This window comes from Nocardia blacklockiae (assembly GCF_015477355.1).
GTDB classification, from domain to species: domain Bacteria; phylum Actinomycetota; class Actinomycetes; order Mycobacteriales; family Mycobacteriaceae; genus Nocardia; species Nocardia blacklockiae.
The window spans coordinates 282352-339271 of sequence record NZ_JADLRJ010000007.1; the positions used below are offsets into that span (position 1 = coordinate 282352).

General features: G+C 69.2%; 53 protein-coding genes (2 of these 53 running past the window's edge). 33 read left to right on the plus strand and 20 right to left on the minus strand.

Features of this window, described 5'->3' with window-relative positions:
- A protein-coding gene (locus tag IU476_RS22785) for a four-helix bundle copper-binding protein (protein ID WP_195103211.1) crosses the window boundary here: on the minus strand, positions 1-142 show its 5' end (the start). The gene continues 191 nt to the left of window position 1, outside the view; only the first 142 of its 333 coding nucleotides appear in the window; its start codon is at positions 140-142; its stop codon lies off the left edge, out of view.
- 550 nt (positions 143-692) lie between these two features.
- Here IU476_RS22785 and IU476_RS22790 point away from each other — a divergent pair.
- The gene (locus tag IU476_RS22790) at positions 693-1127 is read left to right on the plus strand and encodes a 2-isopropylmalate synthase (protein ID WP_195103213.1); all 435 of its coding nucleotides are present in this window, start codon (positions 693-695) and stop codon (positions 1125-1127) included.
- Positions 1128-1202: 75 nt separating this feature from the next.
- On the opposite strand, the gene trxA is transcribed toward IU476_RS22790, so the two are convergent.
- Complete coding sequence (gene trxA, locus IU476_RS22795) at positions 1203-1580, minus strand: thioredoxin (protein WP_195103214.1); 378 nt, start codon at positions 1578-1580, stop codon at positions 1203-1205.
- Between the two features lie 299 nt (positions 1581-1879).
- Between trxA and IU476_RS22800 the strand changes: the two genes are divergently transcribed.
- The 5 genes from IU476_RS22800 (at position 1880) to IU476_RS22820 (ending at position 6426) form a co-directional block, all read left to right on the plus strand.
- Entirely contained in the window at positions 1880-2968 is a 1089-nt protein-coding gene (locus IU476_RS22800) for an isocitrate/isopropylmalate dehydrogenase family protein (protein ID WP_324194201.1), read from the plus strand.
- 113 nt (positions 2969-3081) lie between these two features.
- On the plus strand, positions 3082-4023 hold the full coding sequence (locus IU476_RS22805; RefSeq protein WP_195103215.1) for an ABC transporter substrate-binding protein: 942 nt from the start codon (positions 3082-3084) through the stop codon (positions 4021-4023).
- A 48-nt stretch (positions 4024-4071) separates the two neighbouring features.
- The gene (locus tag IU476_RS22810; RefSeq protein ID WP_195103216.1) at positions 4072-5028 is read left to right on the plus strand and encodes an amino acid ABC transporter permease; all 957 of its coding nucleotides are present in this window, start codon (positions 4072-4074) and stop codon (positions 5026-5028) included.
- A 32-nt stretch (positions 5029-5060) separates the two neighbouring features.
- Positions 5061-5813, plus strand: a complete 753-nt coding sequence (locus tag IU476_RS22815; protein WP_195103387.1) for an amino acid ABC transporter ATP-binding protein — start codon at positions 5061-5063, stop codon at positions 5811-5813.
- A 145-nt stretch (positions 5814-5958) separates the two neighbouring features.
- Complete coding sequence (locus tag IU476_RS22820; RefSeq protein WP_324194204.1) at positions 5959-6426, plus strand: DUF4383 domain-containing protein; 468 nt, start codon at positions 5959-5961, stop codon at positions 6424-6426.
- Between the two features lie 14 nt (positions 6427-6440).
- Here IU476_RS22820 and IU476_RS22825 read toward each other — a convergent pair whose 3' ends face one another.
- Positions 6441-7355 (minus strand): LysR family transcriptional regulator, encoded by a 915-nt coding sequence (locus IU476_RS22825; RefSeq protein WP_195103217.1) that lies wholly within the window; start codon positions 7353-7355, stop codon positions 6441-6443.
- A 71-nt stretch (positions 7356-7426) separates the two neighbouring features.
- Here IU476_RS22825 and IU476_RS22830 point away from each other — a divergent pair, with 71 nt between their 5' ends.
- The 4 genes from IU476_RS22830 (at position 7427) to IU476_RS22845 (ending at position 11709) form a co-directional block, all read left to right on the plus strand.
- Complete coding sequence (locus IU476_RS22830) at positions 7427-8788, plus strand: FAD-binding oxidoreductase (RefSeq protein WP_195103218.1); 1362 nt, start codon at positions 7427-7429, stop codon at positions 8786-8788.
- Between the two features lie 78 nt (positions 8789-8866).
- Positions 8867-9751, plus strand: a complete 885-nt coding sequence (locus IU476_RS22835) for an SPFH domain-containing protein (RefSeq protein ID WP_195103219.1) — start codon at positions 8867-8869, stop codon at positions 9749-9751.
- Positions 9751-9918 (plus strand): type II toxin-antitoxin system antitoxin, encoded by a 168-nt coding sequence (locus tag IU476_RS22840; RefSeq protein WP_195103220.1) that lies wholly within the window; start codon positions 9751-9753, stop codon positions 9916-9918. Before IU476_RS22835 ends, IU476_RS22840 begins: the two co-directional genes overlap by 1 nt.
- 108 nt (positions 9919-10026) lie before the next feature.
- Positions 10027-11709, plus strand: coding sequence for a hypothetical protein (locus IU476_RS22845; RefSeq protein ID WP_195103222.1), 1683 nt, complete (start codon positions 10027-10029; stop codon positions 11707-11709).
- 11 nt (positions 11710-11720) lie between these two features.
- On the opposite strand, the gene IU476_RS22850 is transcribed toward IU476_RS22845, so the two are convergent.
- Positions 11721-12599 (minus strand): class I SAM-dependent methyltransferase, encoded by an 879-nt coding sequence (locus IU476_RS22850; RefSeq protein ID WP_195103391.1) that lies wholly within the window; start codon positions 12597-12599, stop codon positions 11721-11723.
- A 306-nt stretch (positions 12600-12905) separates the two neighbouring features.
- Here IU476_RS22850 and rpsA point away from each other — a divergent pair, with 306 nt between their 5' ends.
- Together rpsA and IU476_RS22860 are read left to right on the plus strand one after the other, a co-directional pair.
- The gene (gene rpsA, locus IU476_RS22855; protein WP_195103223.1) at positions 12906-14378 is read left to right on the plus strand and encodes a 30S ribosomal protein S1; all 1473 of its coding nucleotides are present in this window, start codon (positions 12906-12908) and stop codon (positions 14376-14378) included.
- Between the two features lie 197 nt (positions 14379-14575).
- On the plus strand, positions 14576-16105 hold the full coding sequence (locus IU476_RS22860) for a phospholipase C (RefSeq protein ID WP_195103224.1): 1530 nt from the start codon (positions 14576-14578) through the stop codon (positions 16103-16105).
- 155 nt (positions 16106-16260) lie between these two features.
- On the opposite strand, the gene IU476_RS22865 is transcribed toward IU476_RS22860, so the two are convergent.
- The gene (locus tag IU476_RS22865) at positions 16261-16419 is read right to left on the minus strand and encodes a hypothetical protein (protein ID WP_195103225.1); all 159 of its coding nucleotides are present in this window, start codon (positions 16417-16419) and stop codon (positions 16261-16263) included.
- 371 nt (positions 16420-16790) lie between these two features.
- Between IU476_RS22865 and coaE the strand changes: the two genes are divergently transcribed.
- Positions 16791-17966, plus strand: a complete 1176-nt coding sequence (gene coaE, locus IU476_RS22870) for a dephospho-CoA kinase (protein WP_195103226.1) — start codon at positions 16791-16793, stop codon at positions 17964-17966.
- 3 nt (positions 17967-17969) lie between these two features.
- Here the strand turns inward: coaE and IU476_RS22875 are convergent, their stop codons facing one another.
- Together IU476_RS22875 and IU476_RS22880 are read right to left on the minus strand one after the other, a co-directional pair.
- Positions 17970-18494, minus strand: coding sequence for a ribonuclease FAU-1 family protein (locus IU476_RS22875; protein WP_195103227.1), 525 nt, complete (start codon positions 18492-18494; stop codon positions 17970-17972).
- A 114-nt stretch (positions 18495-18608) separates the two neighbouring features.
- Entirely contained in the window at positions 18609-19178 is a 570-nt protein-coding gene (locus IU476_RS22880; protein ID WP_228824107.1) for a DUF402 domain-containing protein, read from the minus strand.
- Between the two features lie 868 nt (positions 19179-20046).
- Between IU476_RS22880 and uvrB the strand changes: the two genes are divergently transcribed.
- The gene (uvrB, locus tag IU476_RS22885; protein WP_195103228.1) at positions 20047-22218 is read left to right on the plus strand and encodes an excinuclease ABC subunit UvrB; all 2172 of its coding nucleotides are present in this window, start codon (positions 20047-20049) and stop codon (positions 22216-22218) included.
- 2 nt (positions 22219-22220) lie between these two features.
- Here the strand turns inward: uvrB and IU476_RS22890 are convergent, their stop codons facing one another.
- Positions 22221-22691: a VOC family protein gene (locus IU476_RS22890; protein WP_195103229.1), complete on the minus strand. Its 471-nt coding sequence runs from the start codon at positions 22689-22691 to the stop codon at positions 22221-22223.
- Between the two features lie 65 nt (positions 22692-22756).
- Between IU476_RS22890 and IU476_RS22895 the strand changes: the two genes are divergently transcribed.
- The 3 genes from IU476_RS22895 to IU476_RS22905 all read left to right on the plus strand — a co-directional run bounded on the left by IU476_RS22895 (position 22757) and on the right by IU476_RS22905 (position 25078).
- A complete protein-coding gene (locus IU476_RS22895) occupies positions 22757-23665 on the plus strand; it encodes a helix-turn-helix transcriptional regulator (RefSeq protein WP_195103230.1) in 909 nt (302 codons plus the stop codon).
- Between the two features lie 117 nt (positions 23666-23782).
- Positions 23783-24199, plus strand: a complete 417-nt coding sequence (locus tag IU476_RS22900) for a DoxX family membrane protein (RefSeq protein ID WP_195103231.1) — start codon at positions 23783-23785, stop codon at positions 24197-24199.
- A 426-nt stretch (positions 24200-24625) separates the two neighbouring features.
- The gene (locus IU476_RS22905; RefSeq protein WP_195103232.1) at positions 24626-25078 is read left to right on the plus strand and encodes a universal stress protein; all 453 of its coding nucleotides are present in this window, start codon (positions 24626-24628) and stop codon (positions 25076-25078) included.
- A gap of 134 nt (positions 25079-25212) precedes the next feature.
- Here IU476_RS22905 and IU476_RS22910 read toward each other — a convergent pair whose 3' ends face one another.
- Positions 25213-27525: a HelD family protein gene (locus tag IU476_RS22910; protein ID WP_195103233.1), complete on the minus strand. Its 2313-nt coding sequence runs from the start codon at positions 27523-27525 to the stop codon at positions 25213-25215.
- A 156-nt stretch (positions 27526-27681) separates the two neighbouring features.
- A complete protein-coding gene (locus tag IU476_RS22915) occupies positions 27682-29061 on the minus strand; it encodes a diguanylate cyclase domain-containing protein (RefSeq protein ID WP_324194205.1) in 1380 nt (459 codons plus the stop codon).
- A 220-nt stretch (positions 29062-29281) separates the two neighbouring features.
- On the opposite strand from IU476_RS22915, the gene IU476_RS22920 reads away from it, so the two are divergent.
- From IU476_RS22920 to IU476_RS22940, 5 genes are all read left to right on the plus strand, one after another.
- Positions 29282-30424 (plus strand): beta-ketoacyl synthase N-terminal-like domain-containing protein, encoded by a 1143-nt coding sequence (locus IU476_RS22920; RefSeq protein ID WP_195103234.1) that lies wholly within the window; start codon positions 29282-29284, stop codon positions 30422-30424.
- Between the two features lie 94 nt (positions 30425-30518).
- Complete coding sequence (locus tag IU476_RS22925) at positions 30519-31346, plus strand: hypothetical protein (protein ID WP_195103235.1); 828 nt, start codon at positions 30519-30521, stop codon at positions 31344-31346.
- 247 nt (positions 31347-31593) lie between these two features.
- The gene (uvrA, locus tag IU476_RS22930; RefSeq protein WP_195103237.1) at positions 31594-34572 is read left to right on the plus strand and encodes an excinuclease ABC subunit UvrA; all 2979 of its coding nucleotides are present in this window, start codon (positions 31594-31596) and stop codon (positions 34570-34572) included.
- Positions 34573-34668: 96 nt separating this feature from the next.
- Positions 34669-35856, plus strand: coding sequence for an NAD(P)/FAD-dependent oxidoreductase (locus tag IU476_RS22935; RefSeq protein WP_195103239.1), 1188 nt, complete (start codon positions 34669-34671; stop codon positions 35854-35856).
- A 10-nt stretch (positions 35857-35866) separates the two neighbouring features.
- The gene (locus IU476_RS22940; RefSeq protein ID WP_195103241.1) at positions 35867-36808 is read left to right on the plus strand and encodes a sigma-70 family RNA polymerase sigma factor; all 942 of its coding nucleotides are present in this window, start codon (positions 35867-35869) and stop codon (positions 36806-36808) included.
- Between the two features lie 94 nt (positions 36809-36902).
- Here IU476_RS22940 and IU476_RS22945 read toward each other — a convergent pair whose 3' ends face one another.
- The 4 genes from IU476_RS22945 to IU476_RS22960 all read right to left on the minus strand — a co-directional run bounded on the left by IU476_RS22945 (position 36903) and on the right by IU476_RS22960 (position 39668).
- Positions 36903-38216, minus strand: a complete 1314-nt coding sequence (locus IU476_RS22945; protein WP_195103243.1) for a hypothetical protein — start codon at positions 38214-38216, stop codon at positions 36903-36905.
- On the minus strand, positions 38213-38437 hold the full coding sequence (locus IU476_RS22950) for a hypothetical protein (protein WP_195103245.1): 225 nt from the start codon (positions 38435-38437) through the stop codon (positions 38213-38215). Before IU476_RS22950 ends, IU476_RS22945 begins: the two co-directional genes overlap by 4 nt.
- Positions 38438-38495: 58 nt before the next feature.
- The gene (locus tag IU476_RS22955) at positions 38496-39203 is read right to left on the minus strand and encodes an alpha/beta fold hydrolase (RefSeq protein ID WP_195103248.1); all 708 of its coding nucleotides are present in this window, start codon (positions 39201-39203) and stop codon (positions 38496-38498) included.
- A 96-nt stretch (positions 39204-39299) separates the two neighbouring features.
- Positions 39300-39668, minus strand: a complete 369-nt coding sequence (locus IU476_RS22960) for a DUF1844 domain-containing protein (protein WP_195103249.1) — start codon at positions 39666-39668, stop codon at positions 39300-39302.
- A gap of 354 nt (positions 39669-40022) precedes the next feature.
- Between IU476_RS22960 and infC the strand changes: the two genes are divergently transcribed.
- The 6 genes from infC to IU476_RS22990 all read left to right on the plus strand — a co-directional run bounded on the left by infC (position 40023) and on the right by IU476_RS22990 (position 43232).
- Positions 40023-40736, plus strand: coding sequence for a translation initiation factor IF-3 (gene infC, locus IU476_RS22965; protein ID WP_324194219.1), 714 nt, complete (start codon positions 40023-40025; stop codon positions 40734-40736).
- 67 nt (positions 40737-40803) lie between these two features.
- On the plus strand, positions 40804-40998 hold the full coding sequence (gene rpmI / locus IU476_RS22970; protein ID WP_187683877.1) for a 50S ribosomal protein L35: 195 nt from the start codon (positions 40804-40806) through the stop codon (positions 40996-40998).
- A gap of 66 nt (positions 40999-41064) precedes the next feature.
- On the plus strand, positions 41065-41445 hold the full coding sequence (rplT, locus tag IU476_RS22975; protein ID WP_187683876.1) for a 50S ribosomal protein L20: 381 nt from the start codon (positions 41065-41067) through the stop codon (positions 41443-41445).
- Positions 41446-41451: 6 nt separating this feature from the next.
- Positions 41452-42366 (plus strand): TrmH family RNA methyltransferase, encoded by a 915-nt coding sequence (locus IU476_RS22980; RefSeq protein WP_195103250.1) that lies wholly within the window; start codon positions 41452-41454, stop codon positions 42364-42366.
- Between the two features lie 144 nt (positions 42367-42510).
- Positions 42511-42894 carry a type II toxin-antitoxin system RelE/ParE family toxin gene (locus IU476_RS22985; RefSeq protein ID WP_195103251.1) on the plus strand — a complete coding sequence of 128 codons (384 nt, stop codon included), beginning with the start codon at positions 42511-42513 and terminating at the stop codon, positions 42892-42894.
- Positions 42891-43232 (plus strand): helix-turn-helix domain-containing protein, encoded by a 342-nt coding sequence (locus IU476_RS22990; RefSeq protein ID WP_195103252.1) that lies wholly within the window; start codon positions 42891-42893, stop codon positions 43230-43232. Before IU476_RS22985 ends, IU476_RS22990 begins: the two co-directional genes overlap by 4 nt.
- Before the next feature lie 111 nt (positions 43233-43343).
- Here the strand turns inward: IU476_RS22990 and IU476_RS22995 are convergent, their stop codons facing one another.
- A complete protein-coding gene (locus IU476_RS22995) occupies positions 43344-43982 on the minus strand; it encodes a DUF1345 domain-containing protein (RefSeq protein ID WP_195103253.1) in 639 nt (212 codons plus the stop codon).
- Positions 43983-44198: 216 nt separating this feature from the next.
- On the opposite strand from IU476_RS22995, the gene IU476_RS23000 reads away from it, so the two are divergent.
- Complete coding sequence (locus IU476_RS23000) at positions 44199-45029, plus strand: alpha/beta hydrolase (RefSeq protein WP_195103254.1); 831 nt, start codon at positions 44199-44201, stop codon at positions 45027-45029.
- On the opposite strand, the gene IU476_RS23005 is transcribed toward IU476_RS23000, so the two are convergent.
- From IU476_RS23005 to IU476_RS23015, 3 genes are all read right to left on the minus strand, one after another.
- On the minus strand, positions 45018-46454 hold the full coding sequence (locus tag IU476_RS23005) for an NsdA family TPR-like regulatory protein (protein WP_228824109.1): 1437 nt from the start codon (positions 46452-46454) through the stop codon (positions 45018-45020). The two genes, IU476_RS23000 and IU476_RS23005, sit on opposite strands and share 12 nt — an antisense overlap.
- 688 nt (positions 46455-47142) lie before the next feature.
- A complete protein-coding gene (locus IU476_RS23010; protein WP_195103255.1) occupies positions 47143-48033 on the minus strand; it encodes a CE1 family esterase in 891 nt (296 codons plus the stop codon).
- 136 nt (positions 48034-48169) lie between these two features.
- Positions 48170-48988 carry an MBL fold metallo-hydrolase gene (locus IU476_RS23015; protein ID WP_195103257.1) on the minus strand — a complete coding sequence of 273 codons (819 nt, stop codon included), beginning with the start codon at positions 48986-48988 and terminating at the stop codon, positions 48170-48172.
- A gap of 106 nt (positions 48989-49094) precedes the next feature.
- On the opposite strand from IU476_RS23015, the gene IU476_RS23020 reads away from it, so the two are divergent.
- Positions 49095-49703, plus strand: a complete 609-nt coding sequence (locus tag IU476_RS23020) for a helix-turn-helix domain-containing protein (RefSeq protein WP_195103259.1) — start codon at positions 49095-49097, stop codon at positions 49701-49703.
- Positions 49704-49803: 100 nt separating this feature from the next.
- Here IU476_RS23020 and IU476_RS23025 read toward each other — a convergent pair whose 3' ends face one another.
- Positions 49804-52188 (minus strand): MFS transporter, encoded by a 2385-nt coding sequence (locus tag IU476_RS23025; protein WP_195103261.1) that lies wholly within the window; start codon positions 52186-52188, stop codon positions 49804-49806.
- Positions 52189-52371: 183 nt separating this feature from the next.
- A complete protein-coding gene (locus IU476_RS23030; protein ID WP_324194206.1) occupies positions 52372-52941 on the minus strand; it encodes a TetR/AcrR family transcriptional regulator in 570 nt (189 codons plus the stop codon).
- A gap of 121 nt (positions 52942-53062) precedes the next feature.
- Between IU476_RS23030 and IU476_RS23035 the strand changes: the two genes are divergently transcribed.
- The 3 genes from IU476_RS23035 to pheT all read left to right on the plus strand — a co-directional run.
- Complete coding sequence (locus IU476_RS23035) at positions 53063-54484, plus strand: MFS transporter (RefSeq protein WP_195103265.1); 1422 nt, start codon at positions 53063-53065, stop codon at positions 54482-54484.
- 301 nt (positions 54485-54785) lie between these two features.
- A complete protein-coding gene (gene pheS, locus IU476_RS23040) occupies positions 54786-55847 on the plus strand; it encodes a phenylalanine--tRNA ligase subunit alpha (protein WP_195103267.1) in 1062 nt (353 codons plus the stop codon).
- Positions 55848-55914: 67 nt separating this feature from the next.
- On the plus strand, positions 55915-56920 hold the 5' portion of the coding sequence (pheT, locus tag IU476_RS23045; protein WP_195103269.1) for a phenylalanine--tRNA ligase subunit beta. The gene runs 1496 nt beyond the window's last position; only the first 1006 of its 2502 coding nucleotides appear in the window; the start codon lies at positions 55915-55917; its stop codon lies beyond the right edge, outside the window.

The window sequence follows — 56920 nt, forward strand, 5'->3', positions numbered from 1 at the left end:
CCGAGCAGTCGCGCAGCGTCTGGATGTGGTGGGCGGTGGCGTGCTCGCCGCCGCGGTTCAGCGACTCGGGGATCTGGTGTTCGCAGCGGCGGTGGCAGCCGAGCAGGTGATTGATCGTGCTCTGCACCATCGGATCGGTCATCGGTGCCTCCTGGTGCCCGTCGGCGGCGAGTCGCCGGTGGATCGCGGTTCCGGACCGTGTCCGGACGCGTCGCTCGGAACAGGTCGAGCCTGGCACAACGACGGGCCTGCCGGGTGAGGTTTTCCCGAAGTTTGCCGAGTTGAGACGTGCTCGCTTCGAACAGGTCGGGAGAGGGTTGCGGAGAGTTGCCGACAGGAGCGTCGGCCGTTGGTTCCGCGTTCACGAACCATTGTGACGAAGTTACCCATCGGTTCCCGGCCCGGGTGGTTGCGCACGCGGGGATTAGTCCATATTCTCGGTGCCGTGCCGAATCCCGCCGCCAGCCACAGCGCCGCGCTGAACGTCGCCGACCGCGACCGCGCCGCGCACCTTCCGCTAACCGCGATGGTGGCTGCTGCGCGACTTCTCGTAGTAACCCGCCGTAGCGGGGTCTGATTCGGACCGGCCTCCTCGCTGCGGCCGTACATCTCTTTTCTTGCGCTGGTCCCCTCTGTCATTTCAGACACGACTGTCACTCGGACACGACGAGACTTCGGGAAGACCTAGTTCAATGACGACTGCCATCGACACACACGACATCCTCACCGCTGCGCCCAAGAGCCTGCGGTCCGAATGCGCGGGGCTGTCCCCCGCCGAATTCCTCGACCGGTACTGCGAGCGTTCCGGTCCGGTGAAACTCAGCGACTGGAGCCGCGCCGGGCATCGGCACGGGGCGGAATACACCGCCACGCTGGAATTCGCCGACCACCTGCGCACCGTGGTGTCGGCCGGCAGCCCGGTCGCGGCGCTGACCTCGGCGCTCTACGACGAGGGCTACCCGGTCGAGATCCTGGCGTTCCACCAGCGCCGCACCGAGTTCGGCACGGCCACGTTCGTGCAGTGCGAGTTCAACGGCCGGCGCGGCTGGGGCGCGGCGATGGCGCACGACGGGGCGGAATCCGCCGCGCGCGCCATGATCGCGGGTATCAACTCGCTCGGCGACTGAACCGGCCGCCGACCCCGAAAAACGCTGCGCCGCACCGCTTCCCGGCGACGGGAGCGATGCGGCGGGCGGTGCGGGTCAGGCCTGTTCCTGCTCGGCCTGCTGCTCGGCGATCTGCTTGCGGACCTCTTCCATGTCGAGGGCCTTCACCTGGGTGACCAGGTCCTCGAGGGCGTCCGGAGGCAGCGCGCCCGGCTGCGCGAACACCAGCACGCCCTCCCGGAAGGCCATGATGGTCGGGATGGAGCGGATGTTGGCGGCCGCGGCGAGGCTCTGCTCGGACTCGGTGTCCACCTTGCCGTGGACGACGTCGGGGTACTTGTCCGACGACGCTTCGAAGGTCGGCGCGAACTGCTTGCACGGGCCGCACCAGTCGGCCCAGAAGTCGACGAGTACCACGTCGTTTCCGGTGACTACCTCATCGAAGTTCTGCGCGGTCAGGGTCTGGGTGGCCATGGGATCCTCTCGTCTCGTGGTTGCCCCGATACAACGCCGGGCAACTCGGTTATCTTCCGCTTCCGCGTGCGACCGGCCAGTCACGACGCTGATCGCCGTCCCACCGACGGATACCCACCACCGTAGTGGCGAAATCGCGATCCGCCGCCACCGCCTGCACGGCCGCGCCGATCTGCTGGGGTTTCAGGTGGCGGGCGAGGGTTCCGGAGAAGATACGCCTCCGCGGCCGGATGCTCCCGGCGTCCGGCGGGGCGGTACCCGGTGATTCTCCGGCGGGTCCGAGGATCGAGGATGGTGGCGTGAGTGGAGCGAACGAGGGTACGCCGCTGCGCCTGGGGCTGATCGAGGGTGACGGGATCGGTCCGGAAGTGGTGCGGGCGGCGCGGGCGGTGGTCGACGAGGCGCTGGCCGTGGTCGGGGCGTCGCCGGTGGAGTGGGTGCCGCTGCCGATGGGGCACACGGCCATCGCGGAATGCGGCGACCCGCTGCCGGAGTCGACGGTGCGGGCGCTGGCCGAACTCGACGCCTGGATCCTCGGCCCGCACGACAACGCGTCGTACGCGCCGGAGCACCGCGTCGGCGCGCCGCCGGGAGGCGCCATCCGCAAACGGTTCGGCCTCTACGCCAATATCCGTCCGGCCCGGACGTTTTCGGGGGTGCGGTCGGCGGCGGAGCTGGACCTGGTGATCGTGCGGGAGAACAGCGAGGGCTTCTACGCCGACCGCAACATGGCCGCCGGAGCCGGCGAGTTCGCGCCCACCGCGGACATCGCGCTGTCGGTCGGGGTGGTGACCCGCGCGGCCACCGAACGCATCGCGCACGAGGCGTGCCGGTTGGCCGTCGCGCGCCGCCGGAAGCTGACCATCGTGCACAAGGCGAACGTGCTGCCGATGACGATGGGCCTGTTCCGCGACGTCTGCCACGCGGCGGCGCGCGAGTACCCCGGGCTCCACGTCGACGACGAGCACGTCGACGCGGCCGCCGCCCATCTGGTGCGCGCGCCCGGCGACTACGACGTGCTGGTGACCGAGAACCTGTTCGGCGACATCCTCTCCGACCTGGCGGGCGAACTGAGCGGCTCGCTCGGTCTCGCCGCGTCGCTGAACTGCTCGGCGACCCAGGCGATGGCACAGGCGGTGCACGGCGCGGCGCCCGCGCTGGCCGGGCACAACCGCGCCAACCCGGCGGCGTTGCAACTGTCCTCGGCGATGCTGCTGCGGTGGCTGGCCGCCCGGCGCGGCGACACCGCCCTGACCCGCGCGGCCGACCGCCTCGAACACGCCGTGGCCGCCACCTTCGCCGCCGGCATCGCGACCGCGGATCTCGGCGGCCTCGCCTCGACCAGCGAATTCACCGAACAGGTCCGGGCCCGCCTGCATCGCCGGTGAGCCGCGGCCGGATCCGGCGTGTGCGGCCGCCCGCCGGAGCGGGCGCGCATTAACCTTCGGTAACCGACCGACACAGTCGGTCCGAATCGCCTAGATTTCGAACGGCGGGCGACATGTCGGTGTCGCCCACCCGAACATGGAGGGCTGCTGTGTCTGTTCGAAACGGTGCTCGCGGGTATGCCCGGCGGGCCGCGTGTCTGGTGGCCGGCGCGGCGCTCGCGCTGGCGGGCTGCACCACCAATACCGAGGACAACGCGCCGACGGTGGAGAAGGTCCAGGTCGCCAAGGTCGACGCGATCGCCGCGAAGTTGCCCGACAAGCTGAAACAGTCCGGCAAGCTCGTGGTCGGGGTGAACGTTCCCTATCAGCCCAACGAGTACAAGGACGGCTCGGGCAAGATCGTCGGCTACGACGTCGACCTGATGGACGCCGTGGCCGCGGTGCTCGGTCTGCGCGCGGACTACCAGGAATCGGACTTCGAGAAGATCATTCCCGCCATCGAGGCCGGCACCTACGACGTGGGCATGTCGTCGATGACCGACACCAAGGCCCGGGAACAGACGGTCGATTTCGTCGACTACTTCAGCGCCGGCATCCAGTGGGCCCAGCAGAAGGGCAAGCCGGTCGACCCGAACAACGCCTGCGGCAAGCGGGTGGCGGTGCAGCGCACCACCATCGAGGAGACCGACGACGTGCCGAACAAGAGCAAGGCGTGCGAGGCGGCGGGCAAGCCGAAGATCGAGATGGTGTCCTTCGACGAGCAGAGCGCCGCGGCCACCGCGCTGGTGCTCGGCCAGGTCGACGCGATGTCGGCGGACTCCCCGGTGACGGCGTACGCGATCAAGCAGAACCAGGACAAGATCGAGGCGGCGGGCCCGCTGTTCGAATCGCAGCCCTACGGCTGGCCGGTGCCCAAGGGCGCGCCGCTGGGCCCGGTGCTGCAGGAGGCCGTGCAGCACCTGATCGACTCGGGCGACTACCGCAAGATCGCCGAGAACTGGGGCGTGCAGGACGGCGCGATCACCAAGTCCACGATCAACGGCGCGGTCGGCTGATGAGCGGAGACCGACACGCGTGCCGCCCGGCGTCGGCGAGGTGAGGGCGTGAGCGAGCGCGACGCCGCGGCGCCCGGCCCGAACGACCCTGTCGCCGAGGCGGATTCGGGCACCGAGCCCGAGCCGATCAAGGCGGTGCCGCTGCGGCATCCGGGCCGGTGGTTCGCCGCGGCGATCATCCTGGCGCTGCTGGCGCTATTCGTCTACGGGGCCGCCACCAACGACGCCTACCGGTGGGACACCTACGGCAAGTACCTGTTCGACAGCCGGATCGAGTCCGGCGTCCTGGTCACCCTGGAACTGACCGTGCTGGCCATGGCCATCGGCGTGGTGCTGGGCGTGGTGCTGGCGGTCATGCGCCTGTCGCCGAATCCGGTGCTGCGCTCGGTGGCGTGGGTGTACCTGTGGGTCTTCCGCGGCACACCCATCTACGTGCAACTGGTGTTCTGGGGCCTGTTCCCGTCGCTGTACAAGACCATCGACCTGGGCGTGCCGTTCGGGCCGCAGCTGCTGCACATGAACATCCAGGACTGGCGTACGCCGTTCCTGTTCGCGATGATCGGCCTGGGCCTCAACGAGGCCGGCTACATGGCCGAAATCGTCCGCGCCGGAATCAATTCCGTCGGCGAGGGGCAGCGGGAAGCGTCGCTGGCGCTCGGCATGTCGTGGGGGCAGACGATGCGCCGCACGGTGCTGCCGCAGGCGATGCGGGTGATCATCCCGCCCACCGGCAACGAGCTGATCAGCATGCTCAAGACCAGCTCGCTGGTGGCGGCGATCCCGCTGACGACCGACGTGTACGGCCGGGCCCGCGACATCTATGCCGTGAACCTGCAACCCATTCCGTTGTTGCTGGTCGCGGCGACCTGGTACCTGGTGATCACCAGCATCCTGATGGTCGGGCAGCACTATCTGGAGCGGTACTACTCGCGCGGCGTCAGCCGCCAGCTGACGGCCAAACAATTGCGAGCGCTGGCCGACGCCCAGCTGGAGGTGGGCAAATGAGCACGGCCGCAAGCGTTTCCGGCGTCGCGCCGATGATCCGCGCCGAGCGGGTGTGCAAGAGCTTCGGCGCGCTGCAGGTGCTCAAGGGCATTTCGCTGGAGGTGGCGCGCGGGGAGGTGATGTGCTTGGTCGGGCCGTCGGGCTCGGGCAAGTCGACGTTCCTGCGCTGCATCAACCACCTGGAGCAGGTCAATGCCGGGCGGCTCTACGTCGACGGCGACCTGGTCGGCTACCGCGAGAAGGGCGGGCGGCTCTACGAGCTGAACCCGCGCGAGGCGGCCCGGCAGCGGCGCGACATCGGCATGGTGTTCCAGCACTTCAACCTGTTCCCGCACCGCACCGTGCTGGAGAACGTCATCGAGGCGCCGACGCAGGTGAAGAAGTTGCGCAAGGCCGCGGCCGTCACCCGGGCCACGGAACTGCTCGACCGGGTCGGCCTGGCGGAGAAGGCCGAGGCCTATCCGGCGCAGCTGTCGGGCGGCCAGCAGCAGCGCGTCGCCATCGCCCGCGCGCTCGCCATGGAACCCAAGCTGATGCTGTTCGACGAGCCGACCTCGGCGCTGGACCCCGAACTGGTCGGCGAGGTGCTCGGCGTCATGCGCGAACTCGCCGCCTCCGGCATGACCATGGTGGTGGTGACTCACGAGATGGGTTTCGCGCGCGAGGTCGCCGACCAGCTGGTGTTCATGGACGGCGGGGTGGTGGTGGAGTCGGGACCGCCGCGCGAGGTGCTGGCGAACCCGCGGCACGAGCGCACCCAGGCGTTCCTGTCGCGCATCCTGTGAACCGGGACGGCGGCTGCGCGGGTTATCGCCACCGCCGTGCCGGTCATCGGATTGCCGAGGGCCTTCCACCGTCCGGGACTTTCAACTACGCTGTGTAGTAGAAGCTGCTGCGCAATAGCAGGTCCCGGGCGAATGGGAGGACGCCGTGCACGCACAATCCGTGGCGGAGGGCCGAATCGCGGTGGCGCGGTGGAGTTTTCTGCAATGGGCCGTTTTCGTGGTCGGGATCGCGCATGTCGCGTGGGCCGTCGCGGGCTGGATCGCCGAACCTAGCTTCGCCGTGGGTGAGCACGCGCCCGCGACGCCCGTGCTCGGCATGGACTACAACGGCTGGCACGCCGTCGCGGGACTGCTGCTGTTCACCCCGGCCCTGGCGGCGGCGCTGCGCAAGACCTGGGCGGCGTGGTACTGCGTGATCGCCGCGCTGGGTGGGGGTTTCGCGGTCGGCCTGTGGGCGCTGTTCTCCGACCACGTGCTGATGTTCAGCTTCCCGCACCACCACATGGACGCGATCGAGCACCTCGTGACCGGGGTGGTGCTGCTTGGGCTGGTGGGAGTGCAGGCGGTGCGGGACGGCGGTGTGCGTCCGGTCCTCGGGTTGCCGCCTCGCTGAGCAAAGCGCTGGCGTCAGCCCACGCTCGCATGTTCGCGATGCTCGGTCAGAGCCAGACGTAGTTGTCCCAGTAGCACTTTCGCGGCGGGCGTGGTGAGTCGGTCGGTGCGCCAGGCGAGCGCGAGTTGGCCGCGCAACTCCGGCTCGACGATCGGGATGGCGCGCACGCCGAACGCGGCGGCCTCCTCGGAGGTGAGCGCGGGAACGACGGCGGTGCCCAGACCGCGGGCGGCGAGCTTCAGCAGCAGCGGGGGAGCGGCGGCCTCGAACGCCACGTTGGGCTCGAAACCGGCCGCCGCGCAGGCGCGTTCGAGCACACCGCGAATGCCCGTGCCGGGCACCAGGCAGATGAGCGGCCGATCGCGCAGGTCGCCGATCCGGAACGTCGGCGGCGCCGCCTCGTGTGCGGCGACCGCCGCGACCACCGCGGTATCGAGCACGATGTCGACCCCGACGCGCGGATCGAGATCCGCCCCGGTGAGGCCCACCAGGGCGATATCCAGTGTGCCCCTGTCGAGTTCGTCGAGCATCAGGTCGGAATTCGTCTCGGTGAGGGTGATGTCGACCTGCGGGTGGTCGTCGTGGAAGTCGGCCAGCACCGCGGCGATGTCGAATTCCGTTGTGGCAGCGCCGGACACGGTGCCGAGGCGGATGTGCCCGCGCAGCAGACCGGTGAATTCGTCGGCGGTGTGGCGGATCCGGTCGGTGGCGGCGAGGGCCGCGCGGGCGTGCGGCAGTACCGCCGCGCCGGCGGCCGTCGGCGTCACGGTCCGCCCGGACCGGTCGAGCAGCTGCTGGCCGAGCTCGCGTTCGAGCTGCCGGATCTGCGACGACAGCCCTGGCTGAGCCAGGTGCAGCCGGGCCGCAGCCCGGGTGAAGTTGGCCTCCTCGACCACGGTGACGAAGTAGCGCAACTGGCGAAGCTCCATAACTGTCGATTCTAGCTACTAGAAAATCTATCTGTTTCACTTCTCGGTCGAGGTGCGGAATCGTCGAAGACATGACGAACACGAACTCCGATCTCCCCGCTTTCTCCGGTCCCGTCTTCCGACCCGGCGAGGACGGCTACGACGCCGAGGTCGCCGGCTTCCAGACCGCCTACACCCACCGCCCCGATCTGGTCGTGGGCGCCGCGCACGCCGAGGACGTCCGCGCGGCGGTGGAATACGCGGCGCGCCACCGTCTTCCGATCGCGGTGCAGGCGACCGGCCACGGCCTGTCGGTGGCCGCGGACGGCGGCGTCCTGATCAGCACCCGCCGGATGACCGACCTCACCGTCGACCCCGCGGCCCGCACGGCCCGCGTGGCGGCCGGTGTGCAGGCCGGGGCACTCATCGACGCGGCGGTCGCGCACGGGCTGGCCCCGCTGAACGGCTCCTCGCTGTCGGTCGGCGTGATCGGCTACCACCTGGGCGGCGGCCTGGGCATCCTGGGCCGGACCTTCGGCTACGCCGCCGACCACGTCCGCGCGATCGAGATGGTCACCGCCAACGGGCGATTGCGTCGCTTGGTTCCCGGCGACGCGCTGTTCGGCGCGGTGCTCGGCGGCCTCGGCAACTTCGGCGTCGTCACGGCACTGGAGATCGAGCTGGTCCCGGTCACCACCGTCTACGGCGGCCAGCTGGTCTTCGACACCCCGCTCGTGGAACCCGCCCTGGAGGGCTGGCGGCTGTGGACCGACGGCCTGCCGGAGGAGATGACCTCGGCCATCACCTTCATGACGATGCCCGACATTCCCGTGATCCCCGAACCGGTGCGCGGGCGGTACCTCGCCACGATCAACATCGCCTACACCGGCGCGGCGGCCGACGGCGAACGCCTGGTCGCGCCGCTGCGGGCGATCGGGCCGCGGCTGACCGACGACCTGCGCTCCATGCCGTACGCGGAAAGCCATGGCATCTACCGCGATCCGGACTTCCCGCACGCCTACACCGCCACCAACGCGCTGCTGACGGACCTGCCCGCGGACGCGGCCGCGGCCGTGCTGGACGCGACCGGGCCGGAGTCGCCGGTCTCGGTGGTCGCCGGCTTCCGCCACCTCGGCGGCGCGCTGCGGCGGCCCGGCCCGGCCGGTGTCGCGGTGGACCATCGCGAGGCGGAGTACATCGCCCGGTTCATCACCGCGCCCGAGGACGGCGGCACGGCCGTGCGCGACCGGCACGACCTGATCGCAAAGGCGTTGTCGCCGTGGACGATCGGACACAGCCTGAACTTCCTCTACGGGGCGCAGGACTGGGCCGGACCGGACCAGACCAGGGCCGGCTACCGGCCCGAGACCTACGACCGCCTGGCCGCGCTGAAGGCGGAACACGATCCCGCCAACCTCTTCCGCCTCAACCGCAACATCGTTCCGGCGGCCTAGGCGCGCACCGGCTTTCGCGGACCGCCGCCGCGGCTTCATGCTATTGTTGTGATATCACTTCGATATTGGGAGGATGTCATGGAGCTTCGTCCGGCGTTCCGGGTGAACGGGTTCCTCGTGCTGATCGTGCTGGTCGTCCTCGGCGGCGGCGCCCTGATCGGCGGTATCGCCGCGGCGGGCGTCGCGTCCGAGGACAGCGGCGCCGGGGCCGCGGCGGGGGCGGTGGCCGGGTTCGTGGTGGCGGGCCTCGCGCTGGTGCTGCTCAGCGGGCTGACCACGGTGGGCCCCAACGAGGCCAAGGTGCTGCAGTTCTTCGGCCGCTACATCGGCTCGGTGAGCGAGGCGGGGTTCTTCTGGGTGGTGCCGCTGACCGCCCGGCGGCGAATCTCCTTGCGGGTGCGCAACTTCGAGACCCAGACGCTGAAGGTCAACGACTCCGACGGCAACCCGGTCCAGATCGCCGCGGTCGTCGTCTACCGGGTGGTGGACAGCTTCAAGTCCGCCTTCGCCGTCGACGACTACGAGGAGTACGTGCAGACCCAGTCCGAGGCCGCCGTGCGGCACCTGGCCACCGTGCACCCCTACGATTCCGACGATCCGGCGCGCACCAGCCTGCGCAACGGCGCGGAGGTCGCCGAGGAGCTGACCACCGAACTGCGCGAGCGCACCGCGCTGGCCGGCATCGACGTGCTCGAGGCCCGCATCACCCACCTGGCGTACGCGCCGGAGATCGCCCAGGCCATGCTGGTCCGCCAGCAGGCCGCGCAGGTGGTGGCGGCACGCAGTCGCATCGTCGAGGGGGCGGTCGGTATGGTCGGGATGGCGCTGGAGCGGCTGACCGCCGAGGGCATGGTCGATCTCGACGAGGAGCGCCGGGCGACGATGGTGTCGAATCTGCTGGTGGTGCTGTGTGGGGACCGTTCCGCGCAGCCCGTGGTCAACACCGGATCGCTGTATTCGTAATGGCCAAGCGCGAGCCGAAGAAGGTGCTGCTGCGGCTCGATCCGGCCGTCCACGAGGCCGTGGCCAAGTGGGCGGCCGACGACCTGCGCAGCGTGAACGCACAGATCGAGTACGCGCTGCGGCTGGCGCTCGAACAAGCTGGTCGCTCGCCCAGGAATCGGGATTGAAACAGACCGGTTGCCCGTTTAGTCCAGTATAGATCACCAACAAGTCACGTATTGGGCACAGAATGCATAAGGACGTGCGATTATGCGTCCAATCGGTAACGTGTTGGCGTGCCTATCGCGTTCGAAACCGGCGGACTGCAGCAACTCGATCCGTGCACATGGGGCAATCCGGCCACTGGTGATCTTGTCACGCTCGTGTACATCGACGCCGTGCCCGATCTTCCGGCCGCGCTGGAGGACATCGATACGCTGCGTTACCGGCTCACCGAACAGCAGGCCGAGTTCGGCTGCCTCATCGAGGCGTACACCATCGCCGTCGCCGGACAGCCCGCGTTGCTGCGGCTGGAGAAGTTCCCGCTCGCGGACGGGGGCGGGCTGGGCTTCACCGCCGGGATCGTGGTGCCCAAGGCGACGTGCAGCGCGATTCTGAAGATCATGTGCCGCGAGACCGGGCGCTCGGGCACGCGCGAGGCCGCGATCGTGCCGAAGGTCGGCTTCCAGAACATGTTCCGGCCGCATCCCTACGCCCCGGACGTGCGGGGCAAACTGCCCTACAACGTGGCCGACGACGCGCAGTGGGACTCCCAGTTCCCCGATCACCCGCTGAGCCGGGCCCGCCGGTGGATCTCGCTGGCCAGCCGGACCGCCCGCATCGACCCGCGCTTCGCGGCCCTGCCGCCGTTCACCGGGCCGGTCGCGGCCGGTGCGACGGAGACCGCCGCCGAGCCCCCGGCGCCCGCGCCGAGCGAGCCGGTGCCGCCCACGGCCGGGTCCGCCGAGACCGCCCCGATCCCCAGCGCCTCCGCGTTCGGCACCGTCGCGCGCAAACCCGCCGCGCCCACCCCGGCAACCCCGACACCGGGCAGCATGCCGCGGCTGCCCGCGAGCGCCGCCGCCTACGCGGGCAGCACCGCCGCGGCATGGACCAGCCCCCCGAGCGATCCGAACGCCGTGGACTTCTCGCAGCCGCCGGGGACTCGCAGGCCCGGTGCGGCCGACCACGCGGACACGGACCTACCGCCGTCCGGCGGTCCCGCCGACGCACCGTCGCCCGATCACCGATCCGACCCCGTGGAGTCCGCCGCCACGACGATGATGCCGTCCGGGCACCGAGCCGACACCGCGGACGGGCACCGCGCCGACGCCGCCGAGACCACCATGCTGCCGTCCGGCCACCAGCCGGACGCCGCCCCGGACAGCGCCGACACGACGGCCATGCCCTCGGGCATCCCGCTCGCCGACCTGCGGCTGTCCGCCGAGACCACGATGCTGGCCACCAACGGGCACGCGGCGAGCGGCAGCGACGCCTCGTCCGCGCGGGAGAAGCTCCCGGCCGACGAGACCACCGCGATCCCCGCTCGGCCCGACGCCGGTCGCCGGTTCACTGGATCGGGGGAGTCCGGCCCCGATTCCGAGCGGCGGTTCACCGGATCAGGGGAGTCCGGCTCCGATTCGGAGCGCCGGTTCACCGGGTCCGGGGAGTCCGGCTCCGATTCGGAGCGGCGATTTACCGGGTCCGGGGAGTCCGGCTCCGATTCGGAGCGGCGGTTCACCGAACCCGGCGACTCCGGCATGGACAGTGGCCCAAGGTTCGGCGGGGCCGGGAATTCCGGTGCGGACCGGGAGGCACGGCTCACCGGGGCCGACTCGCGGCCGGAGGGCGATCAGCGGTTCACCGCCGACTCGGCCGAGACGACGGCGCTGCCGTCGGGGCGGGGGCACGGCGCGTCGGTGCCGGAGGACGCCGCGGTCGGCGCGGGTGCGGAGACCCGGCCGATCCCCAAGAGCTGACGCGCCGGACCCTAGTTGCCGGTCGGTTTCTCGGTCACGAAAATGGCTGTGCCCGGGAAGATTCGACCACGCAGCGGGCTCCACTGGCCCCACTCGCGCTCCAGCCACTCCGGCCAGCCCGGCTCGACGAGATCGACCAGCGTCAGTCCGGCGGCGACGATCTCGCGGACCCGGTCGCCGACGGTGCGGTGGTGCTCGACGTAGGTGGGCTCGCCGTCGCCGTCCACCTCCACGTACGGCGACCGGTCGAAATAGGACAGCGACGCGACCAGACCCTTCGGTCCCGGATCGTCGGGGAAGATCCAGCGCATCGGGTGGTTCACCGCGAAGACCCAGCGCCCGCCCGGCCGCAGCACCCGGGCCACCTCGCGCATCACCCGCGCGGAATCGGCCACGAACGGTACCGCCCCGAACGCCGAGCACGCCAGGTCGAAGGAGGCGTCCGCGAACGGCAGTGCCTCCGCGCCGGCCTGCACCAGCGGCACCCGCGGCCCACCCCGTGCCATAGCGGCCTGCCCGCGCCGCAACATTTCCGCCGAAAGGTCCAGGCCGACCGGTTGCGCGCCGTTCGCCGCGAGCCAGCGGGCGCACGGCGCCGAGCCGCAGCCGATTTCCAGCACGCGCTTACCGGCGATATCGCCGAGGAAATGCCAGTCGGCCTCGTGCAGGCCTTCCGGGCACCAGATGAATTCGCCGTTCGGGGAATCCACGCCGAGGAACTCGGCATGGGTTTCGTGGTATTGCTCGGCGTCGGCGTCCCACCACCGGCGGCTGGCGCGCTGACTGGCCGCGGCGTCGATCGAGGTCCGGGCCACCCCGGCCGTGCCGAGCAGGGCGTTCGCCTGCGCATGACGTTCCGCGCCGGCCGGATCGGGCGATGTCGCGAGCATTTCTTCCCGTTCGCCGTGCACACCGGGATGATCTTCGGGCATCATGTCAGAGTAGCCACGCGGGCAGGGGGACCCTTGTTTGCTTGCCACATCTCACGTCGCGTACGCTGATTCCCGCGAGTGCCCGCCGTACTTGCGTACCGGGGCGCACGCGTGCTGTGAGTTTATGCAATGAGTACAGCGTTGTGCTGTGTCGCAGCGATGTGCTGTGCACGCCGACGCTAGTTCCATCGCTGTGAGTTCACAGCAAAACCGAAAGCCCACATGTCCACTACCGACCACAATCCGTCCGGAGCAACCCAACACATGCCCACCACTGTCACCTCGCCGCAGGTAGCCGTCAACGACATCGGCTCCGCCGAGGACTTCCTCGCCGCCATCGACAAGACGATCAAGTACTTCAACGACGGGGACATCGTCGAAGGCACGATCGTCAAGGTCGATCGCGACGAGGTCCTGCTCGACATCGGTTACAAGACCGAAGGCGTCATTCCTTCCCGCGAACTGTCCATCAAGCACGATGTCGACCCGGCCGAGGTCGTTTCCGTGGGCGATGAGGTCGAGGCTCTTGTTCTCACCAAGGAGGACAAGGAAGGCCGGCTGATCCTGTCGAAGAAGCGGGCTCAGTACGAGCGGGCATGGGGCACCATCGAGGAGCTCAAGGAGAAGGACGAGGCCGTCAAGGGCACCGTCATCGAGGTCGTGAAGGGCGGTCTGATCCTCGATATCGGCCTGCGCGGCTTCCTCCCCGCCTCGCTGGTCGAGATGCGTCGCGTCCGCGATCTGCAGCCGTACGTCGGCAAGGAGATCGAGGCCAAGATCATCGAGCTGGACAAGAACCGCAACAACGTGGTCCTGTCCCGCCGCGCCTGGCTCGAGCAGACCCAGTCCGAGGTCCGCTCCGAGTTCCTGCACCAGCTGCAGAAGGGCCAGGTCCGCAAGGGTGTGGTCAGCAGCATCGTCAACTTCGGCGCGTTCGTCGATCTCGGCGGTGTCGACGGCCTGGTGCACGTCTCCGAGCTGTCCTGGAAGCACATCGACCACCCGTCCGAGGTCGTCGAGGTCGGCATGGAGGTCACCGTCGAGGTGCTCGACGTGGACCTGGACCGCGAGCGGGTCTCGCTGTCGCTCAAGGCGACTCAGGAAGACCCGTGGCGGCAGTTCGCCCGCACCCACGCCATCGGCCAGATCGTGCCCGGCAAGGTCACCAAGCTGGTGCCGTTCGGTGCGTTCGTGCGTGTCGAGGAGGGCATCGAGGGCCTGGTGCACATCTCCGAGCTGGCCGAGCGCCACGTCGAGGTGCCGGATCAGGTCGTCTCCGTCGGCGACGACGCGATGGTCAAGGTCATCGACATCGACCTGGAGCGTCGCCGGATCTCGCTGTCGCTGAAGCAGGCCAACGAGGACTACCACGCCGAGTTCGACCCGTCGAAGTACGGCATGGCCGACAGCTACGACGAGCAGGGCAACTACATCTTCCCCGAGGGCTTCGACCCCGACACCAACGAGTGGCTCGAGGGCTTCGACAAGCAGCGCGAAGAGTGGGAAGGCCGCTACGCCGAGGCGGAGCGTCGCCACAAGATGCACACCGCGCAGATGGAGAAGATGGCCGCCGACGCCGCCGCGGAGGCCGCGAACGGTGGCGGATCGTCCAACTACTCCTCCGAGAGTGGTGAGCGGTCGTCGTCGTCGTCCTCGCAGTCCGAGTCGGCCGGTGGCTCGCTGGCCAGCGACGCGCAGCTCGCCGCGCTGCGTGAGAAGCTGTCCGGCAACGCGTAATTCGCTCAGCTGACGCAGGCCCCCGGTGATATTCACCGGGGGCCTGCGTTTTTCGTCGTTCCGGTCGGACTCGCGGTGCGAGTGCCGCACGGTCGGTTCATTCGCGCGCTACCGTTGCGTCACCCGAGATCCGTTGTCCTCGGCGAGAATCGGTGAAACTGTCCTATTTCAAATCGGCGAAAGGTCGAGTCGGCGGCATGGGTCTGTTCGAAGGCGTCAATCGGCGAGAGTTCCTGGCGAAGGCCTTGGCCGCCGGCGGTGTGGGCGCGCTGGCCGGTTGGGCGAATCCCATCATCGAGCGGGCCTACGCCGCGGACCCCGCGGGGATGGGCGGGCTCGGCGACATCGAGCACTTCGTGCTGCTCATGCAGGAGAACCGGTCCTTCGACCACTACTTCGGCACGCTGTCGGGGGTGCGCGGCTTCGACGATCCCTCGCCCGCCTGGCAGCAGTACGGGTACGCGCCGGGCGTCGGGCCGACCGCCGACGGCTACCTGGTGCCGTTCCGCCTCGACACGACGCGCGGCGCGAGTCTCGACGGCGAATGCGTCAACGATCCCGACCACAGCTGGGCGGGCATGCACGAGGCGTGGAACGGCGGGGCGAACGACCGCTGGATGCCGATGTCGATCGCCAGCGTGGGCGCTGGAAACGGCCCGGCCGCAATGGGTTACCACACCCGCGCCGACATCCCGGTGCACCACGAACTGGCCGACGCGTTCACACTGTGCGACCACTACCACTGCTCGGTGCTGGGCCCGACCGACCCGAACCGGCTGTACTGGATCTCGGCCACCCTCGATCCGGACGGCCGCGCGGGCGGACCGCTGGTGGAGACGCCGCCGATCATCCCGCAGAACGCCTACAGCTGGCGCACCTACCCGGAGAACCTGTCCGAGGCCGGGGTGAGCTGGAAGATCTACAACAACCGCGACGTCGGCCCCATCTCCTCGGTGATCCTGGACGGCATGATGGGCTGCTTCACCCAGGCCGCCGACCCGAATTCCGAACTGGCGCAACGGGGTAAGGCCCCGGTCTACCCGCAGGACTTCGCCGCCGACGTGGCCGCGAACCGGCTGCCGTCGGTGTCGTGGGTGATTCCGCCGCTGTTCAACTGCGAGCATCCGGCGCTGCCGCCGGCGTTGGGCGCGGTCGGGATCATGCAGGTGCTCGACATCCTGACCTCGAATCCGGCGGTGTGGGAGAAGACGGCGCTGATCGTCATGTACGACGAGAACGGCGGCTTCTTCGACCACGTCACCCCGCCGACGCCGCCACCGAGCACGCCGGGGGAGTTCCTCACCGTCGATCTCGCCCGGGTGCCGGCCGCCAAGGGTGTCGCCGGACCGATCGGCCTGGGTTACCGGGTGCCGTGCTGGGTCGTCTCCCCGTATTCGCGCGGCGGGCTGGTGTGTTCGGAGACGTTCGATCACACCTCGCAATTGCGTTTGCTGGAGCGCCGTTTCGGTGTGGAGGTGCCGAATCTGACGGCCTGGCGCCGCGGCGTCACCGGCGATATGACAACGGCATTCGATTTCGCCGCCGCACCCGACGCGGCGCCTCCGCGCATCACCGATCCGAATTCCCGCACCGAAGCCGCACTCGCACAATGCGGGCCGAATATCGCGCTCGGCACCGCGGGATCGGGAACGCCGTATCCGGTGCCGCCCAACAACATGCCGACGCAGGAACCCGGTACCCGTCGCCGCCCCAGCGGACTCGTCTAGGCCCGGCGGTCACCCTTTCTCGTCATCCCGGCAGCCATTCCCCTTCTCGTCATCCCGGCGTGCTTGTGGCCGGGATGACGGAGGTGAGCGAGTGAGCCGCAGGACGAGAACCGGCGAAACTTCTACGCGCGGCGGAAGAAAGCCTGCGCAGCAGGTCAGCTGGCGGTGGCCGGAACCCAGTGGGCCGCGGCGTCGGCCGTCCGCTTGCGGATGGCGGCCAGACTGTGGCGGGCCGGACTGATGAGCGCGGTGAGCCACGGGCGCCGGAACTCGGCCAGCGCGGTCGCGACCTCCGGGATGTCGATGCAGTGCATCGTGCCTCGCCTACCCAGCCGGTGGCGACCCGTCTGGATGTTTCTGGTGCGCAATGGTGTTCCTTTGCTTGCTTTGGTACGGCCTGGATCGCCTGCCGCGAAACAGTAGCGGAACTAAAGTGTGTGGCCGCGTATTTTGCGCGACTTTCGTCCCGGCGTGTCGGAAAGTTGCCGACCGCAGGTCCGGATCCGATGGAAAAAGTTGCGAATTGATATCGCCGCCATCACGGATTGAGAAATTTGCCGGTGCCGAGGTGAGAGATTTCGGCGCGCTGGGTAATAAGCCGGACCGAACGCGGTTTCCCGCTTCGGGAAGTCGCGCCGGCGGACCACCGGATGCCCGGTCGGCGGCCGGATGCGAGACTGAGCGAATGTTGCGTATCGGTCTCACCGGAGGCATGGGAGCGGGTAAGTCGACGGCGGCGCGGCGGCTGGTCGAGCTGGGCGCCGTCCTGATCGACAGCGACGCGATCGCCCGCGAGGTGGTCGCTCCGGGGACCGAGGGGCTCACGGCGCTGGTGGCGGCGTTCGGCCCGGACATTCTGGCAGCCGACGGCAGTCTGGATCGTCCCGCGCTGGCCGCGAAGGCGTTCGCCGACGACGAGTCCCGGCAGACCTTGAACGGCATCACGCATCCGCTCGTGGGCCGGCGCACCGCCGAGTTGATCGCCGCCGCGCCCGCGGACGCGATCGTGGTCCAGGACGTGCCGCTGCTGGTCGAGAACGGGCTCGGCGCGGTGATGAACCTGGTCGTGGTGGTGCTGGCCGACGTGGAGACCCGGGTGCACCGGCTCGAGCAGTTCCGGGGCATCTCGCGCGACGACGCGCTGGCCCGGATCAAGACCCAGGCCACCGACGAACAGCGCCGCGCCGCCGCGGATGTGCTGCTGGACAACAACTCCGGGGCCGCGGAACTCGAGCGGCAGGTGGACGCGCTGTGGGAACACCGGCTGGTGCCGTTCGAGCGGAACCTGCGCGCCCGGACGTGGTCGCCGCGGGGCGAGGTGCGGCTGGTCGGGCCGGATCCGACGTGGGCGGCGCAGGCGCAGCGGCTGATCGCGCGCCTCGCAGTGGCCTGCGGCGCGGCCGCCCGGCGCATAGACCACATCGGCTCGACCGCGGTGCCGGACCTGCCCGCCAAGGACGTGCTCGACATTCAGGTGACCGTCGCCGATCTCGATGCCGCCGACGGCCTGCGCGAGGCGCTGGAGTCCGCGGGCTTCCCGCGCACCGAGTACACCGCCGACGATCCCAAGCCGGGCACCGATTTGGCGGTGTGGGGCAAGCGGGTTCACGTCAACGCCGATCCGGGCCGTCCGGCGAATGTGCACCTGCGTGTCGACGGGTGGCCGAATCAGCGCTGGGCGCTGGCCTTCCGCGATTGGCTGCGGGCCGACGCGGCGGCGCGGGAGGAGTATCTGGCGGTGAAGCAGAAGGCGGCGGCCGCCGCGGCCGGGCTCACGGGCGAGCCGGCCGTGCAGGCCTATCTCGACGTGAAGACGCCTTGGTTCGACGAGGTGTATCCGCGGGTGCTCGCGGCGGAGTGAGCGCTACCGCCAGCTGAGGCGGATGTCCAGCGAGCGCAGCCAGCGCTCGAAATCGTAACCGTGGCTCGCGATCCCGTCGATCGCGGCGAGGGCGGTCTCGACGGCGCGCTGCGCGGCGGGCAGGTCCAGATAGCCCGCCGCGTGCGCGGCCAGGAGTTCGTCGATGTCGAGCAGTTCGGCGTCGCGGCCGGTGCGCACCACGATGTCGAGGTAGTGGTCGACCGATTTCCAGGTGCCCGCGTCGACCGGGCCGAATTCGCCGATGTCGAGGTAGTAGTCCTGGTCGCGCTCGTGGTCCGGGTGGTAGTGGAAGACCGTGGCGCGCAACGACACTCGCGGCAGCAGCCACGACTCCAGGTAGTGGAACTGCGGATGGTCGGCGGTGCGGGCCATGTACAGCCCCCACGGCTCCTCGTGGTACCGCTCGACCGGCCGCACGAAACCCTTCGGATCGGTGTTGGTCAGCGCGGCGAGGTCGAAGTACTCGACCTTGGGCCGGTGCAGATCCACGACTGGGGCCTCGGACACGGTTCGAATTTACCGCCCGATCGCTCGGGCCGCGCGGTGACGCCCGATCCGGCGCGGAGCGAGCGCCGCCGGGACTCCGCGGCGGGCCCGGCCGGAGCCGGGTCCGCCGACGGCTCACAGCCAGGTCAGCGTGATGCCGCGGGAGGCCAGCCAGTGCCCGAAGTTGTGGTCGTGCGAGGCGATTCCGTCGACCACCGCGGTGGCGTGCTCGAAGGCGTGCTGGGCGGTAGCGGCATCGACGAACCCGGCGGCGTGCGCGGCGAACAGGTCCTCGACGCCGCGCAGCTCGCAGGTGCGGCCGTTGCGGGACTCGATGTCGAGATAGTGGTAGACCGCCCGCCACCGCTTCGGCTCGATGCGCGCGAACTCGCCGATGTGGATGTGGTAGAGCGGGTTGCGGTCGTGCGCGGCGTTGACGTGGTTCATGCTCACCCGCAGCGAGAGCTGCGGCAGCAGCCACGTCTCGGTGTAGCGGTCCGGCGGGGCGTCGGCGGCGCGCACCAGGTAGAGGCCCCACGGTTCGGCGTGGTAGTGCTCGACCGAATGGACGAAGCCGCGGGCATCGGTTTTGGTGAGGTCGGCCAGGTCGAAATACTCGGTGTGCGGCCGATGCGGCGGTCTCGAAGGGGCAGGGGACGGGTCGGAGTTGTTTCCGGGGGTGCTGCTGCGGTGTCTGAACTGCATGGGTGCAACTCCGTTGAGCGCGGTGGAGCGCCGGTCCCGGACATGGTCCGCGACGGCGTTGCTCGCGGGCATTGCGACGCGTGAGGGAAGGAAACCGGCCATGACACTGCCCTTCTCGACTGTCGGACCGGATCAGATTACACCCGGGCAACCTCGCGTGGCGGGTCGTGAACAGACCGGAATTCTCCTGTCACGCTATCGCCATCATCGTTGAGCTCCCTTGCGGCACCGGACATTTCGGACATACCTCTGTTGTGAAGCGGCGGTGCGTGGATGTTGCCCGGCCGGTGCCGCGGAGTCGCAGCAAACCCGCTGGGGCGCGGGGTGGGAGAGGGGTGGTGGGATGGCCGGAAGTGGTAGGCGCGGGGCATGTTATCGCTCAGCGTGTCGGGAAAGTATTGCCCGGCAACAACTTTGCGGTGCCGCAGCGGTTCGCATCATTTAGTCGCCGGTGTGCGGCACGCTTGCGGGTGCTCGATGAAGTTGGTCTTGAAGGCTCGGAAACCACTGTGAGACAGCAGGTTCGGATCATGGGGACGTGGACTTCGGGAAGTCTGTGCCGTCGACTCGACGGCGTCGCGGCGGGGCGACCGTGGCGCGGCCCGGCCTGCGGTCGGCTTCCCGGCGGGCTCCGGCGGTGCGGGTGTGTTGCGGGACGGTTGCGGTGCTGCCGTCCGGGCCGCCGCCGGGGCGTGCGACCGGCCGCGAATACTCCCGGTCCCAGGCCGTGGACGAGAGGGATTCGTCACGGCCGATCCACGCCTGAGGCCAGCGTGTCGGCGGGATGAGAGCGGGACCGGGGGTGCGCGGCCCGTGGCGTGCGTCGCAGCGGTGTTTGTTGTCGGTGCCTCGTCCTAGTCTGGTAACCATGGCTTTCGCAACCGAGGTCCCCGCCGAGGGCAACACACCGCTGGCGCATTCGGAGTTCCGGCCCATCGGTGAGATCGAGCGTGCCGACGGCCGGTTCCAGGTGGTCAGCGACTATCGGCCGGCGGGCGACCAGCCGGCCGCCATCGACGAGCTGGAACGCCGGCTGAACGCGGGGGAGCGGGACGTGGTGCTGCTGGGCGCCACCGGCACCGGCAAGTCCGCCACCGCGGCCTGGCTCATCGAGCGGGCGCAGCGCCCCACGCTGCTGATGGCGCCCAACAAGACGCTGGCCGCGCAGCTGGCCAACGAGCTGCGCGAGATGCTGCCGAACAACGCCGTCGAGTACTTCGTCTCGTACTACGACTACTACCAGCCCGAGGCGTACATCGCGCAGACCGATACCTACATCGAGAAGGACAGCTCGATCAACGACGACGTCGAGCGCCTGCGCCATTCGGCCACCCAGAACCTGCTGTCCCGGCGCGACGTGGTGGTCGTGGCGTCGGTGTCGTGCATCTACGGCCTGGGCACGCCGCAGTCCTACCTCGATCGCTCCGTCCAGCTCGAGGTCGGCGGCGAGGTCGACCGGGACCGGCTGCTGCGCCTGCTGGTCGATGTCCAATACACCCGCAACGACCTGGCCTTCACCCGCGGCACCTTCCGCGTGCGCGGCGACACGGTCGAGATCATCCCGTCCTACGAGGAGCTCGCGGTCCGCATCGAGTTCTTCGGCGACGAGATCGAGGCGCTGTACTACCTGCACCCGCTGACCGGAGACGTGGTCCGCCGCGTAGACAAGTTGCGCATCTTCCCCGCCACGCACTACGTCGCAGGCCCGGAGCGGATGGAGCGCGCGGTCCGCGACATCGAGACCGAACTCGAGGAGCGCCTGGCCGACCTGGAACGCCAGGGCAAACTGCTCGAGGCGCAGCGCCTGCGCATGCGCACCCAGTACGACCTGGAGATGATCCGCCAGGTCGGGTTCTGCTCCGGCATCGAGAACTACTCGCGCCACATCGACGGCCGCCCGGCGGGTTCGGCCCCGGCCACCCTGCTCGACTACTTCCCCGACGATTTCCTGCTGATCATCGACGAGTCGCACGTGACGGTGCCGCAGATCGGCGGCATGTACGAGGGCGACATGTCGCGCAAGCGCAACCTCGTCGAATACGGCTTCCGGCTGCCCTCGGCCGTCGACAACCGGCCGCTGACGTGGGAGGAATTCGCCGACCGCATCGGCCAGACCATCTACATGTCCGCCACCCCGGGCCCGTACGAGCTCGGCCAGACCGGCGGCGAGTTCGTCGAGCAGGTCATCCGCCCGACCGGCCTGGTGGACCCGCAGGTCGTGGTCAAGCCCACCAAGGGCCAGATCGACGACCTGGTCGGCGAGATCCGCCAGCGCACCGAGAAGGACGAGCGCGTCCTGGTCACCACGCTGACCAAGAAGATGGCCGAGGACCTCACCGACTATCTGCTCGGCATGGGCGTGCGGGTGCGGTACCTGCATTCGGAGATCGACACGCTGCGCCGCGTGGAACTGCTGCGGCAGCTGCGCCTGGGCGAGTACGACGTGCTGGTCGGCATCAACCTGCTGCGCGAGGGCCTGGACCTGCCCGAGGTGTCGCTGGTGGCGATTCTCGACGCCGACAAGGAAGGCTTCCTGCGCAGCTCCACCAGCCTCATCCAGACCATCGGCCGCGCGGCGCGCAACGTCTCCGGCGAGGTCCACATGTACGCCGACAAGATCACCGACTCGATGCGCCAGGCCATCGACGAGACCGAACGCCGCCGCGCCAAGCAGATCGCCTACAACGAGGCCAACGGCATCGAGCCGACGGCGCTGCGCAAGAAGATCGCCGACATCCTCGACCAGGTCTACCGGGAGGCCGACGAGACCGAGGTCGAGGTCGGCGGCTCCGGCCGCAACGCCAGCCGCGGCCGGCGCGCCCAGGGCGAACCCGGCCGCGCCGTCAGCGCCGGCGTCTACGAGGGCCGCGACATCAAGAGCATGCCGCGCGCCGAACTCGCCGACCTGGTCAAGGAGATGACCGACCAGATGATGAACGCGGCCCGCGAGCTGCAGTTCGAGCTGGCCGGCCGGCTCCGCGACGAGATCGCCGACCTGAAGAAGGAACTGCGCGGCATGGACGCGGCCGGGCTGAAATGAGTTCAGGCCTGGCTCGCCATCCATTCGTTCACGCGGCGCTCGGCCTCCTCGCGCGGGACGTCCTCGACGCGGGTCATGCACACCCAGCGGTGCCCGAACGGATCGATGACCGCGCCGTAGCGGTCGCCGGTCACGAAGGTCTGCGGGTCGTCGACGCTGTGGGCGCCGTGCTCGCGGGCGCGCGCGGCCACCAGATCCACGTCGTCGCAGTAGTGCACGATGCTGGTGTGCACCCACTCGCCGTTCGGCGCGCGCACGCCGTGCTCCGGGACGGGCAGGCCGACCTGGACGGTGGAGTCGCCGATCTTCAACTCGGCGTGCGCGGGCTGCCCGTCGGGCAGATCGTTGCGGCTGATCACCTCGGCGCCGAAGACGGCGCAGTAGAACTCGATGGCCTTGTTGCCGTCCGGGACGGCCAGGAAGCAGGTGATGGAGTGGTAGCCCTCGGGAATCGGTTGCACTGTGTTCGTCATGACCCCCACTCTCGTCGCCCGTCCGGCGCGGATCTTGTAAGAACGCGACAGCCCGGGGCACGCGCATGACCGAACCGCCCGTCCGCGCCGAAAGCCCTGTGCCGGAACGTATTCGGGTCCCGCCGCCGGAGGTCACCAAGGGCATCCTGCATCCGCGCGAACAGGAGCGGCACCGCACGCTGGTGCGGATGCCGACCGGGCCGCGCACGTCCACCTTCGCCGAGTGGTACTGGTCGGTGCGGTGGGATCTGCGCGGCCGTCCGGCGTACGTGGCCGAGGTGCTGCCGTTCCCGTGCGTCAACGTCACCTTCGAGCGCAGCCACACCCGGTCCGGCGGCTGGGTCAACGGCGTGTGCACCACCAAGTACACCCGCGAACTCGCCGGCGTGGGGGAGACATTCGCGCTGAAGTTCCGGGTCGGCGGGTTCGGCGCGTTCACCGGGCTCGAGGTCGGCGCGCTGCGCGACCGCGCGGTGGAGCTCACCGAGGTCCTGCCCGAGGCCGCCGGGCTGACCGAGCGGGTCCTGTCCGAGCCCGCCGACGAGCGGCGCCGCGATCTGGTCGAGGACTTCTTCGCCGGGGTCGCCCGGCACGGCCCCGCCGACGAGTCCTACCGCGCGGTGCTGCGCATCGTCGCGGAGATGGAGGCCGACCGCGGACTGACCAGGGTCGAGCAGGTGACCGAGCGCTTCGGCGTGCCGACCCGCACCCTGCAGCGGTTGTTCCGCCGGTACGTGGGCGCGGGCCCGAAGTGGGTGCTGCGCCGGTTCCGCCTGCAGGACGGCGCGCAGCTGCTCGCCGACGGCCGCGTCGACGACCTGGCCGCGCTCGCACTCAAGCTGGGCTACTTCGACCAGCCGCATTTCTGCCGCGAGTTCACCCGGGAGGTCGGAATGGCGCCGCTGGAATACGCGCGTACCTCATTACTCTCACACCAGCAGACCGGATCGGGTCAGCCGGCCACTATCGGGTAGTCGGCACGGGTGGCCGGGAATACCCGGTCGGGCAAGTAGTTGAATGCTGTATTACCAGCTCGGCAGGCGACCTGCCGTTCGGCCTCGCCGCCCTGCCGACAACCAGAGGAGTTGGCAATGAGCGTTCTGGTGTTGATCGGACGGATTCTCTTCGTCGTGTTGTTCCTGATGTCCGCGGTCGGACATCTCACCCAGGCCGACGGGATGGCCGGGTACGCCCAGAGCAAGGGCGTGCCGGCGGCCAAGCTGGCGGTGCAGGCCTCGGGTGTGCTGCAACTGCTCGGCGGGCTGAGCATCCTGCTCGGAATCTGGGCGGATCTCGGCGCGCTGCTGTTGCTCATCTTCCTCGTGCCGACCGCCGTGCTGATGCATCCGTTCTGGAAGGAAACCGACGCGCAGGCCAAGCAGACCGAGATGATCCAATTCAACAAGGATCTGGCACTCGCCGGCGCGGCACTGATGTTGTTCGCCTTCTTCGCGCACGTATCCGATCTCGGATTGACGATCACCGGACCGCTTTTCCGGCTCGGCTGATCGGCCGGCGGTGCTATTCGTGGCAATAGTCGGGATTTCCCGGCGAACTACCAGCGGCGGCCGCGACAGCGCAATTGTGAATCGTCACCAACCGGCCCCGACCTGCGCCGGGGCCGGGTGTGGTGGCCCGGCCGCGCCGCCGAATTTCGGCGCTGTGACGAAAATCCCAGGGGCACAAGACCGTTCGGTCCGTGTCGAGGATCATGCCGGGCCGCGCAATACCGGAATCGCCGCTGGTGGTGTGGGTCCTTTCCGGCATCCGGCAGGCGAATGTGTGCCGCGCGTTACTCGGCACGCGAGTGTGATGTGTTGCGATTTCGGATATTTCCGGCCTGGCACCGGTTATCGTCTAGCGCAGTTGCCGCGCGGCGCCCGCACTCCCGGGCGAAACGCGCCGCATCCGACCCGTTGCAGTTTGGAGGAGAGATGACCGCCTACCGGTCCATTGTCGTCGGTACCGATGGCTCGGACTCGTCGTACGTCGCCGTCGAGAAGGCCGCCGCACTGGCCGGCGACGCGGGCGCCACGCTGTACGTCGCCTGCGCGTACTACCCGACCGACGACCGCGACGTCGCCGCCGCGGCCGACGTGCTCAAGGACGAGGCCTACCAGGTGCGCGGCTCCGCGCCCACCAACGAGATCCTGCGGGTGGCACGGGACAAGGCCGCCGCGGCCGGCGCCACCAACATCGTCGAGAAGGCCATCGTCGGCGAGCCCGTCGAGGGCCTGCTGTCGCTGGCGAAGGAGGTGGAGGCCGACCTGCTGGTTGTCGGCAACCGCGGCCTCAACACCCTGACCGGCCGCCTGCTCGGCTCGGTGCCCTCCGACGTCGCCCGCAAATCCCGCACCGACGTGCTGATCGTGCACACGGTGCGCTGAGCGCAACAGCCCTCGTCCGTGCCGTCCCGCCTGCCAGGGTGGGGCGGCACGGTCGTTTCCGGGAATGCCCGCACGCCCCACACCATGTCGCCTCGGTGGGTGGGTGGGTGGGTGCCGGGATGCCGAAAGGCTGCTCAGCCAGCGTCTTTCAAGCGGCTCAGGACGTCCGGCAGGTCGGTGGTGTGGACGACCGAGAGGCGCTGGGTGGCGCGGGTGAGGGCGACGTAGAGGTCGTTGTGGCCGCGGGGGGACTCGTCGAGCACCGCCTGGGGCTCGACCAGGATGACCGCGTCGAACTCCAGGCCCTTGGCCTCGGTCACGGTGAGCACGCGCACGGAATCGCCCGCCAGGGCGGCGTAGTCGTCGACCCGGTCGTGCGGTGTCAGCACGGCGGTGAGGCCGGGGCGCGCGGCCTCCTCGGCGACCAGCCGGGTCACCGTGTCCACCGCCTCGTCCGCGCTCACCCGGAAAGCCTGTGGCGGGCAGCCGGATTCGCGCACCGAGCGGGGCGCCGCCGTGCCGGGGTCGATGGCCGCGAGCACGTCGGCGGCCACCGCCATGATCTCCGCGGGGGTGCGGTAGTTGACGGTCAGCTCGGTCAGCTTCCACCGCTTGGCCACGTACGGCTCCAGCATGCGCTGCCACGACGACGCCCCGGCCGGATCGCCGGTCTGCGCGACGTCGCCGACCACCGTGACCCAGCGGTTCGGGATGCGGCGCATGACCATTCGCCACGCCATCTCCGACAGTTCCTGGGCCTCGTCGACGATCACGTGCCCGTAGGTCCAGGTGCGGTCGCCCGCGGCGCGTTCGGCGGTGGTCTGGCGGGTGCCGACGTTCTGGCGCTCGGCCAGCTGGCTCGCGTCGATCAGGTCGTAGGCCATCAGGATCTCGGGGTCCAGCTCGTCCTCCAGATCCTGTGGCGCCGAACCGGTCAGGATGTCGAGGGCGTCCTGGGCCTCGGCGAGCTGAGCCCGCCAGCGACGGCGCGACCGCTCGCGCTCCTCGGCGTCGTCGACGCCCAGCAGTTCGGCGAGTTCGTCGAGCAGCGGGGCGTCGGCGGCGCTGAAGCGGCCGTCGTCGGGCCGGTACAGCTCCTTGCGGTCCTCGGGGGAGAGGTCGCCGGCGGCCCGGGCCAGCCGGTCGGGGTCGGCCCACAGGCCGGCCAGCACCTCCTGCGGCGACAGCACCGGCCACAGCGCGGCGATCTCGCGCTGGATGTCGGCGTCGGCGCGCATCTCGTCGCGGATTTCGGTGAGATCGGCCTGGCTCAACAAATTCCGGCCGCCGGTCAGGTCGCGGCCCAGCACCTGCGCCAGCTGATCGGTGAGCGCGTCGACCACCGACGCCGCGAAGATCGGCCTGGCCAGGTTGTGCGGGCGGCGCGAGGAGCGGGCGCGGCCGCGGGCCTTGGTGACGATCTTGCGGTCCAGGGTCAGGTCGTAGCCGTCGAAGCTCAGCCGGATCGGCTCCCGCGGGACCTGCTGCCGGTCCCGCACGCCCTTCTTCAAAATCTCGAGCATGTCCAGCGAGCCCTTCAGCTCACCCGCCCGCAGCGAATCGTGCAGTGCCGCTTTCACTCCCGGGTACAGGTCGCCGATCGTGGACAGCAGCACCCCGGTCTCGCCCAGCGACGGCAGCACCTGGCCGATGTAGTCGAGGAAGGTGGTGTTCGGGCCGATGATCAGCACGCCGGCCTTGTCCAGCTGCTGGCGGTAGGTGTACAGCAGGTAGGCCGCGCGGTGCAGCGCCACCGCCGTCTTGCCGGTGCCCGGCCCGCCCTGCACCACCAGCACGCTCTTGTGCTCGGAGCGGATGATGGCGTCCTGCTCGCTCTGGATGGTCTCGACGATGTCGCTCATGTGCCCGGTGCGGGCGGCGTTGAGCGCGGCGAGCAGCGCGCTCTCGCTGCCGACCCCGGTCTCGTCGGAGTCGATCGCGCCGGCCTGCCGCGCGGTCTCCAGATCGAGGTACTCGTCGGTGACGGCGGTGACCTGCCGGTTGCGCGAGCGGATGTGCCGCCGCCGCGTCACGCCGTCCGGTTGCGCGGTGGTCGCCAGATAGAACGGGCGGGCCAGCGGCGCGCGCCAGTCCAGCAGCAGGGTGGCGTAGTCGTCGTCCTCGTCCAGGATGCCGAGGCGGCCGATGTAGCGGTGCTCGCCGGCCTCGCTCTCGGTGTCGGACAGGTCGATCCGGCCGAAGCACAGGCCGTGCTCGGCGGCGTCGTACTTGGCCAGGTCCTCGGTGTAGAGCTGGGTGAAGGACTCGCGCTCGCTGCGTGCCTGCGGCGTGCCGCCGGACTCCAGCAGCACCGTCTTGAGGCGGCGCTGGGCGTAGTCGCGCATCGCGTCCAGCCGCTGGTACAGCAGCGTCAGGTGGTCCTGTTCGCGGGCGAGTTCGGCTGCGCGGTCGGTTGCCGGGCGATCCTCGGTGAGGCGATCGGGCAAGACGTCAACTCCTTGTCACCACGGGCCGGCCGACAGCGGCCGCGCAAAGGAAAACCAGAGTTGTCGAGTCTAGTGGTGGTTCGGCGAGCGCGCCGTAAGCGCAGGTGAGGCATTCCGCACGGGGCGCGGGCGCGACGGGTGTGGTAGCGGCGGCGCTCAGGAGGCGTGCGTGTTGTTCGGCCGCCGCCCCAGCGTGTTGCCCTCGCGGCCGGTGGCCGGCTTGGCGCGGTACATCGCCAGGTCGGCGTCGTGCAGCACGGCTTCCGGGGTGCGCGTGTCGCCCGGGTGCAGCGGCGCGACGCCGATGGAGGCGTCGACGTGGATGCGGTGCCCGCGCGCGATGATCGGCTCGGACATGCTCTGCCGCAGCCGCTTCACCAGCACGTCCAGGTCCTCGGGCTGGGTGTGGCCGGACAGCAGCACCAGAAATTCGTCACCGCCCAGGCGGCCCACCACGTCGTCGTGGCGCAGGCTGCGCTGCAGGCGCTGGGCCACGATCTGTAGCACGGTGTCGCCGATGGCGTGGCCGAGCGTGTCGTTGATGTTCTTGAAGCCGTCCAGATCGATGAACAGCACGGTCGCCACCGGCAGGTCCTCGCTGGTGCCCAGCGCCGCCGCCAGCCGCGACAGCACCAGCGACCGGTTGGCCAGCCCGGTGAGCGGGTCGTGGGTGGCCTGGTACTCCAATTGCCTTCGGCTGGCCCGGAATTCGGTGACATCGTTGAACGACGACACCGCGGGCGAGTCGGGGTCGCCGGGGTTGAGCAGCCGGCTCGAGCCCGACAGCCAGCGGCGCTGCCCGTCGGGGCGGTCCACGCCGAACACGTAGCGGGTGATGGTCTCGCCGGTGGCCAGCGTGCGCGCGATCGGGTGCCGCAGCGGGGGCAACGGCTGGGCGTTGGCGTCGAGCATCGACAGGGGTAAGGCGTCGATGCGCATGCCGACCAGGTCGTCGTTCTCGTGGCCGAAGATGCGCTTGGCGGCGGGATTGACCGATTCGATGCGCCCGTCGCGATCGATCACCACCACGCCCTCCTCCAGCTGCGAGACGACGGTGGTGAAGTGCTGTTCCGCGCGCCGCTGGGCCGCCTCGGCGCGCCGCTGGGCCGTCAGGTCGTGTATCACCACCTGGTAGGCGACGTGGTCCTGCCAGGCGGTGAGTACGGAGACGGTCTCCACGTCGACCTTGCGGCCGTCGCAGCGCATGAGGGTCATCTCCGCGGGATCGGAGGCGTCGCCCGTGGACTCGAGCCGGCCGATTCTTTCCAGCATCGCGGGTATCGACCGAGGGTCGACGAAACGCGTGACCGGCTGTCCGACAAGCTGATCGGTATCCTCGGCAGCAAGTAGCCGCACTATTGCTGGATTGGCAAACACGATGATGCCGCGCTCATGGACCACCACCCCGTCCGGGCTGTGCTCGACGAGGGTCCGATACCGCTGGGCAAGCTGTTCGGCATCCACCGGGTCACCCCGGTCGCCACCCACCTCCACCACACGTACCCCCTGATCATCGAAGACTTGCGTCAATGGCACACGGGATCATTCTGTTGTCCGGCACGTATCAGATCACAGCGCCGACGGTATTGGATCTGTCACAGTTCGGGCACTTCGTCGGGCGCTGATTGGCGATCATTACAGCTACCGGTTTGCTCAGCGATGGCGAATTACTCGCTATCGGGTCCGGGACCGGTGAAGGAGCGATGCGATGCCGAGCACCACCACTCCGCAGCCCGCGGAACAATATCAAGATCATATGACGATTGCCGGGATCGGTGTCGTCAGTGGTTACGGCTGGGGACGGGAAAACCTCTGGCAGGGCCTGTTGAGCGGCAAGCCCGCGGCCCGGCTGTATCCAGGGTACGGCCCCGGCCGCGACGAGCGTGCCTGGGTGGCCCGACTACCCGAGGGCGGCGATCCGGCGGTGAGTCCCAGTCTCTACGCGCGGGCGATGCACGAGGCGGCCCGCGAGGCGATCGCCGACGCCACCGAGCGCGGCTGGCAGCGCGGGCGCACCGTGGGCCTGCTGCACGCGATCGTGCTCGGCGACGTCTACGACTGGCACGACTTCTACACCGTGGACCACGGCCATCGCCGCTCCCGCGACTATCTCCGATTATTACCCTCGACTCCGATCTCGGTGTTGATGCAGGAGTACGGCTTTCACGGTCCGTCGATGAACGTGTCGGCGGCGTGCAGTTCGGCCAACGTCGCGCTGATCACCGCGAAACTGTGGCTGGACCAGGGTTTCGCGGACGACGTGATCTGCGTGACCACCGACCTGTCGGGCAGTCCCGACATGGTCGAGCATTTCGTGCGGATGGGCGCGGCGGTCGCCGACACCGCGCCGCTCGAGGCGTGCCGCCCCTTCCAGGAGGGCAGCCGCGGCTTCAGCTTCGGCGAGGCCTCGGTGGCGTTCGTGGCGACCCGCTCGGCGCGGCGGCCCTACGCCAGTGTGCTCGGCGGGGCCATGAGCAACGACGCCTACCACGTCGTCTCGGTGGAGCCGAGCCTGACGCAGATCTTCGAATGTACCCGGCGCGCACTGGAATTCGCGGGCGTGCGGCCGTCGGACATCGGCTACTACAACGCGCACGGGCCCGGCACCCGCCAATGCGACGTCGCCGAGACCACGCTGGTGCGCGAGCTGTTCGACGACGGCCCGCTGATCTATTCGATCAAGCCGCTGACCGGGCACTGCATGGGCGCGTCGGCCGGGGTGGAGCTGGCCGCGGCGGCGCTGGGCTACGAACGCGGCGTCGTGCCCGCGCCGCCGATCGTCGCCGCCCCGCATCCCAGGCTGATCGACGGCCCGACACCGTTCGAGGGCGGCCTCACCGTGAAGACGGCACTCGGTATGGGCGGGCACAATTCGGTGCTCGTGCTCGGTCCCGCCTGATCGATGCCGGACGGTCGGCCGGGACTTTCGGCTCTGTCGCCGGCCCGCCCGCGGTGGTCTGATGGCGGCGGTGCGCAGGAAAGCGGGAGTCGACGTGGACTCGTTCGAAGCACGGTCCGCCGGAACCGGTCCGGAACCCGTGGTGACCGTGCGCGGGCCGGTGCCCGCGGGCGAGGTGGTCCGCGCGGTGCGCGGCATCGCCCGGGTCCTGCGGGCGCACGCGATCGACTGCGCGCCGCGCGTGCGGCTCACCTGGCCGCGCGAGCCGGGCGCGTTCTCGGTGGTGCAGGCGAATCTGCCGCTGCCCGGCGCGCCCGGGCGGGTACAGGCCTGCGGCCCAGCCGGTTTCGCGGTGACCTTCGCGCTGGAGCGGCTGGACCGCCAGCTGCTCCGGTGGCGGCACGCGCGGCCGCAGTCGTGGCCGGAACCGGTGCGGTCGCCGCTGGCGGGAATCACCGGACCGCGTCCGATCGTGCGCCGCAAGCAGGTGCCGCTGTTCGCGGGCACCTCGCTCGAGGCGGTCCGCTTGCTCGGCGCGATGGACTACGACTGCTGTCTGTTCGCCGACACCGAAACCGGAGTGGACGCGCTGGTGCACCGCGACGGGCCGGCCGGTCTGCGGCTGACCCGGCAGGACGGCGGGGTCGTCGCCGGGCACGGTCCGCGGGGGCTCGCGGTCGACGGCGGGCCGGCGCCGCGCCTGACCGAGGCGCAGGCCGCGGCGCGGTTGTGCCGCGCCGGGTTGCCGTTCCTGTTCTGCACCGATCCCGCGACCCGGCGCGGAATGCTGCTGTATCGGCGCTACGACGGCGACCTCGCGGTGCTCGTGCCGGTGCCGCCGGAACCCGCGGCGCGCGGGCGGGTCCGGCGGCTCGGCAATGTCCGGCACCTCACACCGGCCGCGACCGCCGGCGGCACGTAGTCTGGACGGGTGCGGCCGGTGGTCTGCGGCCGAGCGCTGCGACTCGCCGGTCCGAGACGACCTCCGGCGGGGTGCGCGAGCCGACAGACGCTGTCGCCGCGGCCCGGCCCGCGTCCGGCGGCGACCGCCGAAAATCCCCGGTCACCACGGTGCCCTCCGCTCGGCGAGCAAACTTGTCGGTGGGTGTGCCTAGCATGGCGGCGGGGGCAGTTCTGGATGCCGAAACACGATGGAGAAGGGACGACCTGTGGCGGATCGCCTGACGGTGCGCGGAGCGCGGGAGCACAACCTCAAGGGAGTCGATCTCGACCTCCCCCGCGACAGTCTCATCGTGTTCACGGGCCTGTCCGGGTCCGGCAAGTCGAGCCTGGCCTTCGACACCATCTTCGCCGAGGGCCAGCGCCGCTACGTGGAGTCGCTGTCGGCCTACGCGCGGCAGTTCCTCGGCCAGATGGACAAGCCGGACGTGGATTTCATCGAGGGCCTGTCGCCCGCGGTGTCGATCGACCAGAAGTCCACCAACCGCAACCCGCGCTCCACGGTGGGCACCATCACCGAGGTCTACGACTATCTGCGCCTGCTCTACGCGCGGGCCGGCACCCCGCACTGCCCGGTCTGCGGCGAGCTGATCGCCAAGCAGACCCCGCAGCAGATCGTCGACCAGGTGCTGGAGATGCCCGAGGGCACCCGGTTCCAGGTGCTCGCGCCGGTGGTCCGCACCCGCAAGGGCGAATTCGTCGACCTGTTCGACCAATTGAAGACCCAGGGCTACTCGCGCGTGCGGGTGGACGGCGTGGTGCACCCGCTGACCGAGCCGCCGAAGCTGAAGAAACAGGAGAAGCACGACATCGAGGTGGTGATCGACCGCCTCACCGTCAAGCCGAGTTCCAAACAGCGGCTGACCGATTCGATCGAGACCGCGCTGCGCCTGGCCGACGGCATCGTGGTGCTCGACTTCGTCGACCGCGACGAGCACGCGCACGACCGGGAGCGCCGCTTCTCCGAGAAGCTGGCCTGCCCCAACGGCCACCCGCTGGACATCGAGGACCTCGAGCCCCGCTCCTTCTCGTTCAACTCGCCCTACGGCGCCTGCCCCGACTGCACCGGCCTCGGCATCCGCAAGGAGGTCGACCCCGACCTGGTGGTGCCGGACCCGGAGCTGAGCCTGGCCGGCGGTGCGATCGCGCCGTGGTCGCGCGGCCAGACCGCCGAGTACTTCACCCGGCTGCTGTCCGGCCTGGCCGAATCCATCGGCTTCTCGATGGACACGCCGTGGAATCGCCTGCCCGCCAAGGCCCGCAAGGCCGTGCTGGAGGGCAGCACCGACCAGGTGCACGTCTCCTACACCAACCGCTACGGCCGCAAGCGTTCCTACTACGCCGATTTCGAGGGCGTGATGCCGTTCCTGCAGCGGCGCATGGACAACACCGAGTCCGAGCAGATGAAGGAGCACTACGAGGGCTACATGCGGGACATCCCGTGCCCCGTCTGCCGCGGTGCGCGGCTGCGGCCGGAGATCCTCGCGGTCACACTGAACGCCGAGGGCGGCCGCCGGTCCATCGCCGAGGTGTGCGATTTCTCGATTCGCGACTGTTCGAAGTTCCTGAACTCGCTGGAGCTGGGGGAGCGGGAGGCGGCGATCGCCGGGCAGGTCCTCAAGGAGATCCAGGCGCGCCTGGGCTTCCTGCTGGACGTGGGCCTGGAGTATCTGACGCTGTCGCGCGCGGCGGCCACGCTGTCCGGTGGTGAGGCGCAGCGCATCCGGCTGGCCACACAGATCGGCTCGGGCCTGGTCGGCGTGCTGTACGTGCTGGACGAGCCGTCGATCGGCCTGCACCAGCGCGACAACCGGCGGCTCATCGAAACCCTCTCGCGGCTGCGGGATCTGGGCAACACGCTGATCGTCGTCGAGCACGACGAGGACACCATCCACGCCTCGGACTGGGTGGTCGACATCGGCCCGATGGCCGGCGAGCACGGTGGTCAGGTGGTGTACAGCGGTCCCTACAAGGGTCTGCTCGCCGACCGCAATTCGCTCACCGGCGCCTACCTCGCGGGGCGCGAGCGCATCGAGGTGCCGCTGGTGCGGCGGCCGGTGAACAAGAAGAAGCAGCTCACCGTGGTCGGCGCCAACGAGCACAACCTGCGCGGCATCGATGTGGAGTTCCCGCTCGGCGTGCTGACCGCGGTCACCGGGGTCTCGGGCTCCGGCAAATCGACGCTGGTGAACGACATCCTGGCCACGGTGCTGGCGAACAAGCTCAACGGCGCCCGGCAGGTCCCCGGCCGGCACACCCGGATCAACGGCCTGGACCATCTGGACAAGCTGGTGCAGGTGGACCAGTCGCCGATCGGCCGCACGCCGCGCTCCAACCCGGCCACCTACACCGGCGTGTTCGACAAGATCCGCACCCTGTTCGCGGCGACCACCGAGGCCAAGGTGCGCGGCTACCAGCCGGGCCGGTTCTCGTTCAACGTCAAGGGCGGCCGCTGCGAGGCGTGCTCGGGCGACGGCACGCTGAAGATCGAGATGAACTTCCTGCCCGACGTCTACGTCCCGTGCGAGGTGTGCCACGGCGCCCGGTACAACCGGGAGACCTTGGAGGTCCACTACAAGGGCAAGACCATCGCCGAGGTGCTCGACATGCCCATCGAGGAGGCGGCCGAGTTCTTCGAGCCGGTCACCTCGATCCACCGGTACCTGAAGACCTTGGTCGACGTGGGTCTCGGCTACGTGCGGCTGGGCCAGAGCGCGCCGACGCTGTCGGGCGGCGAGGCGCAGCGCGTGAAGCTGTCCGCCGAGTTGCAGAAGCGTTCCACCGGCCGCACCGTCTACATCCTCGACGAGCCGACCACCGGCCTGCACTTCGAGGACATCCGCAAACTGCTCGGCGTGATCAACGGCCTGGTCGACAAGGGCAACACGGTCATCGTCATCGAGCACAACCTCGATGTCATCAAGACCTCCGACTGGGTGATCGACATGGGCCCCGAGGGCGGTTCCGGCGGCGGCACCGTCATCGCCCAGGGCACCCCGGAAGACGTTGCGGCCGTGCCGGAAAGCTACACCGGCCAGTTCCTCCGCGACGTGCTCTCCGCCACCCCGGAACCTGCCCCGGCGAAGACCACGAAGAAGGCTCCCGCGAAGAAGGCGGCACGCAAGCCCGCCGAGGCCGACCCCAAACGCGCGGCCGCCGCCCGCCGCAAGGCGGCCGCGCTGCGCTGAGCCACTGCCATGGGTGACCCACGTCACTGACCGGACCTGTCAGGGATCGGTGCGCTGTCTCGTTCAAGGTGCACGCGAACCAGACAGGAGCGAACCATGCACCGCATCGTCGTCCTCGGGGCCGGATACGCCGGAGCCTTCTCCGCCGGATACTTGGCCCGCCAACTGCACCGCGACGACTTCGAGATCACCGTCGTCAACGCCGAACCCGATTTCGTGGAGCGGCTGCGCCTGCACCAGCTGGCCGCCGGGCAGCGGCTCCGCCACCTGCCGCTGGCGGAGATGTTCGCGGGCACCGGGATTCGGCTGCGCGTGGCGCGGGTGCTCGCGGTCGACGCCGAGCACCGCACCGTCACGGTGGCCGACGACGCCGGCACCGACCGGATCGGCTACGACAGCCTGGTCTACGCGCTTGGCAGCACCGCCGCCGACCACGGCGTCGCGGGCGTGGCCGAGCACGCCTTCCATGTCGCCGCCCGGCCGTCCGCGCTGCGCCTGCGCGCCCGCCTGGACGAACTGGGCGAGGCCGGAAGAGTTCTCGTGGTCGGCGGCAACCTGACCGCGATCGAGGCCGCCACCGAAATCGCCGAATCCCGTCCGGGCCTTCGGGTCTCGCTCGCGACCAGCGGCGAGCTGGGCGGCTGGCTGGGCACGACGGCCCGCCGCCACCTACTGGCCGCCTTCGACCGGTTCGGCATCGACATCCACGAGCACACCACGATCGAGGGTGTCGAAGAAGCCGCGGCGATCGCGGCCGACGGCACCGCGTACGCCACCGACGCGACCGTCTGGGCCGCGGGCTTCGCCGCCCACCCGATCGCGGCCGCCGCCGGTCTCGAGGTGGTGCCCGACGGCCGGATCCGTGTCGACCGGCAGATGCGGTCGGTGTCGCACCCGGACGTCTATGTCGTCGGCGACAGCGCCTTCGTCCTCCGCGAGAACGGCCGACCGCTGCCGATGTCCTGCGCCTCCGCGGGCGTCACCGGCACGCAGGCGACCGCGGCGCTCATCGGCGACCGCACCGGCCGCAAAATCGCGCCGACCGCGCTGACCTACGTCGGCAACCACATCAGCCTCGGCCGCCGGGACGGGATATTCCAGATGGTCGACGGCGACGTGCGAGCGAAGTCGTGGGCGCTGCGCGGCAGGCCCGCCGCCCGCCTGAAGTCGGCGATCCTCACCACCGCCGCGTGGAGCCTGCACCACCCGACGTTCGGACGGCCCGGGCACCGGTATCGCGCGCTCACCATCCGGCCACAGTCGCCCGCCGCGGTCGCCGCCTAGAGTCGCCCGCATGGACACCGCCACCGTGGCGCGGTTCGAGGCCAGCCGGAACCGGCTGGCCTCACTCGCCTATCGTCTGCTCGGTTCGGCCGCCGACGCCGAGGACACGGTGCAGGACGCGTTCCTGCGGTGGCAGGCCGCCGACCGCGAGTACGTCGAGGTGCCCGAGGCCTGGCTGACCAAGATCGTCACCAATCTGGCGCTCGACCGGCTGCGGTCGGCGAAGGTGCGGCGCGAACGCGCGGTCGGCGCCTGGATGCCCGAACCGCTGCTCGACGGCGACCCCATGCTGGGCCCGGCCGACACCGTCGAGCAGCGCGAATCGGTGACCCTGGCGGTACTGACGCTGATGGAGCGGCTGGCACCGGTCGAGCGGGCGGTGTACGTACTGCGCGAGGCCTTCTCGTACAGCCACGCCGAGATCGCCGAGATCCTCGGCATCTCCGAGGCCGCGAGCCAGCAGCACGCGCATCGCGCCCGGCGTCGAATCACGGCGGCGCGCAACGCTTCCGTTCTCGACCACGCCACCGCGCGCCGGATCGTCGACGCGTTCGTCGACGCCGCCGCCTCGGGCCGCACCGAACGGCTGGTGGCCCTGCTGACCGACGACGCGACCGGCGTCGCCGACGGCGCGGGGCTGGGGTCGGCCCCGAGACTGATCCGCTACTCGTCCCCGCAGCGGATCGCCGCCGCCATTCGAGCCGGGTTCGCACCGACTCCCGCCAAGCGCAGGCGTGCCGGTGGGTCGCCGTCGATCCATGCCGCCGTGGTCAACGGCTGCCCCGCCATGATCGCCACGCTCGACGACCGGGTCGCGGGCATCGTGGTCCTGGAGGTCCGCGACGGCAAGATCGCGGGCGTGCGCGGCATCGCCGCTCGGGAACGGCTCGGCCGCCTCGGCACGCAGTGGCGGCGGCAGGAGCACGACGCCCCGCTGATTGAATCTTGGTGACCGGTGTCGCCGGAGGTTACTCCGATGTTCCGGCAGCACAACGGAACCCAACCTCTCCGGCACCTGATCAGAAGGCGATGGGTCGCCAGGCTACTCAGTACCCGAAACCACCTGTGGGGGCCCCGAATTCGGCTCCGCCGGAGCCGTGCCTGCGCATCTGGCGGCGGCGGAAGAACACCTCCTCGACCGACACCGAGGGCATCGCGGCGCGCAGCACGGCCAGGCGCGGGTCGCCCGCGTGCTCTTCGAGGTGGCGTTGCAGGCCTACTCGGCGCTCGTCGGGGAGCGCGGCCCACACCGCGCCGATGTGCGCCTGGACGTCGGCGTCGGCGTCGGCGACGAGTTCCAGTAGCGCCCGCCACAATCCGGCCTCGGTGGCGCGCGAGGGCAGCATCGCCACCATGGATTCGGACGCCTCGGCCAGCAGCCGCGCGACCGTGCGCCGGGTGTCGACATCGGTGCGCGCGGCCAGCTCGAACAGTCCGCGCCAGCTGCGCGGCCCGGCGGTGCCGGCCAGCGCCGCCACCAACCCGGTCAACGTGTCGTGTTCGGCGACAACGGGATTCGCGGCCAGCCGGTCGAGCGCCCGCGAACTCAGCGAGGCGGTGAAGGCCAGGAACTCGGCCGTCACCCCCGTGCGCCCGGCGTTCACGACGAGATTGCCGATCGAGGCCGGCGACCCGACCGCGAACAGGATGTCGCCGACCGCGGCCACCACCTCTGGTTCGCACCGCCCGAACACCGACAGCGCCGCCGACTGCAGATCCGGCGACCCGGCCAGCACGGTGCGCACCATCCGCGGAATGCGTTGCGCCGGACCGTTCAACAGCTGCCGCACCACCGCGCTGACGCTCTCGGAGGAGTACGCGAAGGCCGCGGAGAAGATCAGGCCCTCGTCGTCGGGCACGCCCTGCTCCACGGCCTCCACCAGAGCCGGTGTCGCATAACCCAGGAACGGTCCCGCCGTCACGTAGTCGCGCCGCCGCAGTATCTCGTTGACCACCGCGACGACCGGCTTGAGCGGCGCGTCGGAGGCCAGCAGGCCGACCGTGGCGGGGTCCAGGTACGGCGCGCAGTCGGTCGCGTAGGAGGTGCCCAGCAGCGACATCGTCTCGATCGCCTTCTTCGGGTGATCGATGCCGACGGCGCCCGCCGCGCGGCCGGTCATCATCGGCGGCACGATGCGCTGCACCAGCGGCATCGAAATGGTCAGCGGAATGAAGGGGACCAGTTTGCTGATGCGCTTGAAGGTTTCGGAATGGTCGTCGAAGATGACCGCCGCCATGCGCTGCTGAATCTCGTGCAGGTGCTCGGCGCCCAGCCGCTCGAGATGCGCCAGCCGGTGCGGCGACACGTGCAGCGTGCGCGCCAGCAGAATGATCTGCGCGCGGGTGACCAGTTCGCTCATCGGTCGGCGGCGTCCCCGAACATGATTCGCTTCGTCACCCCGCGCAACGGTTTCGGCAGCGCGCCGACCATCCCGTCGATGGATTCGGCGAGCGCGAATCGTTCCTGCTGCCGAGCCGCCCGGAACAGCGTGAGCAGATCGGCGATTTCCCCCTCGGACAACGAGTCCAGGGCCGCGCTCGGCCCGCGCAATTCTTGTTCGAGGTCTTTTCTGGCGGTCATGCTGCTCCTGTTTTTCCCGCTTCGGCAGCTGTGGGTACCCGCGTGGACATCCGTCGAATCATATGGCCTGCTGCGCGGCGTCGTGGACGAGTTCGGCCAGTTCGGCGGGGCGTGACCACATCGGCCAGTGGCCGGTGGGCAGATCGAGGTATTCGGCGTCGATGTCGGCCAATTCGGCGAACATCGGCAGTTCGGCGGCGTCGCGCAGTTGCCGCACCGTCTCCGCGCGGTAACTGGTGCAGATGATCGTCGTCGGAATGTTCCGGCGCGCAAGGGAATCGCCGAGTTTCAGCGGCGTCGCGACGATGCTCGTCGGCTCGGACACGGCGCGTTCGCGGAACCGGGCCAGGGCCGCCTCGTCGAGTCCCTCGATGCTGTTGCCGTCGGCCTGCAACCGCTCCCAGTCCGGCAGCGGATAGTCCGGGGCCGCGTTCAGCGCGGGCGCGATCGTGAAACCGTCGGGCATCGGCGCGGTGTCGACGTAGACCGCGCGCGTGAACCGGTCCGGCGCGAGGTCGGTGGCGAGATAGGCGGGCAGGGCGCCGCCGGAGTGCGACACCAGCACGGCCCGCTCGTCGCCGACCGCGTCCAGAATGGCGTGTGCCTGCGACTCGAAGGTCGCCTTCAGCCGATCCGGATCGTCGGGGTCCAGTCCCGGCAGGGTGAGCGCCCGCACCTCGTGGCCGCGCCCGCGCAGCAGGTCCGCCACCTCGTCCCACGCCCACGCGCCGAGCCAGAAACCGGGTACGAGAATGATTCGCGCCATCCGCCGAGCATGGCACGGGGTGCGGGGGCTGACCACCCCTGTCGCCCGGTGCCGATCCGGCAGTCTCGCTTGCCCGTTCGGCTCGGGCGCGGCCGCTCAGTAGACCGGGCCGGTGTACTTCTCGCCGGGGCCCTGACCGGGGGCGTCGGGGTGGGCGGAGGATTCGCGGAAGGCGCGCTGCAGCGACTGCAGGCCCTCGCGAATCGGGCCGGCGTGCGGGCCGAGGTACTCCACCGACGCGGTGACCAGGCCGGCGAGGGCGGTGATGACGCGGCGGGCCTCGTCCAGGTCGCGGCGCGGGCTGGTGTCCGGGTCGTCGTCGGCGAGGCCGAGCTTCTCGGCCGCGGAACTCATCAGCATCACGGCCGCGCGGCTGATCACCTCGACCGCGGGGATGTCCGCCAGTTCGCGCACGTCCGCGGCCTCGTCCGGGGCTGCGGACCGGTTCGACGACACCTCACTCATGCCCGGTAGCATCGCATCCGAGACCGACATGCCTGGTCGCGGGGGCAGCCGATTGGGAGTTGCGGGTAGCCGGATGTTATGCTTTCCGTCGACGACCGCCCTGGATCGGTGCTTGCACGCGATCAGGGGCCATAAGTGGAGCCCGACTCCCACCGCCGGCCGGTATCGCAGCTGATATTCAGTTCGTACCAGGCTCGACGGTCCGGTCGCCCATCGTTACCGATGGGTTCTCGCGCGGGGTTTCCCGGCGTGAGTTCGATGCGAAGGGGTTCGCGTCGGAGACCGGTCGACATCGGGCCCCGTGGCGGTGAAATACCGCACCGGGGCTTTCGTGTTGGATAAGGGGTTGCAGTTATAGCGCGCGGTCGTTGGACGACACCGCTTGACCTAGGAGGCCCCATCAGCACTGAGACCCGCATCAACGATCGCATCCGCGTCCCCGAGGTTCGACTCATCGGACCCGGCGGCGAGCAGGTTGGGATCGTGCGTGTTGAAGATGCACTACGCGTCGCGCAGGAGGCAGATCTCGATCTGGTCGAGGTCGCGCCGGACGCGCGACCGCCGGTCTGCAAAATCATGGACTACGGCAAGTTCAAGTACGAGACCGCGCAGAAGGCGCGCGAGTCCCGGAAGAACCAGCAGCAGACCGTGATCAAGGAGCAGAAGCTCCGTCCCAAGATCGATGACCACGACTACGCCACCAAGCGGGGCCACGTGATGCGGTTCCTCGAGGCGGGGTCGAAGGTCAAGGTGACGATCATGTTCCGCGGCCGTGAGCAGTCGCGGCCGGAGCTCGGCTTCCGGCTGCTGCAGCGGCTGGCCTCCGACGTGGCCGACCTCGGCTTCGTGGAGACCTCCGCCAAGCAGGACGGGCGGAACATGACGATGGTCCTCGCGCCGCACAAGGGCGCGAAGACGCGCGTCAAGGCGCAGCAGACGGCGTCGCAGTCGCAGCAGCGGGGTCCCGCGCCGGCCGGTGGCGGTTCCGCCGGTACCGCGGCGCCGCGGCCGACACCGGGTGCCGATCCGGCGCCCGCGCCGGAGGCCGAAGCGGTCACCCCGTCGTAGAACCGATACAGCACCGGTGGCAGCGCGGCACAACGCTGCCTCCGGAACGAGACAGATTGAGGAATCCATGCCGAAGATGAAGAGCCACAGCGGCGCCTCGAAGCGATTCAAGGTGTCGGGTAAGGGCAAGCTGCTGCGTCAGCAGGCCAACCGCCGCCACCTGTTCGAGTACAAGTCCAGCCGCCGGACTCGTCGTCTGGAAGGCACGGTGTCTGTCGCCAAGGCCGACGTCGCGCGCGTCAAGAAGCTGCTCGGTATCTGAGTAAGCCCCGCCATCCCCGACCACCCGGGCGCTGCGAGCGCCCCTCGATCGAACAAGGACTGACCAGTGGCACGCGTCAAAAGGGCCGTCAACGCTCAGAAGAAGCGCCGTAGCATCCTCGAGGCCTCCAAGGGCTACCGAGGGCAGCGCTCGCGGCTGTACCGCAAGGCCAAGGAACAGCAGCTGCACTCGCTCACCTACGCCTACCGGGACCGCCGGGCGCGCAAGGGCGACTTCCGCAAGCTGTGGATCGCTCGCATCAACGCGGCGGCCCGCGCCAACGACATCACCTACAACCGGTTCATCCAGGGCCTGAAGGCCGCCGGTGTCGAGGTGGACCGCAAGATCCTCGCCGAGCTGGCGGTGTCGGACGCCGAGGCGTTCGCCGGCCTGGTCGCGGTGGCGAAGGCGGCACTGCCGGCCGACGTCAACGCCCCGGCCGCCTGATCCGGCTTGGCACAGGACTTTTCGAGACGACCCGCGGACGCGCCCCTGTCGGAGCGCAACCCGCGGGTCGTCTCTGCTGTCAAGCTGCACCGCGGGGCGCAGCGCCGCAAAACCGGCCTCTTCCTCGCCGAGGGCGCCAATTCCGTTGCCGCGGCACTGGATACCTCGCGAGTAGAGGAACTGTTCTTCTCCGGCCGTGCCGCCGAACGGGAGCACGAGCTGGTCGCCTCGGCCGCCGCCCTCGGCGTGCGCACCACGCTCGTAAGCGACCGCGCCGCCGAGCAATTGGGGGAGACGGTGACGCCGCCGGGATTGGTCGCGGTGTGCCGTCAGGTGGATGTGTCACTGGCGCAGGTCCTTTCGGGAAGCGAGCTCGGTGGTGACGCGGCAGCCCGCGCGGACGCGCAACCCGCGTCGGCATCGCGGACCCCCTCCGTCGCAGGAACATCCGCCCCCGCGCGTCTGCTGGCCGTCCCGGTCGAGATCGCTGACCCCGGAAACGCGGGCACACTCATTCGCGTCGCAGACGCGGTAGGCGCGAACGGTGTAGTCCTAGCCGGAGATTCGGTAGACCCACACAACGGCAAATGCGTACGGTCCTGTGCCGGAAGCCTTTTCCACGTCCCCCTCGCCCGCGAACGCGACACCGACACGGTGCTGTCCAGCCTCCACACAGCCGGAATCACGGTTTTGGCCACCACAGCCCGCGGCGAGGTGGACCTCGACGAAGCCGACGAAATCCTCCACCACCCGGTGGCTTGGCTCTTCGGCAACGAGGCCCACGGCCTCCCCACCTCCGTAGCTGCCCAAGCCGACCACCGCATCAGAATCCCCATCCACGGCCGCGCCGAAAGCCTCAACCTCGCCGCCGCAGCGGCTATCTGCCTCTACGCGAGCGCCCGGATCCAACACCGCAGCTGAGCTGCGGCAGTACGGCGCCGAAGCAGATGGCATGGTGCAGAGCGGGCACCGCCGTGGGTCGTGCCAACCATCGGGTCCCAATGCTGGGATATTCCCCGACTCACGTCTTGTCGTATGTCGTTGACGACATATACAGTGAGTGTCGTGGGTGAACTGTTCACCGTCGAAATCGAACGTGAGGTGCGGGATTGGCTGGAGGCACTGCCGGCCAGGCACTTCCTCAAGATCGACGAGTATGTGGGGCTGCTTGCCGAACAAGCGGATACGCTGGGCGAACCCTATGCCCGATACCTCGGCGACGGAGTCCGCGAGCTACGTCCGACGTTGGATGGTGCCGCCATTCGTATCACCTACTGGCTCGCGCCAGGACGGCGGGTGGTTTTGCTGACGGTGTTTCGCAAGACCCGGATGCGAGAAGACTTCGAGGTCAAACGTGCAAAACTTGCACAGCAGACCTGTCAGGCCGAACACGAAGCTGCTCATGAAGAGTTCGCCCGCAATATCGAGAAAGGAGAATTGGATCGATGAGCCACGCACGATGGAAGACGTTTCGGGAACGTAAGCTCGCCGAGGGGTACACCGAAGCTGACGACGTTACCGAGGCCCGCCGCGACATCCGGCTCTCCATGGCACTCGCCCAGGCGGTATACGACCGCCGGACCGAACTTGGGCTCACCCAGTCGGAACTCGCCGAGCGCGCCGGTTTGTCCCAAGCCAAGATTTCGCGCATCGAGGGTTCGGACACCGTGCCGACCCTCCCGCTGCTCGCCAAACTTGCTGACGCTCTCGACGCAACTCTCAACATCGCCCTCGATGCCGACGACACCCAAGTCACCTTCACCAGTCATCACACAGACGCCGCATGATGGCCGACAGGCTCTGATCTCGCGTGGGCAAGCTGTAGCGCGAAAACTGCGGAGTATGTCGCCTGAGCGGATTCGTCGCCTTGGTGCTGGTGGGATCGTCCAGGTGGAGCTTCAGCCGCCTGCGATGCCTGCTACCAGGTTGATGGTGGTGGCTAGGACGACGGTGCCGAAGACGTAGGAGAGGAGGGTGTGGCGGAGGGCTACGGCGCGGATGCGTTGGCTGGAGACGGCGGTGTCGGAGACCTGGTAGGTCATGCCGAGGTTGTAACTGAAGTAGAAGAAGTCGCGGTAGGACGGGGCGGTGTCGGGGGAGTTGAAATCTATTCCGCCGGTGGGGGGTTCGTAGTAGAGGTAGGCGTAGCGGGTGGTGTACATCAGGTGCAGGGAGGCCCAGGCCATGAAGACGCCGCACAGTGCTGTGGCGGCGGCCGCGGTGCCTTCGTCGGAGTGGCCGAGGACGAGAATCATCACGATGCCGACGAGACCGCTCAGTGCGGCGGTCACGACGGCCAGTTCTTCCACCACAGGACGGAAATCCTCGCGGCCCGCGTAGGCCTTTGTCTGTTCGGCGTCCAGCGGCCACAGCGCCAGCCATCCCGACGCGACGAAAACCATTGCCGTTGTCGCGATTCCCGCTGTGATGCCGAGCGGGGCCGTCACGGAAGCGCCGACGATCAGGCCCACCACGACTCCAGCCAGGACCGAACCCACAAGCCTGGTGACGGCCGAGAGCAACAGTCGGTTGCGCATGTGGGAGGACTGTACCGACACCAGCGGCCGGTGACCCGGAACCTGAAAGGTGCACATGTCCTGCACGGCAGAAGACGTCTGATCAAGCGCGCAAAACTGGTGGTGGCGGTGGGTTTCTTCGCACCCTCGTGGTGGAATCGTCGCCGTAGTGCTGGTGGAATCGTCGCTTCGACGATGCCGGATCGCCGCAGCACTTGTTCTGGTTGACTGGCGCTTGTGGATTCGACGAGCACCCGTATCCGTACGCTCGATGGCTTGCATCTGGCTGCCACCCTCGTAGCCGCCGATCAACCGGCGACGCGCGCTGTGGTCTTGGTGCACGGCGGTGGGGTCACCCGGGAGGAAGGCGGCTTCTTCACCCGATTGGCCGCCGGTCTCGCAGCGGCCGGGATAGCTTCGCTGCGGTTCGATCTCCGTGGTCATGGAGAGAGCGAGGGGCGCCAGGAAGAGCTCACGATGGCGACCATTCTCAACGACATTCGGGTGAGTCTGGCCAGTCTGCGTGAAGTTACCGGCGCGGTCGAGATCGGCCTCTGCGGGGCGAGCTTCGCCGGTGGTATCTGCGCGTACTACGCCGCCAAGCGGCCGAATGACGTGTCCCGGCTCATGCTTCTCAACCCTCAGGTGGATTACAAGCAGCGCACCATAGACAGCCGGGACTATTGGACGAACGACGTCATCAGTGACGAACGCGCCAAAGAACTCGATGACACCGGAGCGCTCCAGTTCAAGGCCGACTTGAAGCACGGAAGGCCGTTCCTGAACGAGGTTTTCTGGTTTCGCCCATTGGATGTGCTCGCGGATATCAAGGCTGCGACTCTCATCGTCCACGGCAACGCCGACACCTTGGTGCCGATCGACGGCTCGCGCCAGGCCGCCGCGAGGTTCACCGCACCGGTCGAACTTGTCGAGATCGAGGGATCGCAGCACGGGTTCGCCGTGCATGACGATCCTCAGTATCTGAATCCTAGGAGTCGGCAGTATCAAGCCGAAGTCATCGGGATTGTATCCCGTTGGCTCACAACGGGATCGACGTTACTGCATTAGAAGATCTCGGAGTTGCCGAACTTTCGGCCGATGGCTCCACGGGTCGAGAGTGCGCGCCACGTCGGCGACGACGTGCAACGTTCTCGCCGAGCGGGTTTCGCGGGCGACACCTACCGACTGAACCGCGACCGACGCGGCTTCGTCAGGTTCACCCGAAAGTGCCAGAGCCTTGGCTCGGCGTGCGCCGAAGAACCCGGTATCACGCCGGGACAGTCCACCGCCCGTCAGTACTTGGTCGAAGAGCCGGCTCGCGATCTGTGGCTTGCCGGCTTCGGTGTAGCAGCAGGCTGACCGCACGAGCAGTGTGTTCTGATCGAAATAGCTGACGAACTCGTTGTCGCCCGCGCTATTTGCGTTGATCAGGAGCTGTTGTGCCCGTTCGAGTGTTCGTTCCACCTTTTCGGCCGGTTCGCCGGTCATCGCCAAACCTAGGGCTTCCTGCTGTGTGACTTCGGCTTGTACGCGTATAGGCAATTGCCATGGGCCTTCCTCGGCAGCCTGCGCCAGTGTCAGCAGCATGCTGATGTCTCTCGTTTCATAGGCCATCTGGGACTTCTTCAGCAGCACGTAGCCCTGCATCGGGAGACTGCTCGCGGCCTGTGCCCATTCCATCGCACGGTCGTAGAGGAGCGTCGCCGTGAGCGGATCGCGCAGATCGCGGTACAGCCACCCGGCGAATTCCGCGCCGTCCGCACCAACGGCGAGGAGCTGCCGCCTGATAGGGGGCCGAGCATCCGGCGAGTGGCGGCGGATCGCACCGATGATTCCGAGCACCAGCGGCAAAGCTGCGGTCGGTCCCAGGGTCCCGTCATCGACCTTGCATCGGGTGAGTTGGGTACGGAAGAAGTCGACGACGCTGCCGTCGAAGTAGCGGCGAGCGTCTTCGAGCGCGCGGCCGACGCGCTCCAACTCCTCGCAATGCCGGGCCGGTGGTATGTCGGTACCGTTCGAGGCCAACCAGCGAGCGAGTCCGATCGCGTCATGCTCTGGCGCACAGCCGAATTCGGGTTCACGAGCGGCATTCGGGGCATCTGCTCTCGGTAGCTTGAACCAGAGAAGTTCGTGCGGAATGCTGAGACGTTGTGCCCAGCGAGTCAGTTTCGACAGATGTTCAGGGGAAGTGCCTTTCTCGATGCGGCTGAGCTGTGCCTGGGTCAGCTCGAGCCAGGTGGCTACCAATTCTTGGGGAAGTGTTCGACCGTGGAACGGGTGCGTCCGGTAGGCGTGGATGACCTGCCCCATGTGCCAGGTGGCCAACGCGTCGCGCATCTGGTCGATGTGCCAGAACTCGATCGGAACTTTCGGAGGTTGATGGAGTTCACTACGGACGCTCGATTCACAAGCACCACAGTGGCTTTGAGTGTTGTAGCTGCTGAGCCTGCACCCGCAGCCGACGCAGTAACGCTGGCTGGCTCCCCGCTTCATGGCTTCTCCGGATCGTCTCGGGGCGCTCCCCAGCCCAGTGTTTCGCGGTTGTGTGGCCGTAGCAGTGCTGAGGGGTCAGCCTATCGCTATGTACCGGTCATGCACTCGCATTTCTCGCTTTGAGCTGCTGATTGCGCCAAGCGAGTGACAAGCCGGAACAGCGTAGTGCACTCCCCGGTGTCGGAGTATGTATCGGACGCATACCTGACCGATCAGTAGGAACATGGACTCGTCGATGTCTCCGAACAACCCTCTTAGCAGGGAATTCGGCGAACAACGGAACGGGGACGATGGTCATGCGGAACCCGCGTCATATCCGGATCGAAACGGGTGCACTGCGTGTGGAATACCGAGCGTCGGCGGAGCAGGTGGAATGTGTTGCCGAGGAACTGGCGCGGGGAGTACCGGGGGTCGTTGTCATGGTGGATGACTGTGTGACGGAGAACCTTCCGATCTTGCCGTGTGCGCGGTTGTGGGAGTGATTCATGCCGGAACCGTTGGGGGAGAGGGCGTTTGTGCATGCGGATGGGCGGCTGGCGGAGTTCATGTGCCAGGTTTCGTTGATGGGGTTGACCGTCGGACGGGCGAGGGAGTTGCGGTATATCCATCGTTTCCACAGCCCGGACGAGTGTGTTGTGCACCTGGAGGCGGCGTACCTGCTGTTGATTGTGGAGGGTGGGTGAGGGTGTTAGGGGAGGGGGTGGTTTTGGAAGAGTTGCCACATGCGGGTGCGGACGTCGGCGCCTCGGGTGCCGGAGGGCCATTCGTGGCCGCCGTCCTTGTATTTGCGCCAGACTACGTTGGCGCCCTGGTCGCAGGGGTAGTTGTAGCCCTCGGCGATTTCGGGGCCGGTTTCGGTGGTGGCGTTGTTGCTGCAGCCGATGGTGCCTCGCCATTGGAGGTGGGCGGCGAATACCGGGGCCTGGGTGAAGTCGTTGTCGGCGGTGAAGAAGCCGAAGGAGAGTTTGCGGATGGGGACGCCGTCTTCGCAGCCGCCGTGGGAGCCGCCGGCGTACATAGCGGTCGCGCCCAATTGGGCGGAAGCGGCGCAGGCCATGCGGGAGGTCATCTGGCCGCCGTTGGAATGGCCTGCCATGTAGACGCGTTTGCTGTCGACGCACACGCTGCTCTTGACCGCACTGATGACGCCCAGCAGGAAGTCGACGTCGGTGCCGTTGCCGTTCTCGAAGAACCAGCTGCGGTCGTCGGGGCGGTTCGGGTCGGAGACGTCGTCCTTGCCGCCCTGCGGGTAGGCGACGACGAATTTCTGCTGGGCGGCGAAAGGTGTCCAGCCCGACTGGGTTTCGTGCAGGGCGGGGTTGCTGCCGCCGCCGTGCAACGCCACCAGCAGCGGCGCGGGGCCGGTTAACCCGCTCGGAACGCGCAGCAGGTACGGCCGCCCGCCGACATAGCGCGTCTCCGAGACGGGGGCCAGCGAGCACGCCGCGGCCTGGTCGTCCGAAGGTGGCTCCGCCGCGGCCACCGCACCGGGACTCGCCAGCGCGAAGACGGCGCACAATGCGATGACCGCTCTGCCCGCGACTCCGGAAACCCGACCGAACATTCGACTGTGAGGCATCGAAAACTCCCGCCCGACAAGAGGATTGACCGTCAACGCCAGAATCTATCGCCGAACACGCATGTTCGCGGAGTTTCGCGGCAATTTGTGACAACTCTCAGCGGCGGCGCCCGGGTGTGAGTTCGCTGTGCGTGATTCAGCCGATCGGTGGGGTGAGGTATTCCAGTGCGTAACCGTTGCCGGCGGGGGTGACGCGGGCTATGCCGGGGGAGTCGAGGTGGGCGCCGGCTACGAAATGGTTTGGGCGGGTGAGTTGTTCGAGGAGGGCGGCTCGGGCGGTGCGGGCCTGGGACTGGTCGCCGTCGAGTTCCCAGGAGACGCTCGGGCGCTCGAATTGGAGCGTGGGGACGTGCACGGTGTCGCCCCAGACGAGGAGATGGCCGGTGTCGCTGCGGATGTCGTAGACGGTGTGGCCGGGGGTGTGGCCCGGTGTCGGGACGGCGGTGGTCCAGTCGTTGATCGCCACCGGCTCCGTGACGGGGACGACCCGGTCGCGCAGCGGTGCGAGCCGACCCGTGAACACCGACGTGTCGCCCGCGCCGATCCACACGCGTTCGAGTGCGGGGAACGCCTCGGAGCCGTCCGGCGTGATCAGGCCGCTCACGTGGTCTTCGTGCCGGTGGGTGATGGCCACGTCGGTGATCCGCGCGCGGTCGATGCCCGCTTCGTCGAGCGCGTCGTAGATCAGTCCCATGGTGGGGTCGTGCCAGACATCGGACGCGCCGGTGTCGACCAGGATCGAGCGCGTGCCGTCGGTGACGAAGAAGGCGTTGACCGACAGCCGCAGGTTGTCGCCGGCCAGCGGCACGGCGGGCGGCAGCTCGAGGAGCGCGCGCCCGTCCTCGTCGCGCAGCCGCGTCGGCGGCATGTCGATGTAGCCGTCTCGCAACGAGACCACTCGCAGATCGCCGAATTCGAACGTGGCGTGGTGCCGGCCGGTCGAGACCGAACGCATGGGAACCTCCGGATCGCTAAGCTGACGTCTCCGATAGGAGAGCGTGTCTACTTTAGAAGAAATCTACACTGTGGGCGAGCGAAGTACGCATCGATCGAGGAGGACGGTGGCCGAGCACAACGAAGACGGGGCCGAGCCGAGGCACGGTGACGATCTGGCCGGTGCGTTCGGCGGCAATGTGCGGCGTCGCCGCGAGGAGGTGGGCCTGACGCTGGAGCAGCTGTCCACCCGGTCGTCGGTCAGCCGGGCGATGCTGTCCAAAGTCGAACGCGGAGAGAAGAGTCCGACGATCGGCGTCGCGTCGAGGATCGCCCAGGCGCTCGACGCGTCACTCTCGGAGCTGATCGGCGGCCCGGCCGCGGCCGGGTCCGGCGTGGCGGTCGTCCTGCGCAAGAACGCTCGTCCCGTGTTCCGCGACCCGGAGACCGGCTTCGAGCGGCACATGGTGTCGGCGGCCCCGGGCGCGGGCGGAGCCGAGATGATCGTGCACTACCTTCCCGCGCGGGTGTCCACCGGGCTGCTGCCCGCGTATCCGCCGGGCACGGAGAAACAACTCGTGGTGCTGAAGGGCACGCTCACCGTCGCGCTGGGCGGCATCAGCGAGACCCTGGACACCGGCGACTCCGTGTTCTTCCGGGCCGACGCCGACCACGGTTTCGCGAATCGGACCGACGACCCGTGCGAATACCTCATGATCATCTCGCGCAGAACTTGATTCGACCGGTGCGGAAACGGCGAACGTGCCCGGACGGGTCCCGTCCGGGCACGTTCGATGGGTGTCTCACGAAGTATTTTGTCTCCGAAAGAGTTTCGGGCTACTCGCCCGGATGGGACAGCTCGATGTCGTGGCCGCCCGTCTCACCCGAACGCAGGGCGACCGTGCGCGTCGTCTCCGGGTAGCCGGAGGCGATGACGGTGTAGTCGCCGTTGCCGAGGTTGGCGAAGATGTAGGTGCCGTCGGAACCCGTTGTGGCCGTGCCGATCACGGAGCCCGCGGTGTCGACCAGGGTGACCCGCGCATCGGGCAGGGGACGGTCGGCGGCGTAGACCGTGCCGTGCAGGCGCGCGCCGCGCGACAGCGTCAGGTCGAGCCGGGTGACGCCCTGCCCGTGCACCTCCGCGGAGACGGCGACCGGCTGGAAGGCGGCGGCGTTCACGGCCACGGTGACCGGACCGGGGATCAGGTCGGTCAGCTCGTACGCGCCGTCCTCGCCCGACGCGCCCGCGGCCATCACCTCGCCGCGGCTGTCGGTGACGATCACGACCGCGTCCGCGACCGGCGACCCGTCGTCGGCGGCCCGCAGCGCACCCGCCAGCCCGCTCATCCCGCTGAGCCGGAAGTCGTACCCGAGCGGCCGGCCGTCGACCGTGATGGGCGCGGCCTGCGGCTGGAAGCCGTCGGCGGAGGCGATGAGCACGTAGACCCCGGATTCGGGTGCGTCGAGCCCGAATCCGCCGTCGGGACGCGCGAGCGCCCGGCCGACCTGCCGGCCCGCGGGGGAGATCAGCGTGAGCGCGGCGCCGGGCAGCGGCGCGCCGTCGCCGGCCCGCACCACCCCGTACACCATGGCCTCGGGCACCTCGATCGGCATCGCGGCCGCCCCGTCCCCGACCTGCGTCAGCTCGGTGACCGCGGTGGGCGCGGCCGCGCCGGAGGTGCGCAGCGCGACCTCCTTGATGAACAGCGTCAGCACGAACGCCACGAACGCGACCGGCGCGGCGTAGAGGAACACGTCGGCGATGCCGTGCCCGTAGGCGTCCTCGACGACGGTGCGCACCGGTCCCGGCAGCGCCGCCAGATTCGGCAGTTCGTTGCTCGAGCCACCCGCGGATGCGGCGGCCGGGCCCAGCTTCGACAGCCCGTCGGTGATGTGCTCGCGTACCTGGTTGGCCATCACCGCGCCGAGCGCCGACACACCGATCGCGCCGCCGAGCGAGCGGAAGAACGCGACCAGCGAGCTCGCGGCGCCCAGATCCTGCGGCGCCACCTGATTCTGCGTGCACAGCACCAGGTTCTGCATCGTCATGCCGATGCCGAGACCCATCAGGCCCATGTACACCGCGACCAGCCAGTAGTCGGTGTCGTAGCGGATGGTGCCCAGCAGCCCCAGGCCCGCGGTGATCAGCGCCGCGCCGCACACCAGCCACGCCTTCCAGCGCCCGGTGCGGGTGATGATCTGGCCCGAGACCGTCGAGGTCACGAACAGGCCGCCGATCATCGGGATCGTCATGACACCGGACATCGTCGGCGACTCGCCGCGGGCCAGCTGGAAGTACTGGCTGAAGAACACGGTGCCCGCGAACATCGCGGTGCCGACCATCAGCGACGCGGTCGAGGCGAGCGTGATGGTCCGGTTGCGGAACAGGCGCATCGGCACGATCGGCTCGGCGGCCCGGAATTCGACGAACACGAACACTATCGCCAGCACCAGCGCACCGGCCACCATGGCCAGCGTCTGCCAGGACAGCCAGTCGTACTTGTCGCCGGCGAAGCTGACCCACACCAGCAGCAGGCAGACCGACGCGGTGACCAGGAACGCGCCCAGCCAGTCGACCTTCACCTCACGCCGGGTCACCGGCAGGTGCAGCGTCTTCTGCAACACCACCAGGGCGACGACCGCGAACGGCACGCCGACGTAGAAGCACCAGCGCCACCCCAGCCAGCTGGTGTCGGTGATGACGCCGCCCAGCAGCGGCCCGCCGACGGTGGCCACGGCGAAGGTCGCGCCCAGGTAGCCGCTGTAGCGGCCGCGCTCGCGGGGCGCGATCATCGCGGCCATCACGATTTGCGCGAGTGCCGACAGGCCGCCCGCGCCGATGCCCTGCACCGCGCGGCAGGCGATGAGCATCCCGGCGTTCTGCGACAGCCCGGCCACCACCGAGCCCGCGATGTAGATCAGCAGCGCGATCTGGACCAGCGCCTTCTTGCTGTACAGATCGGCGAGCTTGCCCCACAGCGGGGTGGTGGCCGTCATCGCGAGCAGCGCGGCGGTGACGACCCAGGTGTAGGCGGTCTGCCCGCCGCCGAGGGTGCCGATGATCTTCGGCAGCGCGTTGGAGACGATCGTCGAGGAGACGATGGCGGCGAACATACCCAGCAGCAGCCCGGACAGCGCCTCCATGATCTGCCGGTGCGTCATCGCGTCCTCGTCCGATGCGGCCGCGGCGGGGGCGGCGTCGCGCGCGGTGGTGATAGCCATCGATTCTCTTTCCGGAGGCGGGCACGCGGAGGCCGGGCGACAGCGCCCGACCCCACCGCTGACCTCGTCGAAACGGGTGGTGTGGTTTAGGTGAGCAAGTCAATAAGTTGCTTGCTGCATCTAACTATAAGCGGAGAGTTCCTCCGCTGTCACGAGGGGTGGCTGTGGTGTTCGCCGCCGCGTCTACTCCGCGTCGAAGCAGGCGATGATCTCCTGGGCCCAGTCGAGGGGCACGGCGTCGGGGCCGACGACCTGCATGGCGGTCATGACGGTGAGCAGCATTCCGCTGGCGACGAATCGGCGCACCTCGTCGGCGGAGGCGCCGGTGAGGTCGCGAAGCAGCTGGTAGATGCGGCCGAACCGCTCGCGCATCGCGTCACCGACGGCCGGTTCGGAACTGGCCGCGAAGCCGTGCAGCAGCATCAGCGGCAGTTCGCGATCCAGCAGGAAGGCGTTGTAGCCCTGGCCCAGCTCCTCGAGCGCTGCGTGCGGGTCGGTGCCGGGCGCGATGCGTTCGTGGGCGGCGCGGAAGAGCTCTTCGATGCGGTCGCAGACGCGGTGCGCGGCGGCGATGAACAGCGCCTGCTTGCTGCCGAACAGCCGGATGACATACGGCTGCGACACTCCGGCAAGGCGCGCGATCTCATCGGTTTTGGTTGCGGCGTAACCGGTTTCGGCGAAGGCGGTGACGGCCGCGTCCAGCACCTGCTCGCTGCGTTCGCTCGCGGTCAGTCGGGTTCGGCTCGTGGGCACCGGTCGGTCCTCCTCGGTCTGGGTCGGCGGGATTCGCCGCGGCTGTTGACATGTTATCAGCCGATGCATATTCTTCTCGGTATCAAGTTATCAGTGGATAACAACAAGGAGTTAGCGCATCATGACCAGCACCTTCGAGACCACCGAGGCGATCGCCGCACCGGTCGGGCGTCGCAAGCCTCCGCTCGCGGCGGTCCTCGCCGCGGTCGGCATTCCCACTTTCATGGTCACGCTGGACAACCTCGTCGTGACCAACGCCCTGCCGGTGATCCGCACCGAGATGGGCGCCTCACTGGGCGACCTGCAGTGGTTCGTCAACGCCTACACGCTGGCGTTCGCCTCGCTGCTGCTCACCGCCTCGGCGCTGGGTGACCGGCTGGGCCGGCGCCGGGTGTTCCTGGCCGGGATCGCGGTGTTCACCGCCGCCTCGGCGGCGTGCGCGCTGGCCACCGACCCGTGGATGCTCATCGCCGCGCGGGCCGTGCAGGGGCTCGGGGCCGCCGGGGTCATGCCGCTGTCCTTGACGCTGCTGTCGGCCGCGGTGCCCGAGCGGATGCGCAGTGCCGCGATCGGCATCTGGGGTGGCATCACCGGCCTCGGCGTGGCGGTCGGGCCGGTGGTCGGCGGCGCGGTCGTCGACGGCCTGAGCTGGCAGTGGATCTTCTGGCTGAACGTGCCCATCGGCGTGGCGGTGCTGCCGTTCGTCGCCCGGGTGATCGACGAATCCTTCGGTGGCGCCAGGCGTTTCGATCCGCTGGGCCTGGTGCTGGCGGCCGGGGGCGTGCTGTCGGTGGTGTGGGGTGTGATCCACGGCGCCGACGACGGCTGGACCTCGACGCCGGTGCTCACCGCGCTGATCGCGGGCGGGGCGCTGCTGGTCGGGCTCGTCGGCTGGGAACTGCGCACGTCGGATCCGATGCTGCCGCTGCGGCTGTTCCGCTCGCGGGCGTTCCGGGTGAGCAACACGACGACCTTCACGTTCTCGGTCGGCGTCTTCGGCTCGATCTTCCTGCTCGCACAGTTCTTCCAAGTGGTGCAAGGGTTCTCGCCGCTGGAGGCCGGAGTGCGCACGCTGCCCTGGACGCTGGCGCCCATGGTGGTCGCGCCGATCGCCGGACTGATCGTGGACCGGGTGGGCGCGCGCACGCTGCTCACCACCGGGCAGGTGCTGCTGGCGGCGGCGCTGGCGTGGATGGCCGCGGTCACCACCGTCGATGTCGGCTACGGGTCCTATGTCGGGCCGTTCGTGCTGGCGGGCGTCGGCATGGGCCTGACCTTCGCGCCGAGCGCGACCGTGGTGATGGCCAGTGCGGCCCGACAGGACCAGGCGATGGCCTCGGGCACCAACAACACCATCCGCGAGGTCGGCGTGGCGATGGGCGTGGCGGTGCTGGCCTCGGTGTTCGCCTCGCGCGGTTCGTATGTGAGCCCGCAGAGCTACGTCGACGGCCTGGTGCCCGCCGTGTGGACCGGCGCGGCGATCGTGGCCTTCGGCGCGCTGGTGGCCACGCTGCTGCCCCGCCGGATCGAGACCGCGCGGTAGGCCGCGCGCACCTCGACGCCAACCCGGCCACGACGCTCCCGCGGTCCCTGTTGCCGCCAGATGTGTATCGCGACCGCGCACCACCTGTGGATCCCACGGTGGTGCGCGGTCGCAGTGCTGCCCGGCGGAAGCGGCGTCGTCGAGATCCGGTTCGACGGACGTTCGGGCTGGTGTGGTGGTCGCGGGGGCCGGGCGAAATGCGTGTGAAGTGGGCTGGGTGCATTGCGTACGATTCGACCAGCAACAATGTGGGGTAGGTAGACCCGCCGATACCCGTACCAGCCAGGAGAGACTGAGCATCGTGGCCGACGAGAACGCACGAGCCGAGCAGACCGCGGCACTCAGCGAGGAATCGCTGTCCGCCGCCGCAGCAGCAGCGGAGAAGGCGTTTGCCGCGGCGGCCGACCTGGATGCACTCGCGGCCGCCAAGACCGAGCACATGAGCGGGAAATCGCCGATCGCGCTGGCCCAGCGCGCCGTGGGCGGCCTGCCCAAGGAGGAGAAGGCCGACGCGGGCAAGCGGGTGAACGTGGCGCGCTCGCGGGTCTCCGAGGCGTTCGAGTCGCGGCGCGCCGAGCTGCTCGCCGAGCGCGACGCGGCGGTGCTGGTGGCCGAGGCCATCGACGTGACGCTGCCCGCGCCGCGCGGCCCGGTCGGGGCGCGGCACCCGATCACCATCCTGTCCGAGCGGATCGCCGAGGTGTTCGTCGCCATGGGCTGGGAGGTCGCCGAAGGCCCGGAAGTGGAAACGGAGCACTTCAACTTCGACGCGCTGAACTTCCTGCCCGACCACCCCGCGCGCACCATGCAGGACACCTTCTACGTCGCCCCCGAGGGTTCGCGGCAGGTGCTGCGCACGCACACCTCGCCGGTGCAGGTGCGGTCCATGCTCGAGCGGGAGCTGCCGATCTACATCGTGTGCCCGGGGCGCACCTTCCGCACCGACGAACTCGACGCCACCCACACCCCGATCTTCTCCCAGGTCGAGGGCCTGGCCGTGGACAAGGGCCTGACGATGGCCCACCTGCGCGGCACCCTGGACGCGTTCGCGCGGGCGCTGTTCGGCCCCGACACCCGAACCCGCATGCGCCCCAGCTTCTTCCCCTTCACCGAACCCTCCGCGGAGGTCGACGTTTGGTTCCCGGACAAGAAGGGCGGGGCCGGCTGGGTCGAGTGGGGCGGCTGCGGCATGGTCAACCCCAAGGTGCTCATCGCCAGCGGCATCGACCCCGAGGAATACAGCGGATTCGCGTTCGGCATGGGCATGGAGCGGACCCTGCAGTTCCGCAACGGCATCCCCGACATGCGCGACATGGTCGAAGGCGACGTGCGGTTCACGCTGCCCTTCGGCGTCCAGTCCTGACCGTCCCGATCCGAGCGACGCCGCCCCCGGGCGCGGCGGTCCCACCAACGAGGAAGCGAAACGTCAAGTGCGAGTAGCGCAGTCCTGGCTGACCGAAGTCTTGCAGCGCACCACCCCCGAGTGGTCGGTGACCCCGGAGGAACTCGACGCCGGGTTCGTCCGGGTCGGCCTCGAGGTCGAGGAGATCGACACCCTCGAGCGCGTCACCGGCGGTCCCGACCGGCCGCTGGTGGTCGGCCGGGTCGCCGAGATCACCGAGCTGACCGAGTTCAAGAAGCCGATCCGGTTCTGCAAGGTCGACGTCGGCCGCCCCGAACTGCAGGAGATCGTCTGCGGCGCAACCAACTTCGCGGTCGGTGATCTGGTCGTGGTGGTGCTGCCGGGCGGCATCCTGCCCGGCGGCTTCGAGATCAGCTCGCGCAAGACTTACGGCCACGTCTCCAACGGCATGATCTGCTCGGTCGCCGAACTCGGTATCGGCAAGGACCATTCGGGCATCCTGGTGCTCGAGCCCGGCACCGCCGAGCCCGGCGCGGACGCCAACGACGTACTGGGACTGGACGATACGGTGGTCGAGCTGGCCATCACGCCCGACCGCGGCTACGCCTTCTCGGTGCGTGGCCTGGCCCGCGAGCTGGCCTGCGGCTTCGACCTGGAGTACGCCGACCCGGCCGTACGCACGCTGCCCGACGACGAGGCCGAGGCCTGGCAGGTGCGCGTCGAGCCGGACTCGCTGTGCACCCGGTTCGCGGCGCGGCGGGTGACCGGCATCGACCCGGCGGCGGTGAGCCCGTGGTGGCTGCAGCGGCGGCTGCTGCTGTCGGGGGTGCGGCCGATCTCGCCCGCCGTCGACGTCACCAACTACGTGATGCTCGAGCTCGGGCAGCCGCTGCACGCCTTCGACGCCGCGAAGCTGCACGGCGGCCTGGTGGTTCGCCGTGCCCACCGCGGCGAGACGCTGCGCACGCTGGACGAGTCCGAGCGCGTGCTCGACGCCGAGGACGTGGTGATCGCCGACGAGTCCGGGGTGGTCTCGCTGGCCGGGATCATGGGCGGCGCGAGCACCGAGGTGA

What these genes read in the sequence shown, in the direction of transcription:
- IU476_RS22790 (WP_195103213.1), top strand. Translation starts at nt 693, where the DNA reads ATGACGACTGCCATCGACACACACGACATCCTCACCGCTGCGCCCAAG.
- trxA (WP_195103214.1), bottom strand. Translation starts at nt 1,580, where the DNA reads ATGGCCACCCAGACCCTGACCGCGCAGAACTTCGATGAGGTAGTCACC.
- IU476_RS22805 (WP_195103215.1), top strand. Translation starts at nt 3,082, where the DNA reads ATGTCGGTGTCGCCCACCCGAACATGGAGGGCTGCTGTGTCTGTTCGA.
- IU476_RS22815 (WP_195103387.1), top strand. Translation starts at nt 5,061, where the DNA reads ATGATCCGCGCCGAGCGGGTGTGCAAGAGCTTCGGCGCGCTGCAGGTG.
- IU476_RS22825 (WP_195103217.1), bottom strand. Translation starts at nt 7,355, where the DNA reads ATGGAGCTTCGCCAGTTGCGCTACTTCGTCACCGTGGTCGAGGAGGCC.
- IU476_RS22830 (WP_195103218.1), top strand. Translation starts at nt 7,427, where the DNA reads ATGACGAACACGAACTCCGATCTCCCCGCTTTCTCCGGTCCCGTCTTC.
- IU476_RS22835 (WP_195103219.1), top strand. Translation starts at nt 8,867, where the DNA reads ATGGAGCTTCGTCCGGCGTTCCGGGTGAACGGGTTCCTCGTGCTGATC.
- IU476_RS22840 (WP_195103220.1), top strand. Translation starts at nt 9,751, where the DNA reads ATGGCCAAGCGCGAGCCGAAGAAGGTGCTGCTGCGGCTCGATCCGGCC.
- IU476_RS22850 (WP_195103391.1), bottom strand. Translation starts at nt 12,599, where the DNA reads ATGCTCGCGACATCGCCCGATCCGGCCGGCGCGGAACGTCATGCGCAG.
- rpsA (WP_195103223.1), top strand. Translation starts at nt 12,906, where the DNA reads ATGCCCACCACTGTCACCTCGCCGCAGGTAGCCGTCAACGACATCGGC.
- IU476_RS22860 (WP_195103224.1), top strand. Translation starts at nt 14,576, where the DNA reads ATGGGTCTGTTCGAAGGCGTCAATCGGCGAGAGTTCCTGGCGAAGGCC.
- IU476_RS22865 (WP_195103225.1), bottom strand. Translation starts at nt 16,419, where the DNA reads ATGCACTGCATCGACATCCCGGAGGTCGCGACCGCGCTGGCCGAGTTC.
- coaE (WP_195103226.1), top strand. Translation starts at nt 16,791, where the DNA reads ATGTTGCGTATCGGTCTCACCGGAGGCATGGGAGCGGGTAAGTCGACG.
- IU476_RS22880 (WP_228824107.1), bottom strand. Translation starts at nt 19,178, where the DNA reads ATGCAGTTCAGACACCGCAGCAGCACCCCCGGAAACAACTCCGACCCG.
- uvrB (WP_195103228.1), top strand. Translation starts at nt 20,047, where the DNA reads ATGGCTTTCGCAACCGAGGTCCCCGCCGAGGGCAACACACCGCTGGCG.
- IU476_RS22890 (WP_195103229.1), bottom strand. Translation starts at nt 22,691, where the DNA reads ATGACGAACACAGTGCAACCGATTCCCGAGGGCTACCACTCCATCACC.
- IU476_RS22895 (WP_195103230.1), top strand. Translation starts at nt 22,757, where the DNA reads ATGACCGAACCGCCCGTCCGCGCCGAAAGCCCTGTGCCGGAACGTATT.
- IU476_RS22900 (WP_195103231.1), top strand. Translation starts at nt 23,783, where the DNA reads ATGAGCGTTCTGGTGTTGATCGGACGGATTCTCTTCGTCGTGTTGTTC.
- IU476_RS22905 (WP_195103232.1), top strand. Translation starts at nt 24,626, where the DNA reads ATGACCGCCTACCGGTCCATTGTCGTCGGTACCGATGGCTCGGACTCG.
- IU476_RS22920 (WP_195103234.1), top strand. Translation starts at nt 29,282, where the DNA reads ATGACGATTGCCGGGATCGGTGTCGTCAGTGGTTACGGCTGGGGACGG.
- IU476_RS22935 (WP_195103239.1), top strand. Translation starts at nt 34,669, where the DNA reads ATGCACCGCATCGTCGTCCTCGGGGCCGGATACGCCGGAGCCTTCTCC.
- IU476_RS22940 (WP_195103241.1), top strand. Translation starts at nt 35,867, where the DNA reads ATGGACACCGCCACCGTGGCGCGGTTCGAGGCCAGCCGGAACCGGCTG.
- IU476_RS22945 (WP_195103243.1), bottom strand. Translation starts at nt 38,216, where the DNA reads ATGAGCGAACTGGTCACCCGCGCGCAGATCATTCTGCTGGCGCGCACG.
- IU476_RS22950 (WP_195103245.1), bottom strand. Translation starts at nt 38,437, where the DNA reads ATGACCGCCAGAAAAGACCTCGAACAAGAATTGCGCGGGCCGAGCGCG.
- IU476_RS22955 (WP_195103248.1), bottom strand. Translation starts at nt 39,203, where the DNA reads ATGGCGCGAATCATTCTCGTACCCGGTTTCTGGCTCGGCGCGTGGGCG.
- IU476_RS22960 (WP_195103249.1), bottom strand. Translation starts at nt 39,668, where the DNA reads ATGAGTGAGGTGTCGTCGAACCGGTCCGCAGCCCCGGACGAGGCCGCG.
- rpmI (WP_187683877.1), top strand. Translation starts at nt 40,804, where the DNA reads ATGCCGAAGATGAAGAGCCACAGCGGCGCCTCGAAGCGATTCAAGGTG.
- IU476_RS22990 (WP_195103252.1), top strand. Translation starts at nt 42,891, where the DNA reads ATGAGCCACGCACGATGGAAGACGTTTCGGGAACGTAAGCTCGCCGAG.
- IU476_RS22995 (WP_195103253.1), bottom strand. Translation starts at nt 43,982, where the DNA reads ATGCGCAACCGACTGTTGCTCTCGGCCGTCACCAGGCTTGTGGGTTCG.
- IU476_RS23005 (WP_228824109.1), bottom strand. Translation starts at nt 46,454, where the DNA reads ATGAAGCGGGGAGCCAGCCAGCGTTACTGCGTCGGCTGCGGGTGCAGG.
- IU476_RS23010 (WP_195103255.1), bottom strand. Translation starts at nt 48,033, where the DNA reads ATGCCTCACAGTCGAATGTTCGGTCGGGTTTCCGGAGTCGCGGGCAGA.
- IU476_RS23015 (WP_195103257.1), bottom strand. Translation starts at nt 48,988, where the DNA reads ATGCGTTCGGTCTCGACCGGCCGGCACCACGCCACGTTCGAATTCGGC.
- IU476_RS23025 (WP_195103261.1), bottom strand. Translation starts at nt 52,188, where the DNA reads ATGGCTATCACCACCGCGCGCGACGCCGCCCCCGCCGCGGCCGCATCG.
- IU476_RS23035 (WP_195103265.1), top strand. Translation starts at nt 53,063, where the DNA reads ATGACCAGCACCTTCGAGACCACCGAGGCGATCGCCGCACCGGTCGGG.